Source organism: Bacillus sp. FSL M8-0277 (assembly GCF_037975305.1).
GTDB lineage: Bacteria > Bacillota > Bacilli > Bacillales > Bacillaceae > Bacillus > Bacillus pumilus.
The window spans coordinates 2,817,714-2,874,570 of sequence record NZ_CP150255.1; the positions used below are offsets into that span (position 1 = coordinate 2,817,714).

A 56,857-nucleotide genomic window follows, 5' to 3' on the forward strand; every position below is an offset into this window, starting at 1 on the left:
GTTCTGCTTCTTGTACAGATGTATCAATATGTTTCATTTGGCTCGCTGTGCTTTCAACTATTCGGCCGCCTTGACCAGCTGCCTCTGTCGATTGAAGTGAGACAGTAGCCACTTCTGATGACGTTTGTGACATGCCTTGTAATCCTTCATTCATTGCCACAAGCTGATTCGTACTAGATTCGACTTTCTCGTTTTGTGCTTCATTTCCATTTGAAAATTGTTCAATCGACATCGTGATATGCTCAGTTGCTTGACTTGTTTGGCTGGCACTTGCCGTCAGCTCCTCGGAAGCGGAAGCCACATTGTCGACAGATTGCTGTACCGCTCGAATGACGTCACGAAGGGATTCACTCATTTTGCTAAAGCTTCTTGTGAGATCTCCAATTTCATCCTTCGATTTGGTTTCAAGGGTTTCGGTTAAATCACCATCACTCACCTTTTCTGAGAAATCAACAAGCTTTCGAAGTCCAATTGTGATGGAGCGAACGATAAAGAAGATCGCAATACCGCCAAGGATAAAGGAAGAAATTAAAAGAATAATGGCAGAATTCCAAACTGGCTGTGCTGCTTCTTCTGTTTCTGATACAAACATCGTTCCAGCAATTTTCCAACCTGTTAAATCATTAGTCACAAAAACGAGACGCTTTTGTTCTCCTTTATTCTCATAAGTTGATGTTCCTTCTTTTCCGCTGTAAAGGATAGATGAAATATTTTCAGTAACCTTAGATCCTGATTTTTCTTCTAGATGGGCCACAATTTGCTTGTTTTTATTCGCAATAATTGGGTATCCTTCTCGTCCAATTTTAATCTCTTTTATTTTATCGACAATGTCTTGTACATCAATGTCGATTCCGATCACTCCCGCCCCGTCCTTAAGGCGCTGGGCAATCGTGACAACCATGCCGTTTGTTGTGGCAGAAATGTATGGATTGGTGACAACTGGATTACCACTATCATCCTGCATAGCTAGTTGATACCAATCGCGCGTTGTTGGATCATAGCCTTTTGGCATATCTACTTTAGGAAACTGAATGAAGTCACGCTTTTTACTTGCTGCATAAAACCCAACCACATCATCTTCATTGATTTTGCTGTATATCTCAAAATGCTCATACAGCTTGTCCTGATTGTTCTTTTTAAAGTCTGCAGCAGTAGCTGTTTCAGTAAAGAGTTTTACTGCGTTTTCCTTATTCATCAGCTTTTGCTGGATCATGTCATTCAGTTCATTGACTCTTGCTTTTGCTCCGTACATGATTTCATGATCTAATTCTTCTTTGGCAATCTGATATGAAATCGTACTGAGTGTAATAATTGGCAAGACAAGGACGAGAGTGAATGAAATAATCAGTCTTTTAGAAATCGATGGTTTTTTCAACCATTTTATTGCATTTTTCATGTTTTTCCTCCTTTTAAACGATATGTTATATATCGGACAGCTTCATATTATTTTCATGTTTTTCAAATAAAAAGGATGCTTTTTTGTTTATTTACACAAATTGATTCCTTGCCCAAGCACCCTGCATACGCTAATACAAAAGGGGGCGCTTTTCATATGATTATCCTTTCAGGACAGCCAGTGACAAATGAGCAGCTGGCTTCATTTCAGCTAGAGGGACAAAAGCGGATCATTTTGATGCAGTTACAAGCCTCAAATGATACGTTCCGCTACAGGCAAGCATCTGATTTGTTATTTGAGGTTACATTGAGATCGAACATTATGAATGCTGCAAGAGATTTGCATAAAAGTGGTGCCTCATTTGCCATCTTTCAAAGGTCTCGTGCAAATGACGCCTTTTGGCGCGTATCTGAAGCAGGAGCACTAGAGCTGCGCTATCAAGTCGAACCATCTAGAGGCATTAAAGACATTTTTGAAAATGGCTCACAATATGCATTTGAATGTGCCACCGCCATTGTCATCGTGTTTTATATGGGCGTCTTGCAAACGGTAGGGGACGAGAAGTTTAACCGAAGGCTTCGCAGTCTAACTCTGTATGACTGGCATTATGATACATTGTCGATTTATACAGAGCGCGGGAATGACTTTATCTATGGGGATTGCTTATATTTCGAGAATCCAGAATTTAGCTATCAGCAGTCACAGTGGCGCGGGGAAAATGTGATTTACTTAGGAGAAGATCAATATTACGGACATGGACTTGGGATTTTAACAGCGGCAGAAATTATCGACAAATTGAATAAGAGAAGGCGGCCAGGTGCTGTTCAATCTGCTTATCTATTGCCGCAGACCACCCGGATGGATGTGATTTATCTCAGGCAAATGTTCGGCAGCTAAAAAAAGCCTCTTGTCTAGTGGTTATGACAAGGGGCTTTTGTATGCCTTGCGCTTTCGATAATCTTGCAGCGTGCCAAGCATCGTGTTCGCAAGGATCTCCATTTTTTCTAAGTCTTTACTTGTGACCGGCGGATCATGCCGGCTCCATTTTACATAACGAACAAAATAGTAATGACGAATGGGCGTAAGGACGGCAGGAGAGTGCGGAAATTCATCAAACCAGAATTCAATTTGGCCTTTTTTTCGGTATGAATGTTTTAAGATGTCCACCCTTTCACACCACCCAACATGATTTTATATGTGCGTCAGTTCATGCATGATCTCCTCAACGGTTAAAATCGAGTGAATACGGCCAACGCCCTGTCCCGCCCAAAGAGCCATTTGATCAGGGTTTCCCGCCGCTGCTGCTGCTTTTCGCATCGGTGTCGTCCATACATGCTGAACCGGATAAGGAAGAACCCTATCTTCATTCTGTCTTTCTTCCTCCATCCACTGATTCACAATACCTCTTGCTCTTTTTCCAGAAAAAAGCTTCGTGATCTTTGTTTCACTGCTTGCTGCCTGTAAAATCGCCTTTTTGTATATGTCTGCCGCAGCACTTTCCTGACTGGCTAAAAATCGTGTGCCGATTTGCACCGCATCCGCTCCAAGTGCTAGAGCGGCTTCCACACCTGCTCGATCTGTAATCCCGCCTGCGGCGATCAATGGCACATGACAGAGCGGCTTGACGTCAGAGATCAGGCTAAAAAGTCCCATCAGGGCATCTCCTTTTGCAGGTAAAAAGGTACCTCGGTGACCCCCTGCTTCACTTCCTTGCAGAACAATGGCATCCATCCCTTTTTCCTCTAAAAGCAGTGCTTCCTCTTTTGTTGTGGCGGTTCCAATTAAAAAGATCCCCTTTTGTTTAAAGCGATGTATCGTTTGTTCGTTTGGACAAGCGAAGGTAAAGGAAACGACCGGTACGTCCTCATCCAAAAGAATGTTGATTTTCTGTTCAAAATCATTCCACAATTCCTCTTCGCTCGGCAGTCTATCGGCTACTGGTCGTGCTGGCAGTCTCTTCTCCCAAAATGCCACATCCTCTTTTTTGACTTCAGGAATTGGCTCTGGTACAAATACATTGACCTGAAACAGGCGAGTTGTCAGTTGTTTGACCTGTCTGATCTGCTGCCTCAAATGGTTAGGTTGCACATATCCACTTGCCAAACTGCCAAGTCCTCCGCATTGCGAAACAGCGGCTGCCAGCTGAGGTGTCACGGCACCTCCTGCCATTGGCGCTTGAATAATCCCATATTTGATTTGCAGTAATTTCGTGATATCCCCCATTTATTTCCCCCATCTCTTACTCGTTTGATGATACCTGTATATAAAAATGGCGATGTCTCGGCCCGTCAAACTCACAGAAATAAATTCCCTGCCATGTGCCAAGGACAGGATCACCATGATTAATGAGAATATGCTGCGTAGCACCCATAAAGCTCGCTTTCATATGTGCGGCTGTATTTCCTTCCATATGGCGGTCCTTCGGATGTTCCCACGGAAAGACTTCGTCAAGCCGGCGGAGCATATCTCGTTTCACATCTGGGTCCGCATTTTCATTAATGGTCATCCCTGCTGTCGTATGAGGACAGTAGACGATGACGGTTCCGTTTTGAATACCTGTTTCCTTGATATATTGATGGACCTCGTTCGTCACGTCGATCATCTCATCGCGTCTATTTGTTTGTACATTGATTTTTTTCATATGAGCGGCTCCTTTTTGTCATTTCTATCAAACCATACCCTTTTTATATGAAGTCAATCACTGTTTATCGGTAGAAGGCATTATCTCACCTAAAGTTTACCAAGTAAAAAAACCTCGTCAAGTGTTACGAGGTTTTTAGGAAAAGTGGACCTTTTTGATGTCAATGGTCCGAATATGATGGTCTTCTGCATCTATGATGGTAAATTCACAGCCTTCTGCTTCAATCGTATCTCCAATCTCAATATCAAATTTATGTGTCATCATCCAGCCAGCAATTGTATCAACATCATCATTCTCAATGGCTAAATCCAATAAATCATTTACTTCATCAATCAAGGCTTTCCCATCCATTACATAGTGGAAGTCACCTTTTTTGACGATATGAGGTGTTTCATCCTGATCATATTCATCTCGAATTTCGCCCACGATTTCCTCTAATATGTCCTCTACTGTGACAAGTCCGGCTGTTCCTCCATATTCGTCTACGAGCACAGACATATGAATTCGCTCCTTTTGCATCAAAATGAGCAATTCTTGAACAGGCGTACTTTCAATCACCCGAATCACTGGACGCATTAAGTCTTCAATCGTCACATCTTGATTTAAAAAGCTCGCCTTAAACACATCTTTGCTATTGATGACACCAATCACATGATCTTTGTCTTCTTTAATGACGGGGTAGCGTGTGTATCTTTCGTTCAGCATATAATGTGTCACGTCTTCAAGCGTCTGTTCAATCTCTATGGCTGAAATTTCTGTACGAGGAATCATGATCTCTCTCGCCACTCGGTTATCAAATTCAAAAATTTTATTCACATATTTGTACTCAGACTGGTTAATCTCACCCTTTTCATAGCTTTCAGATAAAATGAGACGCAATTCTTCCTCACTGATCGCCACTTCATGTTCTTTGACAGAATGAAAACCGAATAATTTCACAATGCCTCGCGCAGATCCATTTAATGCTTTAATAAACGGGTACATGACTTTATAGAAAAAGATGAGTGGCTTTGCTGTCACAAGGCTGACCGCCTCTGCCTTTTGAATGGCAATCGTTTTAGGCGCCAGTTCTCCCACAACGACATGTAAAAACGTAATGATCACAAATGCGATGATAAACGATAGGATGTCGGTTAATGCGGAATGAAGCCCCAACTCCTCAAACAGTGGATGCAGAAAATGCTCCACCGTCGGCTCGCCCAGCCACCCTAAGCCTAAAGCGGTAATGGTAATACCGAGTTGACAGGCGGATAAATATTCATCGAGATTTGATATGAGCTTTTGTACGTGAATGGCTCTCTTATCACCGCTTTCAATCAGCTGATTGATTTTAGAGCCTCTAATTTTCACAATCGCAAATTCAGTGACAACAAAAAACGCTGTCGCAGCAATGAGTAATATGACTAAAAATACGTTTAAAATATACAAAAAAACCCTTACCTAACAACGGTAAGGGCTCACCTCCTCTGGCATCAATTAATCATTACGGCCATTTAGGAAGATCATTACAAAACGGAGCAATTCAAACAAGGAGACAAGGGCTGCTGCGACGTACGTAAGAGCGGCAGCATTTAACACCTTGTTCACGCCTCTTTCTTCACTGCTTCTAATGATTCCTTCTGAAACAATGATATCTTTCGCACGAGAACTTGCATTAAACTCGACAGGCAATGTCACAAGCTGAAAGAACACAGCCGCTGAGAACAAAATGATCCCAAGCCCGATTAAGTTAAGGCTGCCAAGTAAGATTCCACCAAGGAAAAGAAGCGGGGCAACGCCAGATGCAAAGTTCACGACAGGAAAAATCTTATGTCTCAAGACAAGCGCACCATAGGATTCCTGATGCTGCAAGGCATGTCCAACCTCGTGTGATGCGACTGAAATGGCCGAAATGGAATGGCCGTAGTACACAGGTTCAGATAAGCGAACCACACGCTGCGTCGGGTCGTAATGATCAGTCAAAGTTCCTCTTACCGGTTCAACAGGCACGTCGTATAACCCGTTGCGATCTAAAATATGTCGAGCGGTTTCAGCACCTGTTTTCATACTGGATGCTTCAACCTTTGAATACTTTTCAAAATTATTCTTTACTTTAAATTGTGCCCAAAATGATAATCCCAATGCGGCAAAAGTTAAAAAATAAAAAAACAGCATGCTCATCAGCTTCCTTTTTATTTTATATATTTATTTACAATTTTAATGACTTTTATGTAACGTGTACAGAAAAAAGCACTAGGTCTTTTTAAGGGGGATCACCACGCCAATGAAAAAGAAGAACACACCTAAGCATGCTGTATAAAAGGTCACCGTTCCGTATAGGTTTTGAAAAAAGTGCAGCCATGAAAAATCATTCATAAAATGATTGACAGCATTTAAATCAAACACAAGTAAGATCATAGCTGATGATAAAAAGTGAGCGCCGATAAAAAGAAGTACGGTCTTTTGAACGAACGACATTCGCATTCCCTCCTTCTTCTCTCTTATTTTAAGATATGGGATCTACATGACGATGATGAAAAAATGTTTCCTTAATCGGGCATACTGATATTAGCAGTTTCCTGAAAGGAAGAGTCCGATGAAATCAAACCGTATCTTTATCGCCTGGCTAAGGTGGCCTCTCTATCTTCGAATTGCCATCATCATCTGTTTCTTGCTTCTTTTTTTTGGACAATTAATCGTCTTGCTTGAACCGAAGCAGTATCATACGATCTTTGATGGGATCTGGTGGGCTCTCATTACAGTCGCGACGGTCGGCTATGGTGATTTTGTGCCGCAAACCATTCCCGGACAAATCGCAGGTATGGCGCTGATTCTGATCGGGGCAAGCTTTGTCACGGCTTATTTTGCCACACTCGCTGCCGCTGTGTTCAGCAAGCAGCACCATTATGTAGAAGGGAAGGTCGCGTTTAAAGGAAAAGGACATCTCATTATCGTCGGTTGGAATGAAAAAACGAACAAACTGCTTCAATCGTTTCAAACGATTGATCCAGCTATGCCGATTGTGCTAATTGATGATTCCTTGAAGGAAGGGCCGCTTCTAGAGAATGTTCATTTTATTAAAGGGCATGGCACCGAAGATGGCACACTTCGCAAAGCCAATATTTCAGGTGCAGATGCACTGATGATTACCGCAGATCAGCACGAGAATGAAGTGACAGCTGATATGCAGAGTGTTTTAACATTACTTGCAGCAAAAGGATTAAACCCTTCACTCTACTGTTTAATTGAAATTTTAACAGATCGTTACGTGAAAAATGCCGAGCGGGCTGGCGCCAATCAAGTCATTCATACCTCTGATGCAGTCAATCATTTAATGGTCGAGCATTTTCTTTTAAAGGAACAGTTCAAAGCGTTAAAGAAAAAACGTCATATGACCTTGCATAAACAGATCACCATCATACCGGTTCCAGCTTCGTTAGCCGGAGAAACATTCTTAACAGCGCTCCATCATTTTTTAGAGCATCATGTGATCATTGTCGGTGTACAAAAAAAAGAAGGACCCATGATGAATCCTCCCTTTGATTATGAGCTTCATCCTGAGGATGAACTGATCAGCCTTTAAAGCAGTGCGTCTTCTAATTCCTTGACGAGCGAAAAGCCAATCTCAGTATAAGCTTTTGATACATCTCCATCTTTCTCTTTTGGTTCTTGGAATTGGTTAAAGGATGCTCCCACATTTCCAACCATCGCATGATCATCTAACTTATCTTGATAGACATGCTTTAAGAGAAATGGATCTCCCAGTTTCACCACAACGCCTGGCTGATCCAACTGGCCCTTTTCGGCTGTAAAAGGAACTCTGAGAAAGGTATAGCCATCACGATTATCAATTTTATAATCAAAGTATCCGTGATCGTAATCCCAGTTACCATTAATGACATAGCCGAGCGGCTTCATCGTCTCTTCTAAATGGTAAAGTGAAAAGCTTTCACCAGTCAGCCTGGATGGTACATGAATCATACGAAACCCTCCTTTTTGTCTAATAGGTTTCGTTAAAGAGAGGAATTCATACATCTATCTCTCGTGATTTGTACATTGTTTGAAAAAGTGGCATCAAATAAGCTTTGATTGGATGATTGATTCGTCTCGTTCGCACTGCCGGACCCTGATGTTTCCTTCGTAGCACTCATAGGACAAATGCGTCCGACATTGCCAAAGTTGACGATTGCCTGGCCTGAAATATCGTGAATGTAAATATGATTCGTTCTCATGTTTCACCCTCCTCTACTCATTATTCTATGTACAGAGCGTAAGGAGGCTTGCACAGGAACCGTGCGAAAATAAAAAAGGCACACCCTTCAAAGGTGTGCTTAGCGTGTAGACAAACCCTCGCATTCGTTGTCAGGTCTGCGCGCTTGGTGCTCACGAATGTTAAATTCGCTCCGCGCCAGTGCTCGCCCTTCCTAGACTTCAAAGGTTTTCTATCACGCTGAAAGGTGTGCTTTTCATTCTTACGATTGATTCAGGCGGCTTTCAAGCTCGGCTTTTTTCTCTTCGAAGCCTGGTTTTCCTAATAAAGCAAACATATTCACTTTATAAGCTTCTACGCCAGGTTGGTCAAATGGATTGACGCCTAGTAGATATCCAGACATCGCGCATGCTTTCTCAAAGAAGTAAACGAGATATCCGAATGTATAAGCATCCATCTCAGGAATTGTGACGATCAAATTCGGTACTTTTCCATCTGTATGAGCAAGCATCGTTCCTTCAAATGCTTTTTTATTAACGAAATCAACCGTTTTTCCTGCTAGATAGTTCAAGCCATCAAGGTCTTGTTCTTCTGCTTCGATGACAAGCTCATGACGAGGCTTGTCTACATTAACGATTGTTTCAAACAAGTCTCTTCTTCCTTCTTGAACATATTGACCAAGTGAATGAAGATCTGTTGAGAAGTTCGCAGATGAAGGGTAGATTCCTTTTTCATCTTTCCCTTCACTTTCACCGAATAATTGTTTCCACCATTCTGCAAAGTATTGCAATCCTGGCTCATAGTTAATCAGCATTTCAATCGTTCTGCCTTTATTGTAAAGGACATTACGGACGACAGCATATTGGTATGCCGCATTCTCAGAAAGCTCAGATGAAGCGAAGTCTTCGCTTGCTTTTGCCGCACCTTCCATCATCTGATCAATGTCTGCACCGCTCACAGCGATTGGCAATAGACCCACTGCTGTTAAGACTGAATAACGTCCACCTACATCATCAGGGATGATAAATGATTCGTAGCCTTCTTCTGTTGCTAATGTTTTCAATGCACCGCGTGCCTTGTCCGTTGTTGCATAAATACGTTTTTTTGCTTCTTCGGCACCGTATTTTTCAATGAGGAGCTTTTTAAAGATGCGGAACGCAATCGCTGGCTCTGTTGTTGTACCAGATTTTGAAATGACGTTAATAGAGAAATCTGCATCTTCCAATAGATCCATTACATCAGTTAAATAAGAAGAACTGATGTTGTTTCCAATAAAGATGATTTGCGGCGTCTTGCGTTTGCCTTTTGGCAGCGTGTTATAGAAAGAGTGGTTCAAAAATTCAATCGCCGCACGTGCGCCGAGATATGAACCGCCGATTCCGACAACAAGTAAGACATCAGAGTCTGACTTAATTTTATCTGCACTTTTTTTAATGCGGGCAAATTCTTCGCGATCATATTGCTTCGGCAAGTCAACCCAGCCTAAATAATCACTGCCTGTACCCGTTTGTTCATGAATATTATGATGGGCCACCTTCACAAAATCTTTTAAATATGTAAGCTCATGCTCTTGAAAGAAAGGTAACGCTTTTGAGTAGTCAAATTGAATATGTGTCATCGCTTGTAAGCCCTCCATTACGTTAGTTCTATCCCTTTCACTTTAGCGGAACTAGCTATTGAAATCAAGTGATCGTCACTCCGATAGCAAAAAGCCGTTTCTCATAGAGAGAAACGGCACGAAGGATTATAAAGAAGCTTTCAAAATAGAAAGAATGTCATCACGACCAAGTTTCATAAAGTTACCAAAACCACCGTATTCCATTTCTTTCGCCGCAATGTCGGCAATTTTGTCCAGCTGATCTTCACCAATGTCATAATCCGCTAGACGGCTTGGTGCACCGAGGCTTGTCCAGAATGCTGACAGTTTGTCGATACCTTCTAATGCGATATCACGATCAGATTTTCCTTCTGTCTCGATGTCAAACATGTTCAGCATGAGATTTTTAAAGCGCTCCACATTGTGATCGAGTGTATGACGCATCCAATTTGGGAAGAGGATCGCAAGTCCGCCTGCATGCGGAATGTCATAGACAGCCGATACTGCATGCTCAATCGTATGGGACGCCCAGTCGCCAAAGTAACCCATTTGCAGCGTGCCATTTAAAGCGATCGTTCCTGCGTAAAGGATCGTTTCACGGTGCTCATAGTTTTGTAAGTCTTCAAGCAGTTTTGGTGCTGTCTCGATGACTGTTTGAAGAACAGCAAAACACATTCGATCCTGTAAAGGCGTGTTTTTGACATTATGGAAGTATTGCTCGAAGACGTGGCTCATCATATCGACCATGCCGTACACCGTCTGGTTTTCTGGCACTGAATAAGTATGCTCAGGGTCTAAAATTGAAAAAGCAGGATGAGTGACTGAACTGCCCCACACATATTTTTCATTTGTTTCCCAGTTTGTGATGACAGAGTCTGGATTCATTTCTGAACCAGTTGCCGCAAGTGTGAGCACTGTGCCAAACGGCAATGCTTTTTGAGCGGTTGTTTTCTTTGAGATAATGTCCCACACATCTCCGTCATATTCCGCTCCGGCTGCAATCGCTTTTGTACAGTCGATCACACTGCCGCCGCCAACAGCTAATAAGAAATCAATTTTTTCATTTTGGCAGATGTCGATTCCTTTTTTCACTGTGGTGAGGCGCGGGTTTGGTTCAACACCTGACAGCTCAAATACGTCAGCTTCTGCTTCATTTAACGCGCTGATCACATTATCATAAAGACCATTTTTCTTAATGCTGCCTCCACCATATACAAGTAACACTCGTTTTCCATAACGAGCGAGTTCGCTTTTTAGCCCGTCTAGTTGTCCTTTTCCAAACATTAATTTCGTTGGATTATAGTAAATAAAATTTTCCATCTGTTGATACATCTCCTTACAGCGTATATATCCAAAAACATGAAAGACTACTTTAACATATGTACACGTCGAACTCAAAAAAAGATAACTGCTCGAAAGCAATTATCTTTTCATTGTTTGATTATAAAGAAGCATTCAAAATAGCTAGAACATCTTCTTTGTTTAGCTTTTTAAATTGACCAAATTCACCGCGTGCCATTGCACGATCTGCGATTAAATCAATTTTCTCATCGTTGATATCATAGTCCGCTAAACGGTTCGGTGCGCCAAGACTTGTCCAGAAAGCTGACAATTTGTCGATTCCTTCTAAGCCTACTTCTTCGTCTGTTTTGCCCGCAGGGTCCACATCGAATACGCGTACCGCTAATTGTTTAAAGCGGCCTGGGTTTTCCTGAATGACATGCTTCATCCAGTTCGGGAACAAGATCGCAAGTCCGCCTGCATGAGGGATATCATAGACAGCAGATACCGCATGCTCGATGTTGTGAGATGCCCAGTCACCGCGTGCTCCCATTGACAGCATACCATTGAGCGCAATGGTACCAGTGAATAAGATCGTTTCACGCAGCTCATAGTTCTCAAGATCGTTGATCAGCTTCGGAGCTGTTTCAATGACCGTACGAAGAAGCCCTTCACACATACGGTCTTGGTAAGGTGTATTTTCCGTGTGATGGAAATATTGTTCGAACACGTGAGACATCATATCAACCATGCCATAAATCGTATGGTTTTTTGGCACAGTGAACGTGTTCACTGGATCAAGAATAGAGAATTTAGGGAAAACTGCTGGACTTCCCCAGCCATATTTCTCATTTGTTTCCCAGTTTGTGATCACTGATCCAGAGTTCATTTCAGAGCCTGTTGCAGCAAGGGTTAACACCGTACCGAACGGAATTGCTTCCATTGGGACATGCTTACGCGTCACGATATCCCAAGCATCTCCATCGTACTTGGCTCCGGCTGCGATCGCTTTCGTTGCATCAATAACACTGCCGCCGCCAACTGCCAAAATAAAGTCAACGTTGTTCTCTTTGCAAAGCTCAACCCCTTTTCTTACCGTTGTTAAGCGCGGGTTTGGCTCAACACCAGCAAGTTCAGTGATTGCAGCTCCTGATTCTTTTAGGATGCTGACAACTTGGTCATAAAGGCCGTTTCGTTTAATACTGCCTCCACCATATACAAGTAATACGTTTTTTCCGTAGTGTTTGAGTTCATCTGAAAGGGCTGAAACTTCTCCCTTTCCAAATATTAATTTCGTTGGGTTCCAATAAGTAAATCGATCCATTTGATCTCCTCCTCGCGCTACATTATGCGCCTCAATCATTCCAAAAGTAAAGTAATTTGCTTTAATCCATTTTCTTACGCATAGTTTGGCTAAAAATCTGCAAAATATAAATGTATTGATGCTGTAGCGAAAGGAGGAATCACGATGAGTGCTATTCAGCGTATTGCCCTCGTGCTCACGATTATCGGTGCTATTAACTGGGGACTAATCGGCTTTTTTCAATTTGACTTAGTAGCAGCGATCTTTGGCGGACAAGGCTCTGCATTATCACGTATTATTTATGGTCTTGTTGGAATTGCAGGTCTTGTTAACCTTGGTCTATTGTTCAAGCCAAGCGAAGAAGCTGTTCGCCGTGACGAGCCGAATCCAGAGGTTCGCTAAACAAAAAGACATAAAAAAGGCCGCCTATACGAGGCAGCCAAAGGCACCGTTTGAAGCGGTGCTTTTTTTATTTCTTGATTAAGTCTTTACGGTTAGACTGCTCAATCCACTCTTCAAGTTTATCTTTAAGCGTATTGAAACCTTGTGGTGTAGCAGCTTCTTCTTTCACTTGCTGTGGTCTTTGTTTCTTTGGTTTGCTTTCTTTTCTTTCAGGTGCTTCTTGTGTAGCACGGATAGAAAGGCTGATTTTACCAGCTTTTTCATCAACAGAAAGAACTTTCACTTGAACTTCGTCACCAATTGAAAGATGCTCGTTGATGTCTTTTACGAAACCATGTGTTACTTCAGAAATATGCACAAGTCCTTGAGTTTCTTCATCTAATGCAACAAACGCACCATACGCTTGTAATCCTGTTACTTTACCAGTGTAAACACTGCCTACTTCAAACTTTGTCGCCATGATAACAACTCCTAAATAAATGTTTTAATATTCGTTTATACGCAATTAAAAACTATATCATAGAACGGTCTTTTACGCAAAATATTTTTTAATTGGGTTTAGATCAGTTCAAAAGGGGGAATACCTGAAAACAAGAATGCTTTCTAGTATTCCCCCCTAATTTGAGAGGCATGAGTCCTAATGGATTGATGCCTTTTTTTATTTGATGATGGCAGGTGCTTCTTCTTTCACTTGTCGTTCCTGCAAAAAGCGCTGGATTCTTGAAAGTGATTCCTGAAGATGGTCAAGAGACGAAGCATATGAACAACGAATATGACCTTCACCACTCGGTCCGAAGACATTACCAGGGACTACGGCTACTTTTTCACTTAGGAGCAGCTCCTCAGCAAATTGTTCTGACGTCATGCCCGTCGTTTTAATGGACGGGAAAGCGTAAAATGCGCCGTTTGGCTGGTGACATGTGAGCCCCAGTTCATTCAAAGAGCCGACAAACAAATTTCGCCGCCTTCTGTAGCTTTTCTTCATTTTCTCTACATCTTCAAGCCCGTTTTTCAAGGCTTCTTCTGCTGCATATTGTGCCATAGAGGGCGCGCACATCATAGAATATTGGTGTATTTTCAGCATGGCATCGCGCAGTACAGGTGGTGCTGCCACATATCCTAAGCGCCAGCCAGTCATAGCAAACCCTTTTGAAAAGCCTGAAATGAGGATCGTTCTTTCCTTCATATCTTGAATTGCCGCAACGCTTGTAAAAGCTTCATCGTACGTCAGCTCTGCGTAAATCTCATCTGTGATAATGAGAAGGTCATGCTCTTTTGCAAATTGAGCAATATCTTCAAGCTCTTCCTTTGAATAAACAGAGCCAGTTGGATTTGATGGTGAGCAAAGCAGGATCGCTTTTGTCTTAGGCGTCAGCTTCGTGCGAAGATCCGTAGAGTCTGCTTTGAAATCTTTTTCAGCCGATGTACTTAAATAAACAGGTACTCCGCCCGCAAGTGTCGTAAGGGCCCCATATGCTACGAAACAAGGCTCTGGAATGATCACTTCATCCCCGCTGTTTAAAATCGCACGAAAGGCCAAATCAAGTGCCTGGCTTCCGCCAACTGTGATAATCAGTTCTTCTTCAGGACTGTAGTCAATGTGAAACCGCTTATATAAATAGTTGCTCAATTCTTTTCGCAAAGATAATAACCCTGCATTCGCCGTATAAGAGGTAAGCCCTTGTTCTAATGACATAATACTTGCTTCTCTGACATTCCAAGCTGTCACGAAATCTGGCTCGCCGACACCAAGGGAAATGACCCCTTCCATTGTGGCTGCCAAATCAAAGAATTTCCGAATACCTGACGGCTGAATGCTTTGTACCGTTTCAGATAAATAAGACTTTTTCATTTAAGGTGACACCACGATTCTTTTGTCATCGTCTCCTGTTTCAAACACTTTCCCATCATGTTTATATCTCTTCAAAATAAAGTGGGTAGTTGTTGAAACAACGGAATCAAGTGTCGATAATTTTTCAGACACGAAGCGGGCAATATCAGACATAGATCTTCCGCGGATCACAACAGATAGATCGTAAACACCTGACATGAGATAGACAGACTCCACTTCCTGAAAGCGATAAATACGTTCAGCAATTTCATCAAATCCGACGCCTCTTTTTGGTGTCACTTTGACATCAATCATGGCTGTGACGCCTTCGTGACCATCTACTTTACGCCAGTCAATCATGGTTGAGTAATCAATAATGACTTTTTGATCTTCAAGTTTTTGAATAATTGCTTCTGCTTCTTCTGTTGTCACGCCTGCCATTTTTGCAATTGTATTTAAATCGGCACGGCTGTTTTCATCTAAAATCTCTAATATTTCAGTTTCTTTTTCTGTTAGTTTCATTTGATTTCACACCTCAGATTGTAAAAAGCTAGTTTTAAAAAATCTTCTGAACATTATAGCACGTTTTTCCCATTATGCTAAGCAGGGAAAAGATGCTAACCATAGCTTAAAATCCACTTTTTAGGGTACAATACAGTCACCTAACAGAGAGTATCAAGTATCGGAGTGATGAGTATGGACATTGTTCAGCCAGCTTATATGAAAAGTAAATTCGGTTTAGACATCTATTACGAGCACTATCCAAATCAGGGGAAGAAAACATTGATCTTAATTCATGGTCTTTTCTCTTCTACCTTCAGCTATCGAAAGCTCATCCCGCTTCTGAAACAAGACTTCAATTTAATCGCGATCGATCTGCCGCCATTTGGACAGTCCGAGAAGTCGAATACGTTTATTTACAGCTATCGCAACATGGCAAAGATCATTATCGAGCTAGCTGGTTACTTACAGATTCAGCATGCGATCCTTGTGGGTCATTCGATGGGCGGCCAAATTGCTTTATATGCCGCATCTGAACGGCCAGACCTATTTGAAAAGGCGGTCCTTTTGTGCAGCTCAGGATATTTAAATAAATCAAAGAGATCAGTTGTTTACAGCACATATATTCCTTATTTTTATCTCTATCTTAAAAGAAAGCTCTTGAAGCAAGGCATCATGAAAAATTTAACGGCTGTTGTGCATGATCATTCCATCATTGATCAAGAGATGGTGGATGGATATTTAAAGCCTTTTTCTGATGATCAAATTTTCCGAGGGATTTTCCGCTTGATTCGGCACCGGGAAGGGGATTTGACCTCGGATGTCCTAAAGAAACTGGAGACACCCGTGCTGCTCATTTGGGGTGAGGAAGATCGAATCGTTCCCATCCAAATAGGAGAGAGGCTGCACAAGGATCTGCCAAACTCGACCTTGCACGCATTAAAAAAAACCGGGCACCTCGTTCCTGAGGAAAATCCGGTCTTTGTGTCTGATCAAATCGGACATTTCAGCCTGTCTTAGCGTGTGCAGGAGCTGCTGTCTCGTATGACGAAAAGCTGATTCGCTATATGTTGACAGCTCTCAAAAGGCAGGAGCTGCTCAAATGAGTGATGATAAATGGCTTGAATGTCTTTTGCTAAAGATAAAGAGTCTTCTGCGTCGTATAATGCACTGATGACGTCAGCAGGCTCCGTTTCATAAAAGTCCTCCCCATATTGAAAAGGGTCCCATGCCTTAATGAGTTGAATCATCTCTTCTACAGCTTGACTATCTTTCATCGGTATCACCGCTTATAATAAATTTTGTGATGTTTATTTTAGCACAACCAACAATGGTTGAAAAACGGCTAGAGGTGGGTTTCATGAATTTCGACGAACAGATCATACGTAAAGGTTCAAAATCAGTGAAATGGGATCAAGCAGAGTCTTTATTCCTTACTACAGATGCGCTGCCAATGTGGGTAGCCGATATGGATTTTAAAGCGCCGCAGGTCGTCCTTGATGCATTAAAAAAGCGATTGGATCACGGTGTATTTGGCTATGCTTTTCAAGATCAGGATACGCAGCAGGCAGTAGCTGAATGGCTCAAAAGAAGACACGGGTGGTCGATCCAGACAGAAGACGTCACCTTCACACCTGGAATTGTCACGGCACTTAGTTTTGCAGTCCAAGCCTATACAAAACCAAGTGACGAAGTCGTCATACAATCCCCTGTGTATACTCCTTTTTATCAAATGATTGAACGAAATGGACGAACAGTCTCAACCAATCCTTTAAAAATAGAAAACAACCGCTATGTCATGGATTTTGATGATTTAGAGAAAAAATTAAGCAGACCAGAAGCGAAGCTCATGTTCCTCTGTCATCCGCATAATCCGTCCGGAAGAGCGTGGTCAAAAGAGGAATTAAAGCAAGTAGGAGACCTCTGTATCAAGCACGGTGTCACAGTCGTTTCAGATGAGATTCATTCTGATTTGATGCTATACGGAAAGCCGCATGTACCATTTGCTAGTCTTTCTGACGACATAGCACATATCACAGTGACGTGCATTGCACCAAGTAAAACATTTAATTTAGCTGGCCTCCAAGCATCTGCCATTATCATTTCCGATGAAGAAAAAAGAACCCTTTTCAACAATGAAATGCAAAGAAACGGACTGGCTAAACTGAATGCATTTGCGATCCCTGCGATGGAAGCAGCCTACCGCCATGGCGACGAGTGGCTTGATGCACTTGTTCTTTATCTCGAAAGCAATATGAAAATGGCAATGGACTATATTGACGAACATCTTCCAAACATGCGTTATATGAAACCAGATGCTTCTTATTTATTGTGGCTAGACATTCGGGATTATCAATTCAGTCAAGCGGAATTGAAACGCAATTTGCTAAAAAGGGGCAAAGTGATCCTAGAGCTTGGTCACGTGTACGGACTCGAAGGAGACGGCTTTATTCGGATGAATCTCGGCTGTCCTACTTCAACAGTCAAAGAAGGATTGAAACGCCTTCATCAAGCGTTTACGCAATCATCTGATTAAGACCTATATGATCGAAAGAACATCCTCACGGGTGTTCTTTTTAAAGAAAAAAACCCTCCTTTTATCATATCTACTTTGTACATGAAATGATATAATGAGAGGAATTACTATTATTTACGAGGAGAGCATTTAAATGGAAATGTTCAAGGATTTTCTGCTCCATGTATCTTTTATTCTATTTCCAATCTTTTTATATCACGCGCTATGGCTAAGCCGGACCCCTGCTCATTTCCCAAAAACGAATAAACTGCTCATCACAGTATTCGCATCCATCTCTTCAGCACTATGTATTATGTATCCAGTTGGTTCGATTTTAGACTTGCAGACTGGCCTTCAATCCATCCCTCTTGTACTTGCCATTTTATACGGAGGCTACACAGCTGGGATCGTCGCCATCTTGATAAGTTCCATGGTCAAATTCGTGATGTATGGCTCTTTTTTATGGGTTGGACTCATTGTCGTACCGATTTACTTTTTCATCCCATTTCTGTTCTACCGGAAATGGCGTCAATATTCGAAGCTGAAAAAGCTGATGTATGGAGTGCTTATCGGTTTATCCAAAGGATTCTTTATTTACATTGGACTATTTGCGGTCAGCTTAATGGAATACAGCCCGGCCTTTATTATGCAGCAGAAGTTACTTGAGTTATTTTTCTCAACTCTTTACTACATATTCTTTCTCGTGCTAAGTATCTATTCCATTGAATTCGTGAAAGAAAATGCGCAAATGAGAACACAGCTCGTCCAATCAGAAAAGCTGACCATTGTAAGTGAACTCGCTGCAAGCGTTGCCCATGAAGTACGCAATCCGCTGACAGTGGTGAGAGGCTTTATCCAATTGCTCTTTTCTAGTGACAATACAAAAGAGACATCAACCAATAAAGATTATAAAAATCTCGTTCTGTCCGAGTTAGACAGGGCGCAGGATATTATTACGAGTTATCTTGACATTGCGAAACAAAATTATTATCAAATTGAATCTCTCAACCTATCTAAATTACTCGAGGAATGTGCATCACTGATGACATCCTATGCGAATTTCAAATCGGTCACGATTCATCAATCCATTGAACCTGACTTATACATTCAAGGTGATGAAACGAAGATCAAGCAAGTCATGATTAATTTAATCAAAAATGCGATTGAAGCAGCCCCAGAACACGAAGGGAAAATTGAGCTTTATGCTTCAAAAGAAAATCATAAAATATGCCTTTTTTTCGTGGATAACGGTGTAGGAATGACAGAAAGCCAAATGAAAAAGCTTGGCGAACCCTATTACACATTGAAAAATAAAGGGACTGGACTTGGGCTGACCGTGACATTTTCTATCATTGAAAATCACCATGGAACCATTCGTTTCAAAAGCTCGCTGCAGTCTGGTACAACCGTTACCGTGAAGTTTCCTGAAGATACAAGAAGAAAATGATCAATCCATTTTTTTTGTCTTTTTTTCATCTATCCGCTCCTGCTTCTTAGACGCACGAACGATCAGACGAAAGCAAATAAATGCAGCCATAAAGAAAATCACAGTGGTGATTGCCGCTGGGATGTACTCCCTTTTATCTTCAGGAAAATACAGTAGAAAGAGTGCGATGAACGACAACATTCGCCATTCCCCCCTTTTGCTCGTTTACTTCACTATATTGGCTAAAAGAAATGAAATACCTTCCTACGAGAAGGAAATGGAGGAATTTCACATGACAGACATTCAAATTGGACACGTTGTGAAAGGATTTTATAAAACAGGTGTTTACATTGGGGAAGTGACAGCAGTGAAACCATCGGCCTATCTCGTTCAAGTAAAAGCCGTTCTGACACATCCCACTCAAGGCGACCTGCATCACCCAAAAGAAGCAGACGTGCCTTTTTTCCAAGAAAGACGGGCTTTGGCCTATCGTGAACAGACGAATATCCCTCATCATATGGTGAAGCCTTATGATGGCGTTATACCAGATTATCAAGTATCACTAAAAGAAGCTGTAGAAAAATTAAAACAAGCGCTCCATGCGGATGAATCCAAATGGGCGGAAAAATCAAGAGCATGCCTATCTTCTCTCGAAAAAGATTATTTTCCAGAAGACGCCCGCTAATCAGCCGAATCAAAAAAATGTGAGAAATCGATCAGCTCACCAATTTTGGTTGTTTGCGGATTTTCCACATAGGCTCTGTCTTTTTCAAAAAGGGTTAACAGCTGATAAGTCGTCATGGCATCATCTAGTGCTTTATGATGCTTACCAGCTCCTTCACTGCCGTATTCCTTTGCCGCCTTGCGAAGCCCTGTCAGTGTGCGATCACCAAAAAAGGTTTTATATTCAAAGGCAAGGTCCCTCAGCTTCCCCTTAAAAGGAAAGGCAATGTGATTGAGCATACAGTTTTGCTTCAGCACTTTCATGTCCATATTGCCCCATGTAATAATTTCACAATCCTCTCCCCCATCTAGCGACACAAGCTTCTCGATAAATGCCTCAAAGGAAATTCCGCTCTCTACATCCTGCTGCGTAATACCGAGGAACGATTTACAGCGCTTCGTCAGCTTCGGGAACTTTTTCGGTTTGACGTAGCTAGAGAACGTGTCTATGATCGTTTCACTTGCCGCTTTCACTACCCCAGCTTCAATAATTTCAGGAAAAAAATTTTGCGGATGATACTTTCCATCAGGCATCGTAAATTCAAAATCGACCACAAGCACCGTCTTCTGTTCCACCAGTCTCACCTCACTTTTTCATCAGTTTTTCATTCTGATACCATTATATTAAGACGGACCTTGAAATCACTTCATTTTCTTGAAAATAATGCAGATTCACTATGCCCAACCTATTCATCAGATGAAAGATCGTTTAGTTTCCTTTATAATTATTAAGGAACACGAAATAAATAAAGAAGGTGGTCTCTATCACAAACAGGAAGAAAAACTTGTACATCATGTGGTTTGTGAACTTTTTTGTATCTGCCAGCATTACAATGATCGTCCCTTTTTTATCACTTTACATAGAATCTCTTGATAGCAGTTATTCAAATGAATTTGTCCAAAGATGGAGCGGCTATGTCTTTGGCGTCACGTTTTTAACGGCCTTTCTGATTTCTCCGATTTGGGGACGGATTGGAGATCGGCATGGCTATAAAAAGATTTTGCTCATTAACGGGATTGGGATCGCAACAAGTATTCTATTAATGGGGCTTGTGCAAACCGTTTATCAGCTATTCGCCCTGCGGCTCTTCATGGGGCTTGTCACAGGTTTTATCTCGACTTCAATGGCACTCATCTCTGCACAGACGGAAAAGGCAACTGCAGGTAAAACCCTTGGAACGATGCAGATGAGTAATGTCGCCGGAGGATTGTTTGGTCCATTAATGGGCGGATTCATGGCAGACAGCGTCGGATTTATTTATACGTTTTTCCTCACAGCGGCTGTCATTTATGTGTCAGCAATTGTGATTATTTTCGGAGTGAAAGAACATCCCATCCGTTCAAAAGAAGCGAGGCGCGTTTCTTACTCACGGAAGGATGTGCTCGTTCATATTTTCAAACAGCCTTTGCTTGTCGTCACGATGCTTTTAACGTTCATTACACAAGTAGGGAACTTTAGCATTCAGCCACTTTTGGCTTTATACATTCATGATTTACACGGTCCTGTTAATCTCGCATTTTATGCAGGTCTTGCGTTCTCTGCAACTGGACTTGGCAACCTGCTCTTTACACGAAAATGGGGAGATCTGGGAGATCGAATTGGTCACGACAAGGTGCTGCTTGCCCTTCTCATCCTCTCCTCTATTTTATTCATCCCGCAAGCAATGGCGGATTCCTATGCGATGTTAGTACTTTTCCGTTTTCTATACGGGATGGCACTTGGCGGGATTATTCCATGTACGACGGCGTATATTCGGATCAAAGCACCTGCCTCTATGCAAGGGGAAGTGCTTGGATACAATGTCAGCTTCCGTTTTCTTGGGAATGTTGTCGGTCCGGTGATTGGCGGCATTGTGGCGAGTCATTACGGGATTCCAGCTGTCTTTTATGTCACCGCCGGCATTTTTCTATTTGGCGCATTATTTTTATGGGCAGTCCGCTCACAGTCGAAGGCAAAAGAAGGGAGTGTCTGATCCAGCATCAGATACTCTTTTTTCTTGTGTAGAAGCCTTATTCACTAGACTTCAAGCCCATTCTTTTCTAAAAATAACCTTCTCGTATTCGCAAAAGAATGGTACGATATGGCTAGAAAATTGAAGAAAGTGAGTGACCTCATGTTTCGTGCAATGATTGGTTGGTTATTACTTGCTGCCCTCATTCCATTATTTGTTCTGACTTTTTATCTATCAAAGGAAGAAGCTGCAAGTGTGAAGCCTGTGAACGAAGTGCTTGATCAAAAAATCAAGCTGGAAAAGATAGATTTTTCCCAAAACAGTTATATGTATGACCGGGATGGCTCTCTCATCTCAGAGATCGTTTCAAACGATGAAAACCGAGTGTTCGTCACGTATGATAAAATTCCTGATCATGTGAAGGAGCTGTTCCTCCGCTCAGAGGACCGTAACTTTTATGACCATAAAGGCATTGACTTTATGGGAGTTGTTCGTGCCCTTGCCTCAAATGTGAAAAACCATGGCATCAGCCAAGGCGCAAGTACGATCACACAGCAATTATCTCGTAATTTATATTTAAGCCATGAACGTTCGTTCACCCGAAAGTTTACAGAGCTGCTCTATTCCTATGAATTAGAGCGGAAATTCTCGAAAGATGAAATACTCGAAAGCTATTTAAATACGATTTATTTCAGTAATGGTGTTTACGGTGTCGGTTCTGCGGCTAATTACTATTTTGATAAGCCACTTAGTTCTTTAACGCTTGCACAGATGGCATTTATCTCTGCGATTCCAAACAACCCAACACTGTATGACCCATTGAAGCAATTCAAACACACAAAGAAACGCCAAGAACGACTACTTGGCATTTTAAAGAAAGACGGCGTCATCACCAAAAAGCAATACAAAAAAGCCGTCAAACAAAAAATCAGCCTGTCCTTGAGTGAAAAGAAAAACCTTTACCCTGACTATGTGACATACGCCAATGAGGAATTTACCGATCTTGTGTCAGATCAGGAAGGCTTTACAAAACGCTTGAAGAAGGCGAAAACAGATGGAGCAAAAAAAGCCATTCAAAAAGAATTATCTGAAAAGGTCAGTGCCCTGCTTCAGGATGGGGTCAAAATTTATACGGCACTTGATCCTTCCTTACAGCAACGAGCCGTCTATCAGCTCAATGCGCAGCTACCTTACCAAGGTGTAGAAGGCGGATCAGCGGTCATTAATCATGAAACGCATCAAATTGTCGCACTTGCTGGCGGGAAGAACTATAAAAAGTTTGATTTCAACTACGCCTATCAAGCGCAAAGACAGCCTGGTTCTGCGATTAAGCCGCTTTTAGACTATGGTCCTTACATCGACCAAACCGGTGCAACAGCTTCAAGCAAAATTAGTGCCGGCAAGTTTTGTAGCAGCGGATACTGTCCGCAGAACTATAATCATAAAACGTATGGAACCGTCACACTTGAAACAGCCTTTAAAAACTCTTACAATACCCCTGCGATCCGAATGCTAGATACAGTCGGTGTCAAAAAGGGCTTTAGCTATTTAGAGAAATTCTCATTCGAGCATATCGTAGCGGATGATTACCGCCTTCCTTCTGCACTTGGCGGATTTACGAAGGGCTTCTCGCCGCTAGAAATAACAGATGCGTATACCGTCTTTGGCAACCAAGGTGCTTACACGCAAAATCATTCGATCACGAAGGTGACAGACTTAAACGGCAAGACACTTTACAAGTGGAAAGAGTCACCGAAGCAAGTGTATTCTCAGCGGACAAATGACACCATGCGTAAACTGCTTGCCTCCGTTGTAAAAAGCGGAACAGGGAAAAAAGCGAATTTCAGTTCCCCTTACATTGGTGGTAAAACAGGAACATCCAATGACTACAAAGACATTTGGTTTGTTGGACTGACAGATCAATATACAATGGGTGTATGGGTTGGAAGAGATAGAGGAACGGTTGAATCTATTTACAGCTCAAGTCCGCACTTACGTATTTGGAAAAATACGATGCAATACGCCAGATAAACAGGAGGTTTGATTGCAATGCATTCAACACATCCATCCCATTTAATTTTATTTGATGGTGTCTGCAACGTGTGCAGCGGCGCTGTTCAGTTTGTGATTAAGCGTGATCCAAATGAGCGAATGATGTTTGCTTCATTACAATCAGATACAGGGCAGCGCATTTTAAAAGAAAACGGTTTGCCTTTAGATGAGTTTAATTCATTCATTTATATTGAAAAAGGCACCCTTTATACGAAGTCGACAGGCATTTTAAAAGCCACGCGGCATTTAAAAGGGATCTACAGATGGAGTTATTTATTCCTTGCCATTCCGCGCCCTATCCGTGATTGGTTTTATGAGCGGATAGCGAAAAATCGCTACAAATGGTTCGGTCAAAAAACATCTTGTATGATGCCTACACCTGATATTCAAAAACGATTTCTATCATAAAAAAAGCATCCTCCGTTAGTGGAGGATGCTTTCTTTGTCTGTTTATGAAGGCAGACTTGCCATAACACTGTTATAAAGCTTAATAAATAAGTACAAAATGCCGATTAAAAACGTGGCCCAAAACAGCAAAATAAACATCATAAATCCAATTAAATTCAGCATAGAAAGCGATTGATAAATGCGGACCACAACCCAGATAAAATAGACAAGACCTGCTAAAACAAATAGTCCGACAAGCAAGATCAGCTGCTGCGTCAGCAGAAATGCAAGCAAGCTGGCAAATAAATAAACAACGGATGCAATCCGAATTTTCTTTAAGTTCTCTCCTTCAGGATCTTTCGCGAAAAAGAGTAGCGCCAGCTCTAACACCGTATCTGCAATCAGTTTCAAGGCAGATAAAATCATAAAATAAACAAGTGCAAAAGCAGCAAAAAGAGCAAGCCGGATGCCCTGTTCCGAGAAGAATTCCAGCATTCCTTTTAAAATACCTGCTTGAGTCAAGAAATCAGTCATTATCCCTACTGTGAAAATCGAAAAAGCAGAGCTGAATAGTAAAATCGAAATCAGCGGAAAATATCCAGTCAAATATGTATTTTTCATAAATAGATCCTTTCTCATAAGCTCACATTTATTATGGCTCACTTAAAACGGATTGACAAGATGCTTTCAAAGTAAACTGGTAGCAAAATCAAATTTGTGATTTTGCACGTACATTCCTTCACAAACTTACATTTTCCCGTTAAAGTATTACTATTACGAAAAAATCGTGCGTTAGGGGTATACTCGTGAAAAAAACATTAAGATTGCAAACACGACTGACGATTTTTGTTTGTATCGTTGTCCTGATCTCCCTTTGTATCACTTTCTTTACGATCTGGTCAGAAACAGCTAAAAACATTCATCAGCAGGAACGTGACATCGCCCTCTCCACTGCCAAAATGGTCGCAGAGGCTCCGATCACAGCGAAATCATTAGAAGAAAATCGATCGTATTCAGCACTCCGTCAATATACAACAAGTGTTCAGCGAATCACCAAAACCGAATTCGTTGTCGTGATGGATATGAACGGCATTCGCAAAACCCATCCAAATCCGCAGAAGATCGGGAAGCGGTTTGCTGGCGGTGATGAAAAACTAGCATTACAGGGTAAAGAGCATATTAGTACGGCTTCTGGAACACTTGGCAGATCCATGCGTGCTTTTGTTCCGGTTTATGATCAAAATGGGAAGCAGCTCGGGGCTGTGGCAGTAGGGATTACATTAAAGGAAATTGACTTGATTATTCATCAAAGCTTACTTCCACTCTACTTCGTCATATCGCTCAGTCTTCTTTCTGGTATCATTGGAGCACTCATTGTGGCAAGAAAAGTGAAGAAAATTATGTTTGGACTAGAGCCAGATGAGATTGCTACATTATTAAAAGAACGAAGCGCCATGCTAGAATCAACAAAAGAAGGGATTCTTGCCGTCGATCAGCACGGTAAAATCAAGCTCGCCAATGCTGAAGCGAAACGGCTCTTTCATATTATGGGCATTATGGTTGATCCTAGAGAACAAGATGTTCAGGTGCTCCTCCCTTCAAGCGGTCTAAAGCAAGTCATTGAAACACGCAAGCCGCTGCTTGACCGCGACGTGAGAATGAACGGACTGGAGCTCGTATTTAACGAAGTCCCGATTACGGTAAAGGGCGAGATCGTTGGAGCAATCGCCACCTTCCGTGACAAAACAGAAGTCAAACACTTGGCTGAGCAGCTGAGCGGAGTCAAAATGTATGCAAATGCCCTCCGTGCCCAGTCACATGAATTTATGAACAAGCTTCATGTCATTTTAGGATTGGTTCAGCTCAAAAACTACGATGACCTTGGCACTTATATCAAAGATATTGCGATCTATCAGCAGACGGAAACAAATGAAATCATCAACCATGTGAAAAACTCTGTTTTAGCAGGATTTTTACTAGGAAAACAAAGCTATATCAGGGAACAAGGCGCGACCTTAGAAGTCATATGCAGCACACAAGTCCCAAATTCAGAGGACCCGGCAGTGACGCATGATCTCATTACCGTCATTGGCAACCTGTTAAATAACGCACTCGATGCTGTTTCTCATACTGAGACGAAAAACATCTCGATCTCATTCCGATACGTTCAGGAGCAGCTTCATATTGAAATTACAGACACAGGTGTTGGTCTCACAAAAAAAGAACAAGACATCATGTTTGATCAAGGCTTTTCAACTAAAGGAGAAGACAGAGGATTCGGTCTCTACTTCGTTGATCAAAGCATCAAAAAATTGAACGGTCATCTGATTGTCACGAGTGAAAAAGGAGAAGGAACGACCTTTAGTCTCCGTATTCCGTATAAACAAAAGGAGGATTCACATGATTAATGTGTTAATAGTAGAAGACGACCCAATGGTTGGGGAGCTGAACAAACGCTACCTGACCCAAATCGACGGCTTTGAATTAAAAGGGATTGCCACCTCTTTTCAGCAGGCACTGGACATCTTAAAAACAGAAGCCATTCACCTTGTACTGCTCGATATTTATATGCCTGGACAAAATGGCCTGGCATTATTATCAGAAATTCGCAAACAAAATCATTCGGTTGATGTCATTGTCATTTCAGCTGCCAATGAAGTCGACGTGATCCAGCAAACGATGCGAAACGGGGCTGTTGATTATTTGATCAAACCGTTTGAATTTGAACGTTTCCAATCAGCGCTCTCAGAATATAAACGAAAACACGCCTTGTACCAAACGATGAACAGCATCTCGCAAAATGATTTAGATGCGAAGCTCTTTCATAAAAAAGCAGAGACGGAAAAAGTCCTTCTGCCAAAAGGCCTGACCAAAAGCACACTCAAACTCATCTGGACAAGTATTCAATCATTCGGTCATCAGGCTTTCACGACCGAAGACCTAGCGAATCATACAGAAATCTCTCAAGTCTCTATTAGAAAATACTTGAAATTCCTTGAGGACATCGAAGTAGTTGATGTTGAAATGGCATACGGGACAATTGGACGCCCTGTTTTCCAATATAAACTCAGTACAACAAATATGAATTTAATTCAGCAATATCTATAATTTGACACATCTGACCTTATACAGAGGCCAGATGTTTTTTTATGGAACACGATGTGACAAACCCCTTGATATCAGTGGTTCCACTGTAGTAGATCACATCACAAAAGCGGCATTATATCATATTTCAGCACATAAAAAGACATCGAATTTAGCCTTTTAACATTTTTTTTAAAATAAAACAAATTTCTATTTATTTATTCGATTGGAAATGATAAATTATGATTGATTAGTTCAACGAGATATAAGTCTGATGTCTTACATCTTCTCTCCTGTCCTCCATAAGTTTCAGGAGAAAGCAGGATAAAATACCCTATTCAGAAGGGTGAGAAGAGATAGGTCGGTCTTTTTTCGCGAGACTTTTCTGAAACTTTTAAATTTTATAGGGGGTTATGTTTTGAAGAAGCGCAAAATTGGACTAGCATTGTCCTTAGTCGTAGCAGCAGGAACCATCCTTGGAGCATGCGGCAACTCTGGCTCAAACAGCGGTGAAAGCAAAAAAGATAAAGATCAATTCACTGTTGCAATGGTAACTGATGTCGGTGGTGTCGATGACAAATCGTTTAACCAATCAGCTTGGGAAGGTTTACAAGCATTTGGAAAAGACAACAATCTAAAAAAAGGTAAAAACGGCTTTGATTACTTACAATCTAAATCAGACGCTGACTATACAACAAACTTAAACACACTTGCTCGTGAGAAATTCGACCTGATTTACGGAATTGGTTTCTTAATGCAAGATTCTATTAGTGAAATTGCAGATCAGCGTAAGAAAAACCACTTTGCCATCGTTGATGCTGTCGTGAAAAAAGACAACGTAGCCAGCATTGTGTTCAACGAAAATGAAGGATCATTCCTTGTGGGTGTTGCGGCTGCTCTTTCTACAAAATCAAACAAAATTGGTTTTGTCGGCGGCGTTGATTCTGAATTAGTCAGAAAATTCGAAGTTGGTTTCCGTGCAGGCGTTGAAGCAGCTAACCCGAAAGCAAAAGTTGAAGTGAAATATGCTGGTGCATTCGATAAGGCAGACATCGGGAAAGCAACAGCTGAAAGCATGTACAAATCCGGCGTCGACATCATTTATCATGCTGCTGGCGGCACTGGAACTGGTGTTTTCACAGAAGCGAAAAACCTGAAAAAAGCGGATCCTAACCGCAAAGTTTGGGTCATCGGTGTAGATAAAGACCAGTATGACGAAGGAAAAGTACCTGGAACAAAACAAAGTGTCACCCTTACTTCTATGGTTAAGAAAGTAGACAAAGCGGTACAAGACTTAACAACGAAAGCAAAAGAAGGTAAGTTCCCTGGCGGCGAAGTGATCACATATGGTCTGAAAGAAGGCGCTCTTGACATTTCTCCATCTCAGGACAACCTTAATAAAGATGTATTGAAGAAAGTAGAAGAATGGAAACAAAAAATCATCAAGGGCGAAATTAAAATCCCTGCAACACGTGATGAACTAAAAGATTTTAAAGCTTAATTTGAACATCGGGATAAGCGCGCCTTATCCCCTTGTTTCTCCTTTACCTCCTCTTTATTCGTAAAAGGTGGTAAAAGAAAAGCTGCAGCCTCGTTTTGCAGCTTTTCTTTTGCTAGTTTTTATCTTCATCAGCACCCTAAAAAAGGAGCGGTTAAACCTGTGGATTATGTCATTGAAATGTTGAATATACGCAAAGAATTCCCTGGCATTGTAGCAAACGATAACATTACGCTGCAGCTAAAAAAGGGCGAAATTCATGCGCTGCTTGGTGAAAACGGCGCTGGAAAATCAACGCTCATGAACGTGCTTTTCGGACTGTACCAGCCTGAAAAAGGTGAAATCAAGGTTCACGGAAAACCTGTGACCATCTCTAGCCCGAATGATGCAAGTGATTTAGGCATCGGTATGGTGCATCAGCACTTTATGCTTGTCGATACCTTCACCGTCGCTGAAAACATCATTTTAGGAAAAGAGCCCAAGAAATTTGGAAAGATCGACAAAGAACAAGCCATACAACAAGTACAAGAGCTTTCTGACCGCTATGGTTTAAAAATAGACCCTGCCGCAAAAGTATCTGACATCTCTGTCGGCATGCAGCAGCGTGCAGAAATTTTAAAAACTCTTTACCGCGGCGCTGATATTTTGATCTTCGACGAACCAACAGCCGTCTTAACACCTCAAGAAATTAAAGAACTCATACAAATTATGAAAAACTTAATCAATGAAGGCAAATCCATTATTTTAATTACCCATAAGCTGAAAGAAATTATGGATGCATGTCACCGCGTCACCATTATCCGAAAAGGCCAAGGCATTCGTACACTTGATGTGGAAAGCACAAACAAAGATGAGCTTGCAAGCCTCATGGTCGGTCGTGAAGTTTCATTTAAGACAGACAAAAAAGACGCCTCTCCTGCTGAGGAAGTACTTCAAATTCAGGATCTTACGGTAAAAGACGCACGAGGAATTGAAGCGGTCAAACATCTCAACCTCTCAGTAAAGGCTGGAGAAATTGTTGGTATTGCTGGAGTCGATGGCAATGGTCAATCTGAATTGATTGAAGCCATTACCGGTCTAAAAAAATCAGAATCTGGCACGATCATGCTAAACGGAAAAGCCATTCAAAATCTTCCGCCTCGTAAGGTGACCGAATCTGGAATTGGACACATTCCTCAAGACCGTCATAAACACGGACTAGTGCTTGATTTTTCAATAGGAGAGAATATTTCGTTACAAACGTATTACCAGCGTCCATACTCAAAATTTGGCTTGATGAATATGAAAAATATATACCAAAAGGCAAAGCAAATCATTGCCGAGTATGACGTAAGAACACCGAGTGAATATACAGAGGCACGCGCCCTGTCAGGCGGGAATCAGCAAAAAGCCATTATTGGCCGTGAAGTTGACCGCAATCCCGATTTATTAATTGCCGCTCAGCCGACACGTGGACTTGATGTTGGTGCGATTGAATTTGTTCATAAGCGCCTCATTGAGCAAAGGGACACAGGCAAAGCCGTCCTCCTCATCTCATTTGAGCTTGATGAAATTATGAATGTCAGTGATAAGATTGCTGTTATATTCGAAGGCAGCATTATTGCCATCGTTGATCCAAAAGAAACAACAGAGCAAGAGCTTGGTCTATTAATGGCTGGAAGTACGCAACAGGAAGTGGGGAAAGAAGCAAATGTCTAATCGCTTAACAAATCTGCTTATTCCGCTTATAGCCATTGTACTTGGTCTTTTTGTTGGGGCCATTATTATGCTGGCAAGCGGTTATAGTGTCATCGAAGGCTATGGCGCCCTTTGGAATGGCGTCTTCGGTGAAACCTATTATATGGGAGAAACCATCAGACAAGTGACACCTTACATTTTATCAGGGCTTGCTGTTGCTTTTGCATTTCGGACAGGTCTCTTTAATATCGGTGTAGAAGGTCAAATGCTCATTGGCTGGGTAGCTGCTGTATGGATCGGTACAACTGTCCATGCACCTATGTACATCCATCTGCCACTTGCACTCATCACCGCAGCTGCTGCTGGTGCATTATGGGGCTTTATTCCTGGGTTTTTAAAGGCTCGTTTTTATGTTCATGAAGTGATTGTCACGATCATGATGAACTACATTGCCCTTCATGTGACGAACTATTTGATTTCAAATGTCTTAACAAATAATAAAGATAAAACAGAAAAAATCGATGCCACTGCCTCGCTTCGCTCTGGTTTCTTTGAACAAATCACCGATTTCTCCCGGATGCATAATGGTATTTTTGTTGCCATTATAGCTGCGGTCGTGATGTGGGTCATTATTCAAAAAACCTCTAAAGGCTTTGAATTGCGGGCTGTTGGAATGAACCAGCAGGCATCCCATTATGCCGGTATGAATGTTCGCCGCAATATCATTTATGCGATGCTCATTTCAGGTGCTTTTGCAGGTCTTGCAGGCGCAATGGAAGGTCTTGGTACATTTGAATATGCATCAATTAAAGGCTCGTTTACCGGTGTAGGTTTTGACGGAATCGCCGTCGCTTTATTAGGTGGAAATACTGCTGTTGGTGTTGTTCTTGCTGCACTGCTGCTTGGTGGATTGAAGGTCGGCGCTTTAAATATGCCACTTGAATCTGGCGTACCAACTGAGGTCGTTGATATTGTCATTGCGATCATTATTCTTTTCGTCGCCTCAAGCTATATTATCCGTCTTGTGATGAACCAAATGAAGAAAAAGGGGGGAAAATAAGTGGGATTTCTGCAAATTCTTGAAATCATCGTCCCAGCAACACTTGTCTATGCTGCACCACTTATTTTAACCGCTCTTGGAGGCGTCTTTTCAGAAAGATCAGGTGTTGTGAATATCGGTCTTGAAGGTTTGATGGTCGTCGGAGCATTTTCCAGTATTATCTTTAACTTGTTTTTTGCTGATACATTCGGGGCCTTGACCCCGTGGCTTGGGCTCCTCGTCGGAATGGCGATTGGCGGATTGTTCTCTCTCATTCATGCAGTTGCGACCATTACATTCCGTGCAGATCAAACGGTCAGTGGTGTTGCGATTAACATGCTGGCACTTGGCGCTACGCTGTTTGTCGTGAAACTCATTTACGGGAAAGCTCAAACAGATAAAATTACAGAGCCTTTCTATAAAGGGGATATTCCCCTTTTAAGTGACATTCCGATAATTGGCGATATCTTCTTTAAAGATGTTTATTATACGTCCATACTCGCATTAGCGCTTGCGGTTGTTGCTTGGTTTGTTTTATTTAAAATGCCGTTTGGTCTTCGTCTTCGTGCAGTCGGAGAACATCCAATGGCTGCTGATACAATGGGAATCAAAGTGTACCGGATGCGCTATATCGGTGTCTTTATTAGTGGACTGTTTGGTGGTCTTGGCGGAGCTGTTTATGCGTCAACCATCGCACTTGATTTCTCACATGCGACCATAACTGGACAAGGATTCATCGCACTAGCTGCACTTGTCTTCGGTAAATGGCACCCATTCGGCGCAATGGGCGCTGCTTTATTCTTTGGATTTGCTCAAAGTTTAAGCATTATAGGCTCTCTCCTGCCGCTCTTCCAAGATATACCGAACGTGTATATGCTCATTGCACCATATGTGCTGACCATCCTAGCACTCACTGGCTTCATCGGCCGAGCAGATGCACCGAAAGCACTTGGGACACCTTATTTAAAAGGAAAACGATAATAACGATGTATGATCAATCCCCTGAAGGATAAACTACCTTCAGGGGATTTTTGTATGATAAAAACATAAAAACTCCTGTTTATTTTACTTTTATTACACTTAATTTAGTTTAATAAATAGATGAGTGTCACAGAATCTTCTACAATTGAGACAAATAGCATTTGGGGGTGTTTATGTGGCTAATACACAACAATTGAAATCGATTACAGACGATTCTGACAATAATAAAAGCGTTTTCCGTAAGATCATGTCTTGGAAAATTGGTGTTATTGACTTACCTGTGTATTTAGTACTTGCAGCGATTATTTTAACTGCCGCTTATTTTAATAAAATTCCAGCAAATATGCTTGGTGGTTTCGCTGTTATTATGATTTTGGGGATTTTCCTTGGAGATATAGGACAACGTATTCCGATATTAAAAGATATTGGTGGACCGGCGATTCTTTCTTTATTCGTACCATCGTTCCTGGTCTTTTTTCATGTTCTGAATCCGAACTCGTTGGAAGCGGTTACGTCTCTTATGAAGACGTCGAACTTCCTTTACTTCTATATTTCTGCTCTTGTAGTAGGTAGTATTCTTGGGATGCAGCGAACTGTTTTAGTACAAGGCCTTATTCGTATGTTTGTTCCTCTTGTTGCAGGTACAATTGCAGCTGTGACTGCCGGAATTCTTGTTGGTCTTTTAGTTGGTTACACACCGCATCATTCGTTCTTCTTTATTATTGTTCCGATTATTGCTGGTGGTGTTGGAGAAGGGATTTTGCCATTATCTATTGCTTATTCACAAATTCTTGGTGTATCAGCAGAGTCATTAATCTCTCAATTAATTCCTGCTGCCGTCATTGGGAACGTCATTGCCATTATCTGTGCTGGCGCAATGAAGAAGCTTGGTGAAAAACGTCCTGAACTAAACGGGAATGGTCGTCTTGTAAAATCTAAAGAGGCAAATGAAATTTTTGAACAGCCTGATATGGATCCAAAAGTTGATTTTGGGTTAATGGGTGCTGGTGTACTCGTGGCTTGTACAACGTTCATTTTTGGTGGTTTATTAGAAAGCTTTGTTCATATTCCAGGTCCAATCTTAATGATTGTTCTTGCCGCTTTAATCAAATACTTAAACGTGATGCCTCAGCATCTGCAAGATGGCTCACAGCAGTTCTACAAGTTTGTATCAAGAAGCTTTACATGGCCGCTTATGGTCGGTCTAGGGATTCTATACATTCCACTTGATGATGTAGCAACAGTGATTTCTATTCCATTCGTTTGTGTATGTATCGCTGTCGTTCTTGGAATGGTGGGTTCTGGTTACTTCGTTGGGAAATTGATGAACATGTACCCAGTAGAATCTGCGATTGTGACAGGCTGTCACAGCGGACTTGGCGGTACTGGTGACGTTGCGATCCTTTCAGCTTCTGGAAGAATGGGTCTCATGCCTTTCGCACAAGTATCTACACGTCTTGGCGGAGCAGCAACTGTGATCTGCGCAACAATCTTACTTAGAATGTTTACTTAAAACATTGAAACATCAAAAGCATGTGCCCTCTCATAGGCACATGCTTTTTTATATTTCTTTTATCCTATATGATTTTATTCATCAGCTAATACAATTCGTAAATATTCCCTAGGCTGAAAAGGATACAGCTTAGTTTCCTGATAGCTCATGCGGAAAAGGTGCTCAGAAAATAGCGGCCATTCACTGCCGTCCTGCCACCTTTTTTGATCATTTCGGTCAATCAAGAATGCTCCTCCTAAAATCGTGCAGAATATGCTTAAGCTGATGGCGATCTTTCGTTTCATTTAATCAGCTCCTTTAAGAAAAGCATGTACGAAAAACAAAACAATATACAATGAGTTTCATTTTTGATAAAATTATTTTTGTGGTCAAAAGAACCCAAAACAAATACAGTTTGCTCGAAATCGTTTCAAACCAATGCACTATGGCTGTATTTAAGATATAATTTTAATTACCAGTTCTTTAGAACGTGAATTTATATTGATCAAAGGAGGTTCATTTTCTTGCAGCTTATTCACTTCGCCATCCTATCACCTTTTTTACTCGCCTTTGTTGTACCTTTCCTTTTTAAATATGTAAGGCGTATACATACAGGGTGGTTTGTTCTCATCTTGCCGATTCTTTTATTCACCTATTTCATCCAAATGTTACACATTACCTCGAATGGACGAACGCTTTTCTCACAAGCTGAATGGATTCCATCTTTAGGGATGAATTTTACTGTATATGTTGATGGCCTTAGCTTGTTATTTGCATTATTAATTACAGGTATTGGCGCACTTGTGGTCTTGTACAGTATTTTCTACTTATCAAAAGAAAAAGAACAGCTTGGCTCTTTCTATACGTATTTGTTAATGTTTATGACCGCTATGCTTGGTGTGGTTCTCTCTGACAATATGGTGGTTCTGTACTTGTTTTGGGAGCTAACGAGTATTTCTTCCTTCCTCTTAATTGGGTATTGGTATAAGCGGGAGCGCTCTAGATATGGTGCAACCAAATCACTGCTTATTACTGTTTTTGGCGGATTAGCTATGCTTGGTGGCTTCATCCTCATCTACCTGATCACTGATTCATTCAGTATTCGTGAAGCAGTCAATCAGCTTCAGCTCATTATGGCATCACCTTACTTTATCCCTGCCATGATCCTGATCTTACTAGGTGCCTTTACGAAATCAGCGCAATTCCCATTCTATATCTGGCTGCCTGATGCAATGGAAGCACCTACCCCTGTGAGCAGTTATCTGCATTCTGCTACGATGGTGAAAGCCGGTATTTATCTTGTTGCCCGCTTCAGTCCGATCTTTGCTATATCAGAGGTGTGGTTCTGGACCATATCCATTGTCGGACTTATCACATTATTCTGGGGATCATTCCATGCCGTCCGGCAAAATGATTTGAAAGCCATTCTGGCCTACTCGACAGTTAGTCAGCTCGGCATGATTATGCTCATGCTTGGCGTCGGCGCAGCTGCGATTCATGAAAACAACCCTGCCTTTTTTGGCGCAGCCGTTCTTGCTGCTATTTTTCACCTCATTAACCATGCTACGTTTAAAGGCAGTCTCTTTATGGCAGCAGGTATTATCGATCACGAAACAGGTACTCGTGACATTCGGAAATTAGGTGGTTTAATGACCATCATGCCGATTACCTTTACGATTACGCTAATCGGTACATTTTCAATGGCTGGACTACCGCCATTTAACGGCTTCTTAAGTAAAGAGCTGTTTTTCACAAGTATGTTACGTATTTCTGAGATCAGCTTTACAGATATTTCGACATGGGGCGCTATTTTTCCAGCAATTGCTTGGCTCGCTAGTGTCTTTACGTTCATTTACAGTATGATGCTTCTCTTTAAAACATTTAGAGGTCGTCTGAATGTAGACCAATTAGAGAAAAAACCGCATGAAGCACCGATTGGCATGCTCATCCCGCCAATCATTCTCGCTGCACTTGTGGTCACTTTCTTCTTTTTCCCAAATATTCTTGCTTATTCTGTCATTGAACCTGCAATTGCAGCCATTATCCCTGATGCGATTGATCCTGGAAAACACATTGTTGTCAAAATTGAAGCATGGCACGGCTTTAAGCCAGAGCTCTATATGACAATGGGTGTTGTCGCTTTAGGAATCATCGGATATTTGACGTTGTCAAAATGGCGTCCAATGTACAATATATTTAAGGAAAAATGGTCATTTAACACGTTATACGATCGTTCTCTAATCGGTTTAGAAAAAGGTTCATACCGCCTGACAAACAGCTATATGACTGGTTTCCTTCGTGATTACCTTGTCTATGTGTTTGGGTTCATGATTATTGTACTTGGCAGCGTGATGTTCTATCAGCAAGCTTTCTCATTTGAAACAGAAAAAGCTGCGCCAATTGGCACGTATGAAGCCATTCTTTCACTTGTGATGGTGGCGGCGACGGTCACGACCGTATTCGCCCGCTCACGCTTAACTGCCATTATTGCTCTAGGTGTCATGGGATACACGCTGTCATTATTCTTCGTGATTTTCAGGGCACCTGACCTTGCCCTGACACAGCTGATTATTGAAACGATTTCTGTCGCACTGTTTTTACTTTGCTTCTATCATTTACCGAAGCTGAGCTTAAAGCAAAAAACGAGAAAATTCAAATTAACCAATTTGATCATTTCAATAGGTGTTGGTCTCACTGTCACTTGTCTTGCTTTTGCTTCCACAAGTCAGCAGTCACTTGAGTCCATTTCAACTTACTTTATTGAAAACAGCTATAAACTTGCTGGCGGCGACAACATTGTCAATGTCATTCTTGTAGATTTCAGGGGCTTTGATACACTCTTTGAAATTACCGTACTTGCCATTGCGGCACTCGGTATTTATGGATTATTAAAGGCACAGGCACAAGGAAAACGGAAGAGAGGCGTGCGGCGATGAGGAAGATTGATACGAATGATATGCTCTTACAAGTCACAACAAAAATCACAGCATTCATCATCTTGCTTTTTTCCCTTCACTTATTTCTTGCGGGACATAATAATCCTGGCGGGGGGTTCATTGGCGGCCTGATGAGTGCCAGTGCTGTCGTCCTTCTGCTTTTAGCCTACGATCTGAAAACAGTGAGACGTATTCTGCCCTTTAATTTTATTTATGTTGCAGCGACCGGGCTGCTCGTCGCGATCCTGACGGGGATGGGATCCTTTCTATTCGGTGCACCTTTTCTATCCCATGCATTTGATTATTTTCAACTGCCGTTTTTAGGGAAAACAGAACTGGCGACAGCCGTACTGTTTGATATCGGTGTATATTTAGTTGTTGTCGGTGTCACCATGACCATTATTCAAACGATTGGAGAGAAGGAATAATGGAATTTCTAATGTCTATAATCGTCGGTATTATTTTTATGGCGGCGACCTATTTAATGCTTTCAAAAAGCCTTCTACGGGTCATCGTCGGTACTGCTGTTTTAAGTCACGGCGTCCATTTGCTTCTTTTGACAATGGGCGGCTTAAAAAAAGGAGCTCCACCTATTTTAAAAGAGGGGCTCACATCCTATGTAGATCCATTACCACAAGCATTAATTTTAACAGCCATTGTCATTGCTTTTGGTGTGACATCCTTTTTACTTGTCATGGCCTTCCGTGCCTTCCAAGAGCTGCGAACAGATGACATGGATCAAATGAGAGGAAATGATCAGCATGAATAATCTCGTGATCCTGCCAATTTTAATTCCATTATTAGCTGCTACACTATTGATCTTTATGAATAAGAACATCATGCTGTCGAGAGGCTTTAGTGTGTTTGCTTCGCTCTTAGCCATTGTCTGTAATGTGTATTTAGTCCAAACCATCTTTACTAATGGGATTCAAACTCTCTATTTAGGAGGCTGGAAAGCACCATTTGGGATTGCCCTTGTGGCCGATCAGTTTGCTGCGCTCCTTGTGCTCACCGCTTCCGTTGTTGGGCTAGTGACAGTTCTATTCTCCTTTCAAACAATTGGGAAGGAAAAGGAGCGGCTTTTCTATTACTCTGGCGTACAATTTTTGTTAGCTGGCGTAAGTGGGGCCTTTTTAACAGGCGATATTTTCAACCTGTTTGTCTTTTTTGAGTTGCTGCTAATGGCGTCTTATATGCTCATTGTGTTAGGCGGATCAAAGCCTCAGCTTCGAGAATCACTCAAATATATTGTATTTAATATCATCTCGTCGGCATTATTTATTGTCGGTGTCGCTTGCTTATATGCAGTCACGGGCACTTTGAATATGGCTGATTTAAGCGTGAAAATAGCTGAATCAGGGCAAACAGGATTAATCACTGTCATTTCTATTCTGTTTCTCATTGTATTTGGCTTAAAAGCTGGGATCTTCCCGCTTTATTTCTGGCTGCCAGGATCATATCATGCACCGCCAGCGGCTATTTCTGCTCTATTTGGTGCACTGCTGACAAAGGTTGGCTTATATGCGATTGCCAGAGTCTTTACGTTAATTTTTATACATGATACAGGGTTTACACATACACTCATGGCTTGGTTTGCCGCACTAACGGTGATATTCGGTGTGATTGGCTCTATTGCCTATTCTGATGTGCAAAAGATCGTCATCTATAACATTGTCACAGCAGTTGGGGTCATTTTGTTTGGGATTGCAGCCAATACACCTGCCTCACTCCAAGGGGCCATTTATTATCTCATTCATGACATGGTGATTAAAGGCGCTTTATTTATGCTGGTAGGTGCACTTTTTGTATACGCTGGCACAAACCACTTGAAAAAGATGGGCGGACTGATTCAATCTCAGCCTTTACTAGGGTGGATGTTTTTCATTTCGGCTTTATCCCTAGCAGGAATTCCTCCTCTGAGTGGGTTTGTTGGAAAGCTAAAGATTGTAGAAGGTGGATTTTCTGCTGGACACATGACCTTTTCTATCCTTGTCTTAATGTCCAGCCTTCTTGTCCTGTATTCGATTATGAGGATCTTCATACTCGCATTTTGGGGCGAGGATCAAGATATGCGAAGAAGGAAACCGTCGATTAAAGGAATGGTGTACCCTGGCGTACTGCTTGTGATCTTGTCGCTTGCCATTGGGTTAGGGACAGAGTTCATTGCCCCTTATATCAATCAAGCAGCGGAAATGCTCTCAACACCAGAAAAATATATTCAAGCTGTGCTGAAGGAGTAGATGAACATGGCCTTTCAAATATTACTAAACGCTCTCCTCGCCTTTACATGGATGTTTATGAATGATACATACAGAGCCGCAGACTTTGTATCAGGCTTTGTACTAGGGATGGTCGCCATTTTTATGCTTCGGCGGTTTTTCCCGCAGCGTTTTTACGGCTATGCCCTGTTTGCGATTTTCAAGCTCGTATTGATTTTTATTCGGGAGCTGCTTCTTGCCAATTTAAGTGTATTAAAGACCGTATTATCTCCAAAGCTCACCATTAAGCCCGGTATTTTCGCCTTTCGTACAGATTTGAAAACGGATTGGGAAATCACCATACTGGCTAATATGATTACATTGACACCAGGTACACTCGTCATTGATATTTCTGATGATCGTTCCATTTTATACATTCACGCGATGGATATTGAAGATGCAGAAAAAGCCATTCACGATATCCGGGTTTCATTTGAAAAAGCGATTCAGGAGGTGAGCGGTAAGTAATGGAGCTCATATTACAAATTTCACTTGGCATTCTTGCGCTGTCCACCTTTCTTTTTGTGATACGGGTTATCAAAGGGCCCTCTATTCCTGATCGTGTAAGTGCGCTTGATGCGATAGGAATCAATTTAATTGGGATGACAGCTATCGTTTCTATTTTGCTGAAAACGACAACGTTCTTTGAAATTATTTTACTGCTCGGTATCCTTGCCTTTATCGGCACTGTCGCTTTTTCCAAATTCCTTGAGAAAGGGGAAGTGATTGAAAATGATCGTCATCGCTAAAGCTATTGTCATTTTCTTTATCCTGCTTGGCGCCATCCTTTGTCTCATTTCAGCCATTGGCGTTCTTCGCCTGCCGGATGTTTATACACGTATGCATGCTGCATCAAAAGCATCGACACTTGGTGTTGTCCTCATATTAGTTGGGGTGTTCTTTCACGAATGGTTTCTTGCAGGGATTATTTCTGCGAAGATCCTACTTGGAATTGTCTTTATCTTTTTAACAGCTCCAGTCGGCGCACACTTGATCGGAAGAGCCGCCTACAATACGGGGGTCAAGATGGACAAACGAAGTGTACAGGATGATTATGGCGGTTTTCGTAACTTCGTGATTAAACGCAAAGAAGACTCGTACTTATAAACCGAAAGCAGATCCTCTCATGTGAGGATCTGCTTTTTATGGATTAATCCAACCTAAAAAAGCTTCCGCTGCACCGGGAGCTTTTTTATATGCGATCAATGACAGCAAGTGTGCATCTTGACGTACAGATGTGCCGGTCTCGATCATCTTTAATATCAATTTGAAATACCATTGTACGGCGCCCGACATGTACAGGAACAGCCGTCGCTGTCACTACTCCATCACGTACAGATTTTAAGTGATTGGCATTGATTTCAATCCCTGAGCAAACTTGCTGAGTTAAGTCTAAATGAGCCGCAGCTCCCATGCTTGCCACTGTTTCTGCTAGAGCAGCAGAAGCTCCTCCGTGCAGCAGTCCAAATGGCTGTTTTGTTCTGTGATCGACTGGCATTGTCGCTACGCATCGAGACTCATTACACTCTACAATCTCAATCCCCAGTGCCTCAAGCAGTGTATTTGATCCATTCACTTCCATCAGGGTTCTCTCCCTTCACACGTTTACAGCACACTTTCAGATTTTGCAATTAAAACCGCTTCGGTTCGAGAGCCAACATTCAGCTTATTAAAGATGGACGTCAAGCTGTATTCAATCGAGCGTTTGCTCAAATGCAGCACATCGGCAATCTCTTGGTTCGTGTATCCTTTTTCCACTTCTCTGAGGATCAAACACTCTCGCTCTGTTAACAGCTCGTGATCGGTCTCCTGCGCCTGTTCTGGCTTTTCTTGCTGCTGTGAAATTAATTTCTTTAAATAGGATAGCTGAATGACAACTTCTCCTTGCAATGTGCGGTGTATGTATTCAATAATTTTGTCTTTTGTCTCTGTTTTACTAATTGCACCGTGCAATCCAGCCCGAATGGCCTCTTCAAAATAATCATCTACTTCATACCCTGTATAAATGATGATTTTCACTTGTTGGTTGGTTTCTAGAATTTGTTTCGCAATGTCCATTCCATTGATATCCCCGAGATTTAAATCCATCAAAATCACATCATAGATGGAAAAGTCATGCGTCTTTAAAAAGGCGGCTTCTGCATCAGGACTTAAACAATCGACTGATAGCTGCTGATCTGATTCTAATATGCTTTTTGTCCCTTCCATGACAGCCGGATGATCATCAATGACCAATATCTTCTTCATGTCTTCCTCCCTTTAAATCACTCACTTCCATTTTATATAAAAAACTTGGCAGATGCCAAGTCTTATTCCTTAATAAATCGTTACAATTCCATTTCAATTTTCACCTTCAACCCTTTTTCAGGTGCGGTATGAATGTGAAGCTTCCCATTTAACGCCTTGACTCGTTCTCTGATTCCAGAGAGGCCCATGCTCATGGTGTGCTGATCAAGATGGCTTGCGTCAAAACCAACTCCATCATCCTCGTAGTGAAGAACAACCTGATCTTTAATACAAATCAGCATTACGAGCACTTGGTTGGCTTGAGAATGTTTCAAGGCATTGGATAACAATTCCTGAACAATCCGGTAAATATTAAGCTGGGAGTCAATATCAATGTCCATCTCCTTATCAAAGCGTGTCGTATTCAGCCGAATATGAAACGGTGCTTCCTCCTGAATTTGAGAAGTCAGCTTCGATATCGCCTTCACTAAACCTAAATCGTACAGCAGCTGCGGCCGAAGTTCATGACACGTTTCTCTCGTCGTTTGAATCACCTTAGACATTTGTTCATTCCATGAGATAAGCGATTGTTCAATAGACGTTGGGCATTGATCGTTTTGGAAATTCGTTAAAAACATCTCTGACTGTCTTTTCAGCGATATCAAATCCTGTAGCACGGAATCATGGAGATCCCTTGCTAAATCGGAGCGCTGTTTTTCTTCCATCGCAAACATGACTTTTTTCAGCCAAGCAGGGTTCGCTTCACGCTGCTTCAAATCTTCAAGATGCTCCATCAATTCTTCAATCTTGACGACATTTTCTAAACTGACACTTGTATAAAATGCCAATGTTTTCAGCCAAGAAATCTCATCACGCGTCAATTTAGGTGTCTGTAAATTGGATAAGCAGCAAATCACAAACGAGTGACCACCCCGCTCGCCAATTTTCATCATGAACCCTTTATCAAGCCCAATGATTTTCCCGACTTCCCCTAAAATATCCTGAAATTGATCCACATACTCTTTCCATAGATTGCTATCACCTGAAGATTCATCAATCTCTTCAATCTGCCCATCTGGCTTCACTTCAAGCACAAAGGCTTTATTAACAACCAGTACTTCTAAAATGGTGTATTTCAAATGATAAAGCACTTGGTGAAGTGATGACGCCTCACGGATGAGCTGCGTAAATTTAAACACACTGTCCTGGTAATTATGCTTCTCTGAAAAACGTTTCAGCCGGAAGCGGAAATCTAGAATTTCTTTAAAATAAAAGACAGCAAGCATGAGTGTATAGGTGATTAATGCGAGTTTCAGTGTATACTTCAAATCTTCTGGTTTTTGCAGAATGTAAAACGTGACAATAACAAAAATGGTCGGTGTAATGGCTAAAAAGCCATAGTATTTCAGTCTACTAATCAAAAAGTCCATATTGTATAGTTTGTTCGTCATGAATTGGTACACTAGAGAAAAAGGAATAAGCAAGACAAAAGAAGTCAAGAAAAAGGGATCTACTACATAAATACGAAACAAAACATATGGTATTGCAAATAAAAATATAAATGGACAGAATGCTATGATATTAATCATGACAAAAAACTTTAAAACAGACCCCTGCTCTGTCTCTTTATATTTCCGCATTCCATTGATAATCACTTTGAATGACATGATAATAGAAGCGAAAAAGAATAAAAGATTTAAACTTGGCATGTATCTTGCTATCGCTGAATCTATTGGAACTGCTAGCTCTATCAATAGATTAATTACTGGAAGACTATATAAAAGGCGAATTGTTTTTTGATTTGTTATATGCAAGTTAAACTCTTTAAAATACTGATAAATGAAATGAATATAAAAGATAAATACACTTGATAAACAAAATACGATCACATAATGGCTAAATCTTTCACCAATACCTGAAGTACCTGCACTAAGATACCCGATACAAATCGTTAATAAAAATAAAACTAATAGAAATGCTGATTTCCGTTGGGCCTCTTTGTTAATTCTAATGATAAAGAAGATACAAAATAAACATATTGAATACAGGACGAGAGGAATTAAATAGACAAATAAACTTTCTTGACCAATCAATGTCTTATTTTTAAGGGTGATCATTTGGTTGCCTCTTTGAATATCAATTCTTTGCACATTCCTAAGCTCACCATTGATCATATGATCTTTGTTGTTAGCAGGTTCCCCATTGATTTTAAGTATAATATCTCCTTCTTCTAATCCTGATGTGTAGGCTAAAGAAAGATATTCAACTTTGACAACTTCTGCTTGACCGTTCTTGTTCTCCGCTACACGTGCTCCATTAAAAATATCAAATACATAAATATATGAAACATAGATCACAAATAAAAAAGACAGAAAAACGAAAAAAGCAGATAGTTTCGTATAAGTTATCTTCATGTATAAAACATCCTTAACTGGAGAACTTTTAAATCATTTATAAATGAAATAGCATCATTTATAGTACCATATATATTCTGCAGACATTTGCCCTTTTTTAATGCCTTGAATGATTGCTTTCATGGTTTGCTCATCTGTGTGAATTAAACTTGCATTCCCTAAATCCAACTCATTCACAACTCCAGGATTTTCCATTAAATATGCAATAACATTTTGAATGTTCAATCATTGCCCTCCTTTGTCATAAATGCATACAATTGTTCCCTCTTTGTTTTAGGTAAATCAAGTTGGTCAATCCCTTGCCTCATTTGTAACAGCATAATCTCTCTCATTGATACCATGTACTGAGTCAAACCTGCTTCAAGTAATTTCTGCTTCAGTTGAAATGACTTTTGTTCTGACTCATCTAAACGATTAGATAAGAACATAAGAATCTCTTGACTGGCATCGTTAAAGCCTCTTTGTAAATAGCTAAATGCCAGCGTTTGTTTTTTTAGAAAATCTCCGTTGGTTTTCGAAAATAACGCAAAAAAATCGTTACTGATTTGTTCAGCAACACCATAACATATGGAATATGATTCCACAGTTGAGTTGATTTTTCCTGTCGCTAAATAAACACCCAGTACACTAGCAAGAGCTGTTAATGATCCTGATTTTTTCCTTAAAACCTCTACACACTCTTCTTCTGTTCCATGCATATGACGCAAATCCTCATGCTGTCCTTCCATTGACCATTTGATGAGTTGGAACAGTTTCTCAATTAGTTGAGAATCATTTTCACATATTGTTGTGATGAGTTGGATACTCAGCGTATACAAATACGTAGAAGCATTGATGGCCACTCCTTGGTTGACGTTCATCCAAGGATACGAATCTTTATCCTGATCTTCGATATCATCTAATATATCGGCTGATAAGATGAGAAGTTCAATCCCTGCTGCCAATTGTGTAATCGCTTGCTTGTCTTGTCCGCCAAATGCCTCATAATGCTTGTAAGCCAATTGCCCAAAGGGAAATTCATTCTTTATATCTGTAAATTCTAGAAGCAGTTGTTGTAAATCTTTCTGCCTGACTGCATGTTGAATAAAATCAGACATATTCTGCTTGATTTTTGTATTCTCTAGATAGTTTAGCATACTCGGTCTTGTCCCTCACCCTTCCGCCTTTTATTTTACTAAAAAGACATGAGCAAATGTCCACTGACATCACTATTTAACAATTATATAATAATATATCCTTTTTTTGTATGTATTTGGATAAAAAAAAGACTTGATGATTATCAAGTCTTTAAGAAATTTTCACATATTCATATTTGTCGTATTGATCAATGCTTTTGTTAATGTTATGAAGAGAAGCCGTTGTTTCTCTAATTTCGTTTTCAAGTTTCCATAATAATTGTTTAAGTTCTTCGATTTCATACTTTTCCATCGATTCCACTCTCCTTTTTTGGAAGATCAATGTATTTGTGTATGGTGATTGGGTCATAAGTATTTGATCTATTACTAACAGTGTAAATGTAATTGAGTATTTTTTCACCGAAAAGTATGCACAAAATGTGTGCGTGATACCGCAAAATTCAATAGGTCTTTTTTCATCATTTTCTGACTTTTCAAATCATACTTTTATCTTAATTTCAAAGGAATTGTGTCACTAATGCAACAAGAATAGGCATCATTCGTCACACTTCTCTCACAATAGAACATACGATCCCTTCTATAACCTCGGTTTTGCGTGTTATAGGTCAGACGACAGACCCCATTGTGGACACCGCAATTTTTTGGCGACATTCACCGAAATTGACCGCAAAAGTACCTATTTTTATGTTGGATTTATAAAGATAGAAAGATCATTTTGATTCTTTATTCTGATTTTCTACATACATTTAGAACAGATATCCGTCCAATTTCACGTCAATGAGAGAAGAGGTGACCATGTGTTTTACTATGTTCCTTATCCTGCTTTGCAAGGTCCCGCAATGAGCCTTGCATATCCACGCACACCTATGACTTTTCCTCCAGTAGATGCCCACTCGTTTCAACGAGCCGCAAAGGAATCAGCCCGACTTGTTGCTGATGCTTCACTTATTACACAGCAGATTTCCAGCTCGCTTTCGTTTGCACAGCGCATCATGGAGGCTGCTGAACGCTCTGATTCGGCAAGTGTCATCAGAATGCTGAAGCAAATCGGTGTGAAAAGTGGTATTGACATCCGCTTTAGTCCAGAAGGCATTCGTATCTACTTGTCTCTCGCCTCTAGCAGACTTTTTCTCCTTTTACAGTGGGCATAACAAAAAAAGCCGCTCTGACGTGAGCGGCTTTTACGATTCAAACATTTTATGACACCATTCAATGGCTTCTATATAACATCCGTAGGCTTCTTGCTTCGGGAGATTCCCATCTAACATCTCATGATCCCATTCATTTCGTTCAATCCGTTTGGCTACACCGAGTACAAATGAATAATCATTTTCATAGCCAAGCAGTGCCTCGCCAACTTCATCAGAAAGCGGCAGCTCTTTCACAAGTTCTGTGATATCTGCCCTGACAAGTGTATCGATGAGAGAAAACATACCTGTCAGCATATAAGAGGCTGGATGCTCTCGATCGGTACGACTCGCAATCAGTTCACACGTTTTCGCCCGAATGAAGGACATTTTGATAATTTCTTTTTGGCTTGAATTGGCTTGAACATTCAATTCTTTAAATGAAAGAATAAAGATCCAGCGCCGAATTTCATTAAACCCGAGCAGAATAATCGCCTGCCGGATACTTTTGATTTGATAAAGACGTCTCATGCCGCCTGAATTGAGCATTTTTAATAATTGGTATGATAGCGAAAGGTCACTTTCAATAAAATGGGTCACGACCTGGATATTCGGCTGTTCCTTGCTCAGCTCATTTAATAGCTGGTGGTACGCATGGAAGCTGGTTGATAATGCTCGTCCTGATATAACATGCGGCTCACTAAAGAAATACCCTTGAAACAAATGGAAGCCGGCTTCTAGCGCTTCTTCATATTCTCTTCGCGTTTCCACCTTTTCTGCAAGGAAGCGAAGTCGATATTTTTTATAGGTATGTAGAATATTTCTACGTTCTTTCGATGTAGTCTTTAGAAAGTCAATTTTTAAAATATCAATGCAATAGAGGAGTTCGTCAAGCAACTTGTCACTGAAATGTGATCCGCTTAGAAAAAAATCATCAAGTGCAATCGTATATCCCCATTTTTTTAACTCCTTACATCTCATAATAAGAGCCGGGGTAATCGGGACATTTTCTAATATCTCGATCACAAGCTGATGCGGATCAAAATAGGTGAGCAGATCAGACGAAAGTAAGCTTTCGGTGAAATTAATGTAGCATCTTTTGCCTTCTGTCAATGTTTCGATGCCGATATTTAAAAAACTGTTAATAATGAGGTCCGTTGTCGCTTTGTCACCATCTTCAGCGCTATATGTATTGGTTTCACTATCTCTATAAAGTAGCTCGTATGATACGACTTGTTCTTTTCTGTTAAAAATAGGCTGTCTCGCAACAAACACCCTCAACTGCTCCAATCCTCCTTTATGCAATGACAAACAAGATGTGCTTTCAGTATACCAAATGATTGTGCTTATGGTTCAATTTGAATCGGTGAAAAAATAAAAAAAGAGATCACCTGACTGGATGATCTCCTTTTCTTCCAACGTTAGCTTTCATAAAGCTCTAGTTTAATTTTATTTTTCACGTCATGGATAAACTGCATCTTGTTATCCCAGCATTTTTGACTCAAATCGACTGGATATTCTTCTGGTTTGCTGATTCGTTTATATTCCTCCCAGAAAAGTCCGAGGCTATCCTGCACATAGGCTTGAATCGTTTGAATATCCGGATTGTCATATACAAGTTTTCCTTGTTCGAAAATCGGGACATGTAGATCCTTCGCCACAAAGTTTGTGACAAATTTGCTGATAAATGTATGCACAGGGTGGAACATTTTTAGCTTATCCTCACTATGAACATCTTCCTCTTCGAGCGCAATGTAGTCACCCTCTGAGTGATGATTCAATTGGTTGATAATGCGGTACACACGTTTACGTCCTGGTGTTGTCACTTTCTCTGGGTTGGACGAAATTTTGATGGTATCATTCATTTTGCCGTTTTCTTCAATGGACACAAGCTTATACACTGCACCGAGAGCTGGCTGATCAAATGCTGTGATCAGTTTTGTTCCAACACCCCACACATCAATTTTGGCACCCTGTGCTTTTAAATTCATGATGGTATGTTCATCGAGATCACTTGATGCAATGATTTTTGCGTCATGGAATCCAGCTTCATCCAGCATCGTTCTAGCTTTTTTAGACAAGTAGGCAAGGTCACCACTATCAAGTCTGACACCAATAAAGTTGATCTTGTCTCCGAATTCTTTCGCTACCTTAATGGCATTCGGAATACCGGATCTCACGGTATCATACGTATCGACTAAAAAGACACAGTCTGTATGGGTTTCAGCGTATTTTTTAAATGCCGTATATTCATCACGGTATGCTTGTACAAGTGCGTGAGCATGTGTTCCTGACACTGGGATGTTGAAACGCTTCCCAGCACGAACATTACTTGTCGCCTGAAACCCGCCGATAAGTGCCGCCCTTGCTCCCCACATTGCTGCATCCATTTCATGTGCACGTCTTGTTCCAAATTCTAGTGCTGTCTCGTCTTCAATGATTCCTTTAATCCGAGCTGCCTTTGTTGCAATCAGCGTCTGGAAGTTCACAATATTCAGCAAGGCGGTTTCGATTAGCTGCGCTTCGACAAGCGTTGCCTCGATACGCATAATTGGTTCATTTGCAAAGACAATTTCGCCTTCCCGCATTGAATGAAGGGAGCCTGTAAAGGATAACCCGCTTAAATAATCAATGAAATCGCTTTTATAACCGAGTTCGTCTTTTAAATACGCTAGATCACTTTCGGTAAAGGAGAAGTCCGATAAATACTCAATCGCTTTCTCTAAACCAGCAAATACAGCGAAGCCATTGTCAAATGGAAGCTTTCTGAAGAAGAGTTCAAACACTGCCTTCTTCTCATGAATGCCGTCTCTCCAATACGTTTCTGCCATGTTAATTTGATAAAGGTCTGTATGTAGTGATAAACTGTCGTCAATAAACCGATGCTCCAACTTCCATTCTCCTTCCCTTACTTAACCACTTTCGCACCAAGCGACTGCTCAAAGTGAGAAAGTGCCCACTCGTGCCCCGCTTCATTAAAACTCGCTACAGCATTCTCGTGAATCACAAGTTCGAAGCCTTTATTGTACGCATCAACAGCTGTATGAAGTACACAAATATCGGTACATACGCCGGCTAAATGAAGTTCAGTGATGCCACGCTCACGCAGTTTCATTTCTAATTGAGTGCCTGCAAAAGCAGAGTATCTTGTTTTTTCCATATAGTAGACATGTTTTAAATGCTTTGACGTGTGAAATAGTGAACTTAGTTTTCCATAAAGTTCAATTCCCTTTGTCCCGCGAATATTATGGGGCGGAAATAACTTTGTCTCTGGATGATAAAGGTCTTGCTCCTCATGATGATCGACTGCAAAGACGACAAAGTGCCCTTCCTCAATAAACGAAGAAGTGATCTCTGTGATCTTAGGCTCAATCGCCTGTCCAGGCTTTCCGCATGTCAATTTTCCATCGTCTGCAACAAAATCAACGGTATAATCAATACAAATCAATGCTTTGCCCATCCGCATCTCTCCCATATGCTCTTTTGACTCATTATAGCTTATTCATTTCACTAGGGAAACCTATTCAACAGATTCGTGAGAAAAAGCCTTTTGAAACAACTCATCTTCTATATAGATGTGCTCTTGATTGACCGCATTCGGCAGCTCTATCACAAGACCAAAAGGAGAATGTGCCTCATGATGATTCACCACTTTAAAGGAACATCCAGCGGCATTAGCCATTTTCACATATTGAGAATAAGAAGCATAGGACAACTCACCATTTAAAAGAACAGTGGCCTGACGGTTGGCCTTTAATATTTGTTCGACCTCTTGATACGGTTTATTTCGTGATACCTGTCCCTTTGTCAGGGCAAGAAGCGCTCGTTCCCTTAATGAACCGAGAAACATTCTTCGTTCATCGGGTTTTGTTTCAGCATGTCCAAATATCCCTTGCTGCAAATAAAAGTCTACGGATTCTTCTTTCATCGCTGTTTTCACTCCTGGTTTTAAAATTTACATTTCTGTGACCCAGTGCACAATCTTTAGTGCAAGTTCACGGGCTTCGTCTGTTTCTGCTCTTTCCATTAAGGATTGCTCGAGCGTATGGATCAGCTGCTCTTTTTCGTCCTCGTACGCAATGGAAATACTCCATTCAATATCAGGTACGGCAACAAGCGTTTTATATTCTTTTTTATTTTCATGTAAATATACATTGTAGGTCTTTGGCTGCCGGCTTGTGATGTGTGCTTTTCTAATTTTCATTTAACTCTGTTCACACCTCTTTTTTCTTCTTACATCCATATCCATTGTACCATAAAAAAAGACAGCTTCTGAAAAGGAATACCCTTTCAAAGCTGGCTACGCATTGAAGCTCTTTTGCTGACTAATCAGATTAGAATCCCAAACAAATGTGACGTTTGGACTGTTAAAAAATTGGACGAGGTCCCCTGCATTATAGGTACCTGAACCACCGGCGGAGTGATCAACACTTTTTGGTGAAATGGCAAAAACATCACCGAAATGTGCCGCCCCATTTCCGTACACACGATCTATATGAATAGGTCCAACAATCGCTGGCATTGCTCCACCACCTTTTCTATCCACATCATATGCCCAGCTCAACAATACGTGTATCACAAATAAAAAAAGACAGCTGATATTTGATCACCAGCTGTCTTTCTATGCATTAAATGATTGAGGCTGGCCAAACAATGTGAAGTCCCAAAGCATCGTCGCATTTGGATCACTTGTAAGAGACATATAATCACCGGCATTAAAGGCTCCCGCCCCGCCAGTAGAGTGGTCTACAGCTAAAGGGGCAATGGCCAGTACATCACCGAAAGTAGCTGCACCGTTTCCTCCTAATGACTCGATATGAATAGGTCCAACGATTGCAGGCATCAAAATCTCCCCCTATCTGCTTATGTCAATCATCTTATGCAAAAAGGGAAAAGTTGTGCATTTGTCCTATACGTTTAAATGTTGTTCTTTACGAGACCGCTGACGCAGCTGAACCAATCTGACAATATTCAGGGTGATGGCTTTGAGCAGTGCATAGACAGGAACCGCAAAGATCATGCCAAGGATACCGCCAAAGCTTCCTGCCCCAATTAATAACAGGATAATGGTCAAAGGATGTGTGTTCAGGCGTTTCCCAATGATCAATGGAGAAATGACATTTCCGTCAATTTGCTGCACGACAAGAATCACAATCACTGTCACCACTGCTTTTCCAGGCGAATCAAGAAAGGCAATCAGCACAGCTGGTGCCGCGCCAAGATATGGTCCAAGGTATGGAATCACATTTGTGACCGCAATGATAATACCGAGAATAAGCGCATATTTCACACCAATTAATAAGTATCCAATAAAACAAGCGACTCCGACAAACAAACAGACAATAATCTGCCCCTGTATGTAAGCTGCGAGCGTGTCGTTTAATTCTTTGAAGATCTTGAGCCCTTCCTTGCGGTAAGGCATTGGTAAGAACTGAACGAGCTTGTCCGGAAACTTATGCCCGTCTTTCAGCATATAAAATAAAATAAATGGAACTGTGATGACGGCTAAAGCAATATTCGCAATCACGCCAAACACCGCAGACATGCTTGAAGCAATGTTTTCCGGTAATGCCTTTAATGTCGAAACGACCGTCTGTTCAAACTTTGAGACAGACACATAATCTTGGCTCATCATCCAAGTAAATGTTTTAGAATGCGAAAAGTCATTGATAAATTTCTGCATGTCCGTCACATATCCAGGGAAGCTTTTGACAAGTCCGCCTAACTGCGTGACAATGACAGGTCCGGCAGCATTGACGATGATTGTGATGAGTCCGATGAACAGGAGATAAATGATCAGGATAGCGAGTGTCCTAGGCATTTTCTTGGACAAAAATTGAACAATTGGATTAAAGATGAAAAAGAGAATACCCGCCAGCAAAATGGGGACAAACAGTGTTGATGCAAATAAAATAATCGGCTGAAATAAAAACGAAACCTTTGTTGATACATACACAATGAGTAAAACAAGTAATATTTGGAATGTCCAAAAATGAACTTTAGATTTTAACAAAGATGCTCCTCCTGTTACGTATTGATCTTATTAAAAAACTACTATTCAACCCACCATCTGTCAACTGCTTCTTGTTTTTAGAACCTCATTTTTTGAAAAAAAAAGAACAATTGGTATATCATGCACTTTTTCTAGATATACATTCTATAAGCATGAAAAAAAGCAGACACCTATGCGTCTGCTTGTTACACTCTTTCACTGTGATCAGGCATCACCGACACGATTTGCTGGATCCGCACATAAAAAACTGATTTCGCCCCCGCTTCTATGACAATATGATCCGGCATGACTTCCTTCAATTTCCCACGGACCGTATCTTTCACTGTTTGCACAATTAATCTCATACCGACCACTTTCTGCAATGTTTGATAAACATATGGATCAACTAATGAAACAAGCTGTGGACTTCCTTGTTGTGCCATACTACCCGCCCCTTTACTTGTGTATTTACCCACAGCGTATGCATGAACCCATGTGAATGTCACTCAGGGCAATCCCACAACATTAATACCATATTTTAACAATTGGTACGTTTTTACATTTTTTAGAAGTATAATAGATTGGTGCTGCCAACCATTTAAAACATTTGAAGAGGTGAATTGTCTTGAAAAAACTCATCTGTATTGTTGCTGTCATGCTCTTTCTATCCTCTGCATGTTATGCGCATGCAGGGACAATTGGAGACCCACCAGGGACGCCAGGAAAGTGGTTTAAAGGCGAAGAGCCCGTTCAAAAAGACGGATCAAAACCACCACTTGTTTTTGTTCATGGCATTAACAGCTCCTCCTCCACTTGGTCCAATCGAAACGATATGGCAAAGCAGGCTGTTTTGAACGGATACGAAAGCGCATTCATAGATTTGCACCCAGATCAGGACATGAAAAAGAACGGCAAACTATTAGCGGAAAAGCTCAAAGAAATCTATGATGCGTTTGGTAGAAAACTCATTGTGATTGGTCATAGTAAAGGCGGGGTCGATACACAGTCCGCACTGGTGTATTTCAAAGCCCATCCCTATGTGGAAAAAGTCATTACTCTCGGCTCTCCTCATAACGGGACACCGCTTGCGGATCTAGCGTATAGCAAGGGCGGAAGCTGGCTGGCGGAAATTCTTGGACAAAAAAGCGACGCGCTTTATTCTTTGCAAACCGGTCTGATGGCGGCTTTTCGAAGTGAAACCGACCAGCTTGAGGCGTTTCCCAATAAATATGTCACCTACTCTGGTTCGGAATGGGGAACATTTGGCGGTGCGCTGTATTTAGGCGGCATGTATTTAAAGAGCTTTGGTACAAATGATGGTGCCGTCACGGTAAACAGCACAAAACTATCATATGCAAACAATATTTTAACAGGAAAATGGGATCACTATTCAATCAAAAACGGCACAAGTATGTTTCCTGTGTTCCAGCATCAGCTGCTGGCAAATGCCGCGAGCGCTGAAAATAAACATAAAGAGGAACAAGAGCCCGTTTCTGCTGAGCTCAATACAGATGTTTATGTGAAAGGTGGAGAAAGTGAAAAGGATCAAACAGAAGCGTTCTATGTAGAGGAAGGAACGAATGGCTTATCGATCCAGTGGTTAAATGAAAGGCAGGAGACGCAGCCCGAAATCATTGCCCCAAATGGAGATGTCTTAACAAACCTTAAGACATCGGAAGCATCTTTCCCATATGAAGGCGCATATTCACACCATGTGAAAATCAATAAACCCGTTCCTGGAAAATGGACGATTCAATCAAACTCAGGAAAAAGAGCTCCTTATCTGCTGCTTGTAACCTTTGATTCACCATTAAATGAAGAAATTAAAGAAGCTGCTTCGAAGTCAGGAGATGCATCGACCCATTCAAGCGGTCTGATTAAACGGTTAAGCAGAACGGTGGAAACCACTTACTTTCAAGATGCAAAAAAAGATCATCCATTGAAAACAAGTACCTCATCAGCCGTTCAATTGAAAAAAGAAGGTGCTTATTCTGTCACGGTAAATTACACTGGACTCACTGCGTCAGGGACATCTGCGTTTAACCGTACCGTTATTCGCACATTGTATGTCGATCAGCACGGAACGATTCATGGAGAAATTCCATATTAAACAGAGCGTTTCATGGGCTGAAGTGCCTGCTGCACTTTCTGATCCAAATCGGCAATTTTTTTCATTGCGAGTGATTCGTCTATTTGTCTGTAATGGTGGTGTCCGCCAGGCTCTTCATCCATTTCATCTGCTTTCTTCACAATTTGTTGAAGTGTGTCCTTATGAAGGTCGCCCTCTGGCAAATAGGAATCTGTATGAAGCAGAATTGCAAGTGCAATATCTTTGGCTGCTTTTGGTTCCTCCCCGAGCCGTATGAGCAGTTTATGTGCCCGCTCCGCACCTTTAATGGCATGAATATCATTTCGTCTATATGTCTCGTAATCCCATTCTCCGCCGGCTGTATACCATTCATAATGGCCAATGTCATGTAAGAGCGCTGCTTTCACAGCCAGATCTGGGTTAATCCCTGCATTCATCGCCAGCTTGAATGCGTGATAAGCACAAGCAATCGCATGGGCTTTTCCTGAACGATTTAAATACTTTTGAGCAACTGGATGGGTGTAAACATCCATTAATGTAACCTTTCTCATGGAGACCCCTCCTTATCTATATTTTTAGCATCCTAACATATTCTGAAAAGAAACTCAAATGTTCTGTTATATTTTCTATGAGTCTCAAGATTAGCTTATGTCAAATTGGCCGGTTTTGCTTGTACAAGACGGAAAAAAGCAGTCGTTATGACTGCTTTTTCACATACTCACGTGCATCGTATACACAGCCGCCAGCTGGATCACCCGCTAAAAGATCGAGCAAAATACCTGCGACTTCATCTGGACTCTTCAGTGTGCCTGTTTCATATAATTGCTGAAAACGATCAATTTGTTCGAAGTCCTGTTTTGATGATTTCCGAATCTCTCCTTGCATATCTGTATCAATCGTGCCTGGGGAAAATGAAAACGTGTTGATTGGATACGCCTCGTCCCGCTGTTCCTCATGCAAAGTCCTCATAAACATATCAAGTCCTGCCTTTGAGCTGCAATACGCACTCCAGCCTTTATATGGATTTTTCGCCGCTCCAGAAGAAAGGTGAACAATCGTTTTCTTTCCATTAAATGATTGAGTCTGCTTAACAAACACATGGCTCAGCAAAACAGGAATCACAAGATTCAGCGTATAATGCTGATGAAGCGTATCCTGTCCGCCTTGCCCCACACGCTTGATAGGTGTCACCATGCCTGCATTATTGACGAATAAGATGTCATCAGCTGCTGTCAGTGTTGGCGGCGTGAGACAATCTTGAAGCCATTTGGCTGCTGCTTGCTCATCTGTCAGGTCGACCTGTGTATGTGTAAGCTTCGGATGAGAAATCGGTGATGCACTTCTTGCTGCCGTGTACACATGATCTCCGCGTGAGAGCAGCCGGTTCACAAGTGCTAGGCCAAATCCTTTTGATCCGCCTGTAACGATTGAAATTCGAATGACAATCTCCTCCCTCGATAACTCTATTTTACGTAGTGAAACGGTACGACTTCAAGCAATCTGCATAAAGAAAAACCTGCCTCTTTTTAAAGAGACAGGCTATTTCTTTTCAGCCTTCACATTCACCTTTGGAATTAGAATGACCATCACAACGATGCCAAAGACGATTAAGAAACCAAAGATGATTGGAAGCAGTGCGGATGACTGCTTCTCATAATCATCTCCAGAAGGTGCCGATACAGCGGCATCACGAAAAGAGATATTCATCTCTTCCATCATGTGAGCTGATGTTTTGGGCGGATTCTCTTTTAGATCACTGAAAAGCTGCGGAGAAAGAGACCCTCCCGGAGTTTTAGGCGGTTCAGCAAAATGAATGTCTGTTTTAACTGTTGATGTCTTTTTGCTTTGTTCGTATTTCGTTTGATCCCTCAATATACTTGAGTTAATATTGAGTTCTTTTTCTTGATATTCATTCGGCTTGACATTTGTATCCGTATCTTCACCAGCAGCGAAAGCAGCAGGAATGAGGAGAAAAAGGGACATGACACCAAGTGCCATCCCTTTCACGAACAGATTAAGCCTCATGAGTCACATCACGTTCCTCCGTTTTATCTTTCCATAGCTTTGTCACAAGCGGGATGGCCATGAAGAGGACAGTTAAAATCACTAATCCTATAACACCCATTCCAAAGTGATCTCCATTTCCATATTGGATGGACAGGTACACGTCTGTCACTGGATTTGTGAAATGGAAATTCGGCATCACCAAATCAATTAATGGTGCGACAAAGAAGAAAATAAGCGCCGTTGCTGCCATCCATCCGGCAATAGAGCCGAAAAGGAACGCCGTGCGAATAAAGGCGGAACAAGCCACTAATAGTAAAATCGTGAAAATGGACCACTGAATCGCTTGATCATCTGCAAGCTTGTAAATGTTCAGTCCGAACAAGCTGATCATGAGTCCGACTAATAGATTTAAGATGCCAAACAGTGCACCTTTAACCAGCATCGGAGCTGTCGCATAATACGAGCTGAAAAAGCCAATTAACAAACTACTGATCATCACAATGACCAAAATGACCACTGGCGGTACAGTCTGCGTTTTTTCTTCTGGTACATCACCGCTAATTTTCAGCGGATTGGCTAAGTGATTATACACATAGTTGCTGTTGCCTTGATCGCTTAATGTGTTTCCTAAAATACCTTTCAAATCTTGCTGAACAAGCTTCGTGGAATGAACATTCTTGCTCCAGTTTTCATTCAGCGTATCCG

The 56,857-nt window shown here is 41.3% G+C and carries 65 protein-coding genes (2 of these 65 only partly in view); 26 read left to right on the forward strand and 39 right to left on the reverse strand.

Going from position 1 to position 56,857, the window contains the following annotated elements; genetic code table 11:
• A protein-coding gene (locus MKZ05_RS14310) for a methyl-accepting chemotaxis protein (protein WP_339160419.1) crosses the window boundary here: on the reverse strand, positions 1-1,396 show its 5' portion. Its footprint begins 596 nt before the window's first position; the window shows 1,396 of its 1,992 coding nt (coding positions 1-1,396); the start codon lies at positions 1,394-1,396; the stop codon falls past the left edge of the window.
• Between the two features lie 156 nt (positions 1,397-1,552).
• Between MKZ05_RS14310 and MKZ05_RS14315 the strand changes: the two genes are divergently transcribed.
• Positions 1,553-2,293, forward strand: coding sequence for a protein-glutamine gamma-glutamyltransferase (locus tag MKZ05_RS14315; protein ID WP_044140789.1), 741 nt, complete (start codon positions 1,553-1,555; stop codon positions 2,291-2,293).
• A gap of 21 nt (positions 2,294-2,314) precedes the next feature.
• Here the strand turns inward: MKZ05_RS14315 and MKZ05_RS14320 are convergent, their stop codons facing one another.
• From MKZ05_RS14320 to MKZ05_RS14345, 6 genes are all read right to left on the reverse strand, one after another.
• On the reverse strand, positions 2,315-2,563 hold the full coding sequence (locus tag MKZ05_RS14320) for a hypothetical protein (protein WP_095117870.1): 249 nt from the start codon (positions 2,561-2,563) through the stop codon (positions 2,315-2,317).
• Positions 2,564-2,587: 24 nt separating this feature from the next.
• Positions 2,588-3,619 (reverse strand): nitronate monooxygenase, encoded by a 1,032-nt coding sequence (locus MKZ05_RS14325; protein WP_339160423.1) that lies wholly within the window; start codon positions 3,617-3,619, stop codon positions 2,588-2,590.
• A gap of 16 nt (positions 3,620-3,635) precedes the next feature.
• Positions 3,636-4,037, reverse strand: coding sequence for a secondary thiamine-phosphate synthase enzyme YjbQ (locus MKZ05_RS14330; protein ID WP_212045479.1), 402 nt, complete (start codon positions 4,035-4,037; stop codon positions 3,636-3,638).
• 135 nt (positions 4,038-4,172) lie between these two features.
• Positions 4,173-5,465 carry a hemolysin family protein gene (locus tag MKZ05_RS14335; RefSeq protein ID WP_044140793.1) on the reverse strand — a complete coding sequence of 431 codons (1,293 nt, stop codon included), beginning with the start codon at positions 5,463-5,465 and terminating at the stop codon, positions 4,173-4,175.
• Positions 5,466-5,513: 48 nt separating this feature from the next.
• Positions 5,514-6,188 carry a zinc metallopeptidase gene (locus MKZ05_RS14340; RefSeq protein ID WP_041816317.1) on the reverse strand — a complete coding sequence of 225 codons (675 nt, stop codon included), beginning with the start codon at positions 6,186-6,188 and terminating at the stop codon, positions 5,514-5,516.
• A gap of 81 nt (positions 6,189-6,269) precedes the next feature.
• Entirely contained in the window at positions 6,270-6,494 is a 225-nt protein-coding gene (locus MKZ05_RS14345) for a hypothetical protein (protein ID WP_003213467.1), read from the reverse strand.
• A gap of 118 nt (positions 6,495-6,612) precedes the next feature.
• Between MKZ05_RS14345 and MKZ05_RS14350 the strand changes: the two genes are divergently transcribed.
• Positions 6,613-7,599, forward strand: coding sequence for a potassium channel family protein (locus tag MKZ05_RS14350; protein WP_050944029.1), 987 nt, complete (start codon positions 6,613-6,615; stop codon positions 7,597-7,599).
• Here the strand turns inward: MKZ05_RS14350 and MKZ05_RS14355 are convergent.
• The 5 genes from MKZ05_RS14355 to MKZ05_RS14375 all read right to left on the reverse strand — a co-directional run bounded on the left by MKZ05_RS14355 (position 7,596) and on the right by MKZ05_RS14375 (position 12,428).
• On the reverse strand, positions 7,596-7,997 hold the full coding sequence (locus MKZ05_RS14355; protein WP_003212880.1) for a YugN-like family protein: 402 nt from the start codon (positions 7,995-7,997) through the stop codon (positions 7,596-7,598). The two genes, MKZ05_RS14350 and MKZ05_RS14355, sit on opposite strands and share 4 nt — an antisense overlap.
• Before the next feature lie 32 nt (positions 7,998-8,029).
• Entirely contained in the window at positions 8,030-8,248 is a 219-nt protein-coding gene (locus MKZ05_RS14360) for a spore germination protein (RefSeq protein WP_003213169.1), read from the reverse strand.
• A 240-nt stretch (positions 8,249-8,488) separates the two neighbouring features.
• The gene (locus MKZ05_RS14365; RefSeq protein WP_106029250.1) at positions 8,489-9,844 is read right to left on the reverse strand and encodes a glucose-6-phosphate isomerase; all 1,356 of its coding nucleotides are present in this window, start codon (positions 9,842-9,844) and stop codon (positions 8,489-8,491) included.
• Positions 9,845-9,970: 126 nt separating this feature from the next.
• Positions 9,971-11,143, reverse strand: coding sequence for an iron-containing alcohol dehydrogenase (locus MKZ05_RS14370; protein ID WP_044140797.1), 1,173 nt, complete (start codon positions 11,141-11,143; stop codon positions 9,971-9,973).
• 121 nt (positions 11,144-11,264) lie between these two features.
• A complete protein-coding gene (locus MKZ05_RS14375) occupies positions 11,265-12,428 on the reverse strand; it encodes an iron-containing alcohol dehydrogenase (RefSeq protein WP_106067619.1) in 1,164 nt (387 codons plus the stop codon).
• Positions 12,429-12,572: 144 nt separating this feature from the next.
• On the opposite strand from MKZ05_RS14375, the gene MKZ05_RS14380 reads away from it, so the two are divergent.
• On the forward strand, positions 12,573-12,809 hold the full coding sequence (locus MKZ05_RS14380; protein ID WP_003212952.1) for a DUF378 domain-containing protein: 237 nt from the start codon (positions 12,573-12,575) through the stop codon (positions 12,807-12,809).
• Positions 12,810-12,876: 67 nt separating this feature from the next.
• On the opposite strand, the gene yugI is transcribed toward MKZ05_RS14380, so the two are convergent.
• From yugI to MKZ05_RS14395, 3 genes are all read right to left on the reverse strand, one after another.
• Positions 12,877-13,269, reverse strand: a complete 393-nt coding sequence (yugI, locus tag MKZ05_RS14385) for a S1 domain-containing post-transcriptional regulator GSP13 (RefSeq protein WP_003213420.1) — start codon at positions 13,267-13,269, stop codon at positions 12,877-12,879.
• Positions 13,270-13,467: 198 nt separating this feature from the next.
• Positions 13,468-14,661: an aminotransferase gene (locus MKZ05_RS14390; protein WP_003213272.1), complete on the reverse strand. Its 1,194-nt coding sequence runs from the start codon at positions 14,659-14,661 to the stop codon at positions 13,468-13,470.
• Complete coding sequence (locus MKZ05_RS14395) at positions 14,662-15,162, reverse strand: Lrp/AsnC family transcriptional regulator (protein ID WP_003213765.1); 501 nt, start codon at positions 15,160-15,162, stop codon at positions 14,662-14,664.
• A gap of 174 nt (positions 15,163-15,336) precedes the next feature.
• Here MKZ05_RS14395 and MKZ05_RS14400 point away from each other — a divergent pair, with 174 nt between their 5' ends.
• A complete protein-coding gene (locus tag MKZ05_RS14400) occupies positions 15,337-16,161 on the forward strand; it encodes an alpha/beta hydrolase (protein WP_339160428.1) in 825 nt (274 codons plus the stop codon).
• Here the strand turns inward: MKZ05_RS14400 and MKZ05_RS14405 are convergent.
• Positions 16,158-16,418 (reverse strand): YugE family protein, encoded by a 261-nt coding sequence (locus MKZ05_RS14405; protein ID WP_003213422.1) that lies wholly within the window; start codon positions 16,416-16,418, stop codon positions 16,158-16,160. The genes MKZ05_RS14400 and MKZ05_RS14405 overlap by 4 nt on opposite strands.
• Before the next feature lie 83 nt (positions 16,419-16,501).
• On the opposite strand from MKZ05_RS14405, the gene MKZ05_RS14410 reads away from it, so the two are divergent.
• Together MKZ05_RS14410 and MKZ05_RS14415 are read left to right on the forward strand one after the other, a co-directional pair.
• Positions 16,502-17,677, forward strand: coding sequence for a MalY/PatB family protein (locus tag MKZ05_RS14410; RefSeq protein ID WP_310025132.1), 1,176 nt, complete (start codon positions 16,502-16,504; stop codon positions 17,675-17,677).
• 133 nt (positions 17,678-17,810) lie between these two features.
• On the forward strand, positions 17,811-19,103 hold the full coding sequence (locus MKZ05_RS14415; protein WP_095117872.1) for a sensor histidine kinase: 1,293 nt from the start codon (positions 17,811-17,813) through the stop codon (positions 19,101-19,103).
• Here MKZ05_RS14415 and MKZ05_RS14420 read toward each other — a convergent pair whose 3' ends face one another.
• Positions 19,104-19,283 (reverse strand): hypothetical protein, encoded by a 180-nt coding sequence (locus MKZ05_RS14420; protein WP_003213469.1) that lies wholly within the window; start codon positions 19,281-19,283, stop codon positions 19,104-19,106.
• A 91-nt stretch (positions 19,284-19,374) separates the two neighbouring features.
• Here MKZ05_RS14420 and MKZ05_RS14425 point away from each other — a divergent pair, with 91 nt between their 5' ends.
• Positions 19,375-19,767 carry a kinase-associated lipoprotein B gene (locus MKZ05_RS14425; RefSeq protein WP_284907292.1) on the forward strand — a complete coding sequence of 131 codons (393 nt, stop codon included), beginning with the start codon at positions 19,375-19,377 and terminating at the stop codon, positions 19,765-19,767.
• On the opposite strand, the gene kapD is transcribed toward MKZ05_RS14425, so the two are convergent.
• Entirely contained in the window at positions 19,764-20,381 is a 618-nt protein-coding gene (kapD, locus tag MKZ05_RS14430) for a 3'-5' exonuclease KapD (RefSeq protein ID WP_003213730.1), read from the reverse strand. The genes MKZ05_RS14425 and kapD overlap by 4 nt on opposite strands.
• 218 nt (positions 20,382-20,599) lie before the next feature.
• Between kapD and MKZ05_RS14435 the strand changes: the two genes are divergently transcribed.
• The 3 genes from MKZ05_RS14435 to MKZ05_RS14445 all read left to right on the forward strand — a co-directional run bounded on the left by MKZ05_RS14435 (position 20,600) and on the right by MKZ05_RS14445 (position 24,217).
• Positions 20,600-21,778, forward strand: coding sequence for an MFS transporter (locus MKZ05_RS14435; protein WP_309216248.1), 1,179 nt, complete (start codon positions 20,600-20,602; stop codon positions 21,776-21,778).
• Positions 21,779-21,886: 108 nt separating this feature from the next.
• Positions 21,887-23,788, forward strand: coding sequence for a transglycosylase domain-containing protein (locus MKZ05_RS14440; RefSeq protein WP_050944036.1), 1,902 nt, complete (start codon positions 21,887-21,889; stop codon positions 23,786-23,788).
• A gap of 18 nt (positions 23,789-23,806) precedes the next feature.
• A complete protein-coding gene (locus MKZ05_RS14445) occupies positions 23,807-24,217 on the forward strand; it encodes a thiol-disulfide oxidoreductase DCC family protein (protein WP_339160433.1) in 411 nt (136 codons plus the stop codon).
• A gap of 42 nt (positions 24,218-24,259) precedes the next feature.
• On the opposite strand, the gene MKZ05_RS14450 is transcribed toward MKZ05_RS14445, so the two are convergent.
• The gene (locus MKZ05_RS14450) at positions 24,260-24,817 is read right to left on the reverse strand and encodes a YufK family protein (RefSeq protein WP_003212871.1); all 558 of its coding nucleotides are present in this window, start codon (positions 24,815-24,817) and stop codon (positions 24,260-24,262) included.
• A gap of 185 nt (positions 24,818-25,002) precedes the next feature.
• On the opposite strand from MKZ05_RS14450, the gene malK reads away from it, so the two are divergent.
• From malK to MKZ05_RS14485, 7 genes are all read left to right on the forward strand, one after another.
• The gene (gene malK / locus MKZ05_RS14455; protein WP_050944037.1) at positions 25,003-26,604 is read left to right on the forward strand and encodes a malate sensor histidine kinase MalK; all 1,602 of its coding nucleotides are present in this window, start codon (positions 25,003-25,005) and stop codon (positions 26,602-26,604) included.
• Positions 26,597-27,304 (forward strand): response regulator, encoded by a 708-nt coding sequence (locus MKZ05_RS14460; RefSeq protein ID WP_003213073.1) that lies wholly within the window; start codon positions 26,597-26,599, stop codon positions 27,302-27,304. Before malK ends, MKZ05_RS14460 begins: the two co-directional genes overlap by 8 nt.
• A 394-nt stretch (positions 27,305-27,698) precedes the next feature.
• Entirely contained in the window at positions 27,699-28,781 is a 1,083-nt protein-coding gene (locus MKZ05_RS14465; RefSeq protein WP_044140813.1) for a BMP family protein, read from the forward strand.
• A 159-nt stretch (positions 28,782-28,940) separates the two neighbouring features.
• On the forward strand, positions 28,941-30,476 hold the full coding sequence (locus MKZ05_RS14470; RefSeq protein ID WP_003213375.1) for an ABC transporter ATP-binding protein: 1,536 nt from the start codon (positions 28,941-28,943) through the stop codon (positions 30,474-30,476).
• Positions 30,469-31,515: an ABC transporter permease gene (locus MKZ05_RS14475; RefSeq protein WP_003212654.1), complete on the forward strand. Its 1,047-nt coding sequence runs from the start codon at positions 30,469-30,471 to the stop codon at positions 31,513-31,515. The genes MKZ05_RS14470 and MKZ05_RS14475 overlap by 8 nt, the downstream gene beginning before the upstream one ends.
• Positions 31,516-32,475, forward strand: coding sequence for an ABC transporter permease (locus MKZ05_RS14480; protein ID WP_003213713.1), 960 nt, complete (start codon positions 31,516-31,518; stop codon positions 32,473-32,475).
• A gap of 175 nt (positions 32,476-32,650) precedes the next feature.
• The gene (locus MKZ05_RS14485) at positions 32,651-33,988 is read left to right on the forward strand and encodes a 2-hydroxycarboxylate transporter family protein (protein WP_003213451.1); all 1,338 of its coding nucleotides are present in this window, start codon (positions 32,651-32,653) and stop codon (positions 33,986-33,988) included.
• A 74-nt stretch (positions 33,989-34,062) separates the two neighbouring features.
• Here the strand turns inward: MKZ05_RS14485 and MKZ05_RS14490 are convergent, their stop codons facing one another.
• Positions 34,063-34,272, reverse strand: a complete 210-nt coding sequence (locus MKZ05_RS14490) for a hypothetical protein (protein ID WP_003213300.1) — start codon at positions 34,270-34,272, stop codon at positions 34,063-34,065.
• A gap of 219 nt (positions 34,273-34,491) precedes the next feature.
• Between MKZ05_RS14490 and MKZ05_RS14495 the strand changes: the two genes are divergently transcribed.
• The 7 genes from MKZ05_RS14495 to mnhG are packed head-to-tail and all read left to right on the forward strand — an operon-like array spanning position 34,492 to position 40,268.
• The gene (locus tag MKZ05_RS14495) at positions 34,492-36,903 is read left to right on the forward strand and encodes a Na+/H+ antiporter subunit A (RefSeq protein ID WP_212045486.1); all 2,412 of its coding nucleotides are present in this window, start codon (positions 34,492-34,494) and stop codon (positions 36,901-36,903) included.
• Positions 36,900-37,331: a Na(+)/H(+) antiporter subunit B gene (locus tag MKZ05_RS14500; protein WP_034620105.1), complete on the forward strand. Its 432-nt coding sequence runs from the start codon at positions 36,900-36,902 to the stop codon at positions 37,329-37,331. The genes MKZ05_RS14495 and MKZ05_RS14500 overlap by 4 nt, the downstream gene beginning before the upstream one ends.
• Positions 37,331-37,672, forward strand: coding sequence for a Na(+)/H(+) antiporter subunit C (locus MKZ05_RS14505; protein WP_003213576.1), 342 nt, complete (start codon positions 37,331-37,333; stop codon positions 37,670-37,672). Before MKZ05_RS14500 ends, MKZ05_RS14505 begins: the two co-directional genes overlap by 1 nt.
• Positions 37,665-39,143, forward strand: a complete 1,479-nt coding sequence (locus MKZ05_RS14510) for a Na+/H+ antiporter subunit D (protein ID WP_309215906.1) — start codon at positions 37,665-37,667, stop codon at positions 39,141-39,143. The genes MKZ05_RS14505 and MKZ05_RS14510 overlap by 8 nt, the downstream gene beginning before the upstream one ends.
• 6 nt (positions 39,144-39,149) lie before the next feature.
• Entirely contained in the window at positions 39,150-39,629 is a 480-nt protein-coding gene (locus tag MKZ05_RS14515; RefSeq protein ID WP_044140819.1) for a Na+/H+ antiporter subunit E, read from the forward strand.
• Positions 39,629-39,910 (forward strand): Na(+)/H(+) antiporter subunit F1, encoded by a 282-nt coding sequence (locus tag MKZ05_RS14520; protein WP_003213177.1) that lies wholly within the window; start codon positions 39,629-39,631, stop codon positions 39,908-39,910. Before MKZ05_RS14515 ends, MKZ05_RS14520 begins: the two co-directional genes overlap by 1 nt.
• Positions 39,894-40,268 (forward strand): monovalent cation/H(+) antiporter subunit G, encoded by a 375-nt coding sequence (gene mnhG, locus MKZ05_RS14525; protein ID WP_003213369.1) that lies wholly within the window; start codon positions 39,894-39,896, stop codon positions 40,266-40,268. Before MKZ05_RS14520 ends, mnhG begins: the two co-directional genes overlap by 17 nt.
• Before the next feature lie 85 nt (positions 40,269-40,353).
• Here mnhG and MKZ05_RS14530 read toward each other — a convergent pair whose 3' ends face one another.
• From MKZ05_RS14530 to degQ, 6 genes are all read right to left on the reverse strand, one after another.
• Positions 40,354-40,743: a hotdog fold thioesterase gene (locus MKZ05_RS14530; RefSeq protein WP_106066313.1), complete on the reverse strand. Its 390-nt coding sequence runs from the start codon at positions 40,741-40,743 to the stop codon at positions 40,354-40,356.
• A gap of 23 nt (positions 40,744-40,766) precedes the next feature.
• Positions 40,767-41,408, reverse strand: a complete 642-nt coding sequence (locus tag MKZ05_RS14535; RefSeq protein ID WP_003213500.1) for a response regulator transcription factor — start codon at positions 41,406-41,408, stop codon at positions 40,767-40,769.
• An 80-nt stretch (positions 41,409-41,488) separates the two neighbouring features.
• The gene (locus MKZ05_RS14540; protein WP_212045488.1) at positions 41,489-43,801 is read right to left on the reverse strand and encodes an ATP-binding protein; all 2,313 of its coding nucleotides are present in this window, start codon (positions 43,799-43,801) and stop codon (positions 41,489-41,491) included.
• A gap of 54 nt (positions 43,802-43,855) precedes the next feature.
• Positions 43,856-44,026, reverse strand: coding sequence for a competence pheromone ComX (gene comX / locus MKZ05_RS14545; protein ID WP_212045489.1), 171 nt, complete (start codon positions 44,024-44,026; stop codon positions 43,856-43,858).
• Positions 44,023-44,937 (reverse strand): polyprenyl synthetase family protein, encoded by a 915-nt coding sequence (locus MKZ05_RS14550; RefSeq protein WP_212045490.1) that lies wholly within the window; start codon positions 44,935-44,937, stop codon positions 44,023-44,025. The genes comX and MKZ05_RS14550 overlap by 4 nt, the downstream gene beginning before the upstream one ends.
• Positions 44,938-45,088: 151 nt before the next feature.
• Positions 45,089-45,229 (reverse strand): degradation enzyme regulation protein DegQ, encoded by a 141-nt coding sequence (gene degQ, locus MKZ05_RS14555; protein WP_003213123.1) that lies wholly within the window; start codon positions 45,227-45,229, stop codon positions 45,089-45,091.
• A gap of 505 nt (positions 45,230-45,734) precedes the next feature.
• Here degQ and MKZ05_RS14560 point away from each other — a divergent pair.
• Positions 45,735-46,088, forward strand: a complete 354-nt coding sequence (locus MKZ05_RS14560) for an inner spore coat protein (protein ID WP_212045491.1) — start codon at positions 45,735-45,737, stop codon at positions 46,086-46,088.
• Between the two features lie 30 nt (positions 46,089-46,118).
• On the opposite strand, the gene MKZ05_RS14565 is transcribed toward MKZ05_RS14560, so the two are convergent.
• From MKZ05_RS14565 to MKZ05_RS14605, 9 genes are all read right to left on the reverse strand, one after another.
• Positions 46,119-47,345: an HDOD domain-containing protein gene (locus MKZ05_RS14565; protein ID WP_212045764.1), complete on the reverse strand. Its 1,227-nt coding sequence runs from the start codon at positions 47,343-47,345 to the stop codon at positions 46,119-46,121.
• 140 nt (positions 47,346-47,485) lie between these two features.
• Entirely contained in the window at positions 47,486-48,955 is a 1,470-nt protein-coding gene (locus tag MKZ05_RS14570; protein WP_003212630.1) for a nicotinate phosphoribosyltransferase, read from the reverse strand.
• A 17-nt stretch (positions 48,956-48,972) separates the two neighbouring features.
• Complete coding sequence (locus MKZ05_RS14575) at positions 48,973-49,524, reverse strand: isochorismatase family cysteine hydrolase (protein ID WP_212045492.1); 552 nt, start codon at positions 49,522-49,524, stop codon at positions 48,973-48,975.
• Between the two features lie 60 nt (positions 49,525-49,584).
• A complete protein-coding gene (locus tag MKZ05_RS14580) occupies positions 49,585-49,992 on the reverse strand; it encodes a YueI family protein (protein WP_050944045.1) in 408 nt (135 codons plus the stop codon).
• A gap of 27 nt (positions 49,993-50,019) precedes the next feature.
• Positions 50,020-50,268, reverse strand: coding sequence for a YueH family protein (locus MKZ05_RS14585; protein ID WP_034660684.1), 249 nt, complete (start codon positions 50,266-50,268; stop codon positions 50,020-50,022).
• Between the two features lie 96 nt (positions 50,269-50,364).
• Positions 50,365-50,586, reverse strand: coding sequence for a spore germination protein (locus MKZ05_RS14590; protein WP_050944046.1), 222 nt, complete (start codon positions 50,584-50,586; stop codon positions 50,365-50,367).
• Positions 50,587-50,685: 99 nt separating this feature from the next.
• The gene (locus tag MKZ05_RS14595) at positions 50,686-50,907 is read right to left on the reverse strand and encodes a spore germination protein (RefSeq protein WP_106029262.1); all 222 of its coding nucleotides are present in this window, start codon (positions 50,905-50,907) and stop codon (positions 50,686-50,688) included.
• Positions 50,908-50,973: 66 nt separating this feature from the next.
• The gene (locus MKZ05_RS14600; protein WP_050944047.1) at positions 50,974-52,077 is read right to left on the reverse strand and encodes an AI-2E family transporter; all 1,104 of its coding nucleotides are present in this window, start codon (positions 52,075-52,077) and stop codon (positions 50,974-50,976) included.
• Between the two features lie 185 nt (positions 52,078-52,262).
• Positions 52,263-52,499 carry a YuzF family protein gene (locus tag MKZ05_RS14605; RefSeq protein ID WP_003213721.1) on the reverse strand — a complete coding sequence of 79 codons (237 nt, stop codon included), beginning with the start codon at positions 52,497-52,499 and terminating at the stop codon, positions 52,263-52,265.
• 182 nt (positions 52,500-52,681) lie between these two features.
• Between MKZ05_RS14605 and MKZ05_RS14610 the strand changes: the two genes are divergently transcribed.
• Positions 52,682-54,166 carry an alpha/beta hydrolase gene (locus MKZ05_RS14610; RefSeq protein WP_212045494.1) on the forward strand — a complete coding sequence of 495 codons (1,485 nt, stop codon included), beginning with the start codon at positions 52,682-52,684 and terminating at the stop codon, positions 54,164-54,166.
• On the opposite strand, the gene MKZ05_RS14615 is transcribed toward MKZ05_RS14610, so the two are convergent.
• The 4 genes from MKZ05_RS14615 to esaA form a co-directional block, all read right to left on the reverse strand.
• Positions 54,163-54,696 carry an HD domain-containing protein gene (locus MKZ05_RS14615; protein ID WP_212045495.1) on the reverse strand — a complete coding sequence of 178 codons (534 nt, stop codon included), beginning with the start codon at positions 54,694-54,696 and terminating at the stop codon, positions 54,163-54,165. The genes MKZ05_RS14610 and MKZ05_RS14615 overlap by 4 nt on opposite strands.
• Before the next feature lie 145 nt (positions 54,697-54,841).
• Entirely contained in the window at positions 54,842-55,585 is a 744-nt protein-coding gene (locus MKZ05_RS14620; protein ID WP_212045765.1) for a (S)-benzoin forming benzil reductase, read from the reverse strand.
• Between the two features lie 99 nt (positions 55,586-55,684).
• Positions 55,685-56,170: a type VII secretion protein EssA gene (essA, locus tag MKZ05_RS14625; protein ID WP_050944050.1), complete on the reverse strand. Its 486-nt coding sequence runs from the start codon at positions 56,168-56,170 to the stop codon at positions 55,685-55,687.
• Positions 56,160-56,857 carry the end of a type VII secretion protein EsaA gene (gene esaA, locus MKZ05_RS14630; RefSeq protein ID WP_212045496.1) on the reverse strand. Its footprint extends 2,209 nt past the window's final position, so 698 of the gene's 2,907 nt are visible here — the last part of the coding sequence; its start codon lies beyond the right edge, outside the window; the stop codon is at positions 56,160-56,162. Before esaA ends, essA begins: the two co-directional genes overlap by 11 nt.

What these genes read in the sequence shown, in the direction of transcription:
- MKZ05_RS14315 (WP_044140789.1), top strand. Translation starts at nt 1,553, where the DNA reads ATGATTATCCTTTCAGGACAGCCAGTGACAAATGAGCAGCTGGCTTCA.
- MKZ05_RS14325 (WP_339160423.1), bottom strand. Translation starts at nt 3,619, where the DNA reads ATGGGGGATATCACGAAATTACTGCAAATCAAATATGGGATTATTCAA.
- MKZ05_RS14330 (WP_212045479.1), bottom strand. Translation starts at nt 4,037, where the DNA reads ATGAAAAAAATCAATGTACAAACAAATAGACGCGATGAGATGATCGAC.
- MKZ05_RS14345 (WP_003213467.1), bottom strand. Translation starts at nt 6,494, where the DNA reads ATGTCGTTCGTTCAAAAGACCGTACTTCTTTTTATCGGCGCTCACTTT.
- MKZ05_RS14350 (WP_050944029.1), top strand. Translation starts at nt 6,613, where the DNA reads ATGAAATCAAACCGTATCTTTATCGCCTGGCTAAGGTGGCCTCTCTAT.
- MKZ05_RS14355 (WP_003212880.1), bottom strand. Translation starts at nt 7,997, where the DNA reads ATGATTCATGTACCATCCAGGCTGACTGGTGAAAGCTTTTCACTTTAC.
- MKZ05_RS14360 (WP_003213169.1), bottom strand. Translation starts at nt 8,248, where the DNA reads ATGAGAACGAATCATATTTACATTCACGATATTTCAGGCCAGGCAATC.
- MKZ05_RS14365 (WP_106029250.1), bottom strand. Translation starts at nt 9,844, where the DNA reads ATGACACATATTCAATTTGACTACTCAAAAGCGTTACCTTTCTTTCAA.
- MKZ05_RS14370 (WP_044140797.1), bottom strand. Translation starts at nt 11,143, where the DNA reads ATGGAAAATTTTATTTACTATAATCCAACGAAATTAATGTTTGGAAAA.
- MKZ05_RS14375 (WP_106067619.1), bottom strand. Translation starts at nt 12,428, where the DNA reads ATGGATCGATTTACTTATTGGAACCCAACGAAATTAATATTTGGAAAG.
- MKZ05_RS14380 (WP_003212952.1), top strand. Translation starts at nt 12,573, where the DNA reads ATGAGTGCTATTCAGCGTATTGCCCTCGTGCTCACGATTATCGGTGCT.
- yugI (WP_003213420.1), bottom strand. Translation starts at nt 13,269, where the DNA reads ATGGCGACAAAGTTTGAAGTAGGCAGTGTTTACACTGGTAAAGTAACA.
- MKZ05_RS14390 (WP_003213272.1), bottom strand. Translation starts at nt 14,661, where the DNA reads ATGAAAAAGTCTTATTTATCTGAAACGGTACAAAGCATTCAGCCGTCA.
- MKZ05_RS14395 (WP_003213765.1), bottom strand. Translation starts at nt 15,162, where the DNA reads ATGAAACTAACAGAAAAAGAAACTGAAATATTAGAGATTTTAGATGAA.
- MKZ05_RS14400 (WP_339160428.1), top strand. Translation starts at nt 15,337, where the DNA reads ATGGACATTGTTCAGCCAGCTTATATGAAAAGTAAATTCGGTTTAGAC.
- MKZ05_RS14405 (WP_003213422.1), bottom strand. Translation starts at nt 16,418, where the DNA reads ATGAAAGATAGTCAAGCTGTAGAAGAGATGATTCAACTCATTAAGGCA.
- MKZ05_RS14410 (WP_310025132.1), top strand. Translation starts at nt 16,502, where the DNA reads ATGAATTTCGACGAACAGATCATACGTAAAGGTTCAAAATCAGTGAAA.
- MKZ05_RS14415 (WP_095117872.1), top strand. Translation starts at nt 17,811, where the DNA reads ATGGAAATGTTCAAGGATTTTCTGCTCCATGTATCTTTTATTCTATTT.
- MKZ05_RS14420 (WP_003213469.1), bottom strand. Translation starts at nt 19,283, where the DNA reads ATGTTGTCGTTCATCGCACTCTTTCTACTGTATTTTCCTGAAGATAAA.
- MKZ05_RS14425 (WP_284907292.1), top strand. Translation starts at nt 19,375, where the DNA reads ATGACAGACATTCAAATTGGACACGTTGTGAAAGGATTTTATAAAACA.
- MKZ05_RS14435 (WP_309216248.1), top strand. Translation starts at nt 20,600, where the DNA reads ATGTGGTTTGTGAACTTTTTTGTATCTGCCAGCATTACAATGATCGTC.
- MKZ05_RS14440 (WP_050944036.1), top strand. Translation starts at nt 21,887, where the DNA reads ATGGCTAGAAAATTGAAGAAAGTGAGTGACCTCATGTTTCGTGCAATG.
- MKZ05_RS14445 (WP_339160433.1), top strand. Translation starts at nt 23,807, where the DNA reads ATGCATTCAACACATCCATCCCATTTAATTTTATTTGATGGTGTCTGC.
- MKZ05_RS14450 (WP_003212871.1), bottom strand. Translation starts at nt 24,817, where the DNA reads ATGAAAAATACATATTTGACTGGATATTTTCCGCTGATTTCGATTTTA.
- MKZ05_RS14460 (WP_003213073.1), top strand. Translation starts at nt 26,597, where the DNA reads ATGATTAATGTGTTAATAGTAGAAGACGACCCAATGGTTGGGGAGCTG.
- MKZ05_RS14475 (WP_003212654.1), top strand. Translation starts at nt 30,469, where the DNA reads ATGTCTAATCGCTTAACAAATCTGCTTATTCCGCTTATAGCCATTGTA.
- MKZ05_RS14490 (WP_003213300.1), bottom strand. Translation starts at nt 34,272, where the DNA reads ATGAAACGAAAGATCGCCATCAGCTTAAGCATATTCTGCACGATTTTA.
- MKZ05_RS14500 (WP_034620105.1), top strand. Translation starts at nt 36,900, where the DNA reads ATGAGGAAGATTGATACGAATGATATGCTCTTACAAGTCACAACAAAA.
- MKZ05_RS14505 (WP_003213576.1), top strand. Translation starts at nt 37,331, where the DNA reads ATGGAATTTCTAATGTCTATAATCGTCGGTATTATTTTTATGGCGGCG.
- MKZ05_RS14510 (WP_309215906.1), top strand. Translation starts at nt 37,665, where the DNA reads ATGAATAATCTCGTGATCCTGCCAATTTTAATTCCATTATTAGCTGCT.
- MKZ05_RS14515 (WP_044140819.1), top strand. Translation starts at nt 39,150, where the DNA reads ATGGCCTTTCAAATATTACTAAACGCTCTCCTCGCCTTTACATGGATG.
- MKZ05_RS14520 (WP_003213177.1), top strand. Translation starts at nt 39,629, where the DNA reads ATGGAGCTCATATTACAAATTTCACTTGGCATTCTTGCGCTGTCCACC.
- mnhG (WP_003213369.1), top strand. Translation starts at nt 39,894, where the DNA reads ATGATCGTCATCGCTAAAGCTATTGTCATTTTCTTTATCCTGCTTGGC.
- MKZ05_RS14530 (WP_106066313.1), bottom strand. Translation starts at nt 40,743, where the DNA reads ATGGAAGTGAATGGATCAAATACACTGCTTGAGGCACTGGGGATTGAG.
- MKZ05_RS14535 (WP_003213500.1), bottom strand. Translation starts at nt 41,408, where the DNA reads ATGAAGAAGATATTGGTCATTGATGATCATCCGGCTGTCATGGAAGGG.
- MKZ05_RS14540 (WP_212045488.1), bottom strand. Translation starts at nt 43,801, where the DNA reads ATGAAGATAACTTATACGAAACTATCTGCTTTTTTCGTTTTTCTGTCT.
- MKZ05_RS14550 (WP_212045490.1), bottom strand. Translation starts at nt 44,937, where the DNA reads ATGCTAAACTATCTAGAGAATACAAAAATCAAGCAGAATATGTCTGAT.
- degQ (WP_003213123.1), bottom strand. Translation starts at nt 45,229, where the DNA reads ATGGAAAAGTATGAAATCGAAGAACTTAAACAATTATTATGGAAACTT.
- MKZ05_RS14575 (WP_212045492.1), bottom strand. Translation starts at nt 49,524, where the DNA reads ATGGGCAAAGCATTGATTTGTATTGATTATACCGTTGATTTTGTTGCA.
- MKZ05_RS14580 (WP_050944045.1), bottom strand. Translation starts at nt 49,992, where the DNA reads ATGAAAGAAGAATCCGTAGACTTTTATTTGCAGCAAGGGATATTTGGA.
- MKZ05_RS14585 (WP_034660684.1), bottom strand. Translation starts at nt 50,268, where the DNA reads ATGAAAATTAGAAAAGCACACATCACAAGCCGGCAGCCAAAGACCTAC.
- MKZ05_RS14590 (WP_050944046.1), bottom strand. Translation starts at nt 50,586, where the DNA reads ATGCCAGCGATTGTTGGACCTATTCATATAGATCGTGTGTACGGAAAT.
- MKZ05_RS14595 (WP_106029262.1), bottom strand. Translation starts at nt 50,907, where the DNA reads ATGCCTGCAATCGTTGGACCTATTCATATCGAGTCATTAGGAGGAAAC.
- MKZ05_RS14605 (WP_003213721.1), bottom strand. Translation starts at nt 52,499, where the DNA reads ATGGCACAACAAGGAAGTCCACAGCTTGTTTCATTAGTTGATCCATAT.
- MKZ05_RS14615 (WP_212045495.1), bottom strand. Translation starts at nt 54,696, where the DNA reads ATGAGAAAGGTTACATTAATGGATGTTTACACCCATCCAGTTGCTCAA.
- essA (WP_050944050.1), bottom strand. Translation starts at nt 56,170, where the DNA reads ATGAGGCTTAATCTGTTCGTGAAAGGGATGGCACTTGGTGTCATGTCC.